Annotated in this window: 67 protein-coding genes and 1 riboswitch (2 of these 68 running past the window's edge); of the genes, 14 read left to right on the top strand and 53 right to left on the bottom strand. The window is 40.3% G+C overall.

Annotated features, from left to right (window positions below):
* The 13 genes from RSX31_RS05915 to RSX31_RS05975 all read right to left on the bottom strand — a co-directional run.
* Positions 1 to 777, bottom strand: partial view of a bifunctional 3,4-dihydroxy-2-butanone-4-phosphate synthase/GTP cyclohydrolase II gene (locus RSX31_RS05915; protein WP_148971049.1) — the 5' portion only. Its footprint begins 417 nt before the window's first position; the window shows 777 of its 1194 coding nt (coding positions 1-777); its start codon is at positions 775 to 777; its stop codon lies beyond the left edge, outside the window.
* Between the two features lie 17 nt (positions 778 to 794).
* The gene (gene ribE / locus RSX31_RS05920; RefSeq protein ID WP_315633829.1) at positions 795 to 1451 is read right to left on the bottom strand and encodes a riboflavin synthase; all 657 of its coding nucleotides are present in this window, start codon (positions 1449 to 1451) and stop codon (positions 795 to 797) included.
* A gap of 24 nt (positions 1452 to 1475) precedes the next feature.
* Complete coding sequence (gene ribD / locus RSX31_RS05925) at positions 1476 to 2543, bottom strand: bifunctional diaminohydroxyphosphoribosylaminopyrimidine deaminase/5-amino-6-(5-phosphoribosylamino)uracil reductase RibD (protein ID WP_397548076.1); 1068 nt, start codon at positions 2541 to 2543, stop codon at positions 1476 to 1478.
* Between the two features lie 189 nt (positions 2544 to 2732).
* Positions 2733 to 2876, bottom strand: a riboswitch (FMN riboswitch).
* A gap of 188 nt (positions 2877 to 3064) precedes the next feature.
* Positions 3065 to 3385 (bottom strand): four-helix bundle copper-binding protein, encoded by a 321-nt coding sequence (locus tag RSX31_RS05930; RefSeq protein WP_187443442.1) that lies wholly within the window; start codon positions 3383 to 3385, stop codon positions 3065 to 3067.
* 56 nt (positions 3386 to 3441) lie between these two features.
* A complete protein-coding gene (locus tag RSX31_RS05935; RefSeq protein WP_148994089.1) occupies positions 3442 to 4137 on the bottom strand; it encodes a hypothetical protein in 696 nt (231 codons plus the stop codon).
* 142 nt (positions 4138 to 4279) lie between these two features.
* Positions 4280 to 5152, bottom strand: coding sequence for a patatin-like phospholipase family protein (locus RSX31_RS05940; protein WP_148971131.1), 873 nt, complete (start codon positions 5150 to 5152; stop codon positions 4280 to 4282).
* A gap of 138 nt (positions 5153 to 5290) precedes the next feature.
* On the bottom strand, positions 5291 to 5893 hold the full coding sequence (locus tag RSX31_RS05945; RefSeq protein ID WP_315633835.1) for a GNAT family N-acetyltransferase: 603 nt from the start codon (positions 5891 to 5893) through the stop codon (positions 5291 to 5293).
* 61 nt (positions 5894 to 5954) lie between these two features.
* On the bottom strand, positions 5955 to 6185 hold the full coding sequence (locus RSX31_RS05950) for a hypothetical protein (RefSeq protein ID WP_315633836.1): 231 nt from the start codon (positions 6183 to 6185) through the stop codon (positions 5955 to 5957).
* A 98-nt stretch (positions 6186 to 6283) separates the two neighbouring features.
* Complete coding sequence (locus tag RSX31_RS05955) at positions 6284 to 7060, bottom strand: ABC transporter permease (protein ID WP_315633838.1); 777 nt, start codon at positions 7058 to 7060, stop codon at positions 6284 to 6286.
* Positions 7057 to 7959, bottom strand: coding sequence for an ABC transporter ATP-binding protein (locus RSX31_RS05960; RefSeq protein WP_315633839.1), 903 nt, complete (start codon positions 7957 to 7959; stop codon positions 7057 to 7059). Before RSX31_RS05960 ends, RSX31_RS05955 begins: the two co-directional genes overlap by 4 nt.
* Positions 7956 to 8171, bottom strand: coding sequence for a PLD nuclease N-terminal domain-containing protein (locus RSX31_RS05965; protein ID WP_148971043.1), 216 nt, complete (start codon positions 8169 to 8171; stop codon positions 7956 to 7958). Before RSX31_RS05965 ends, RSX31_RS05960 begins: the two co-directional genes overlap by 4 nt.
* A 126-nt stretch (positions 8172 to 8297) precedes the next feature.
* Positions 8298 to 9290 carry a helix-turn-helix transcriptional regulator gene (locus RSX31_RS05970; RefSeq protein ID WP_315633842.1) on the bottom strand — a complete coding sequence of 331 codons (993 nt, stop codon included), beginning with the start codon at positions 9288 to 9290 and terminating at the stop codon, positions 8298 to 8300.
* A 908-nt stretch (positions 9291 to 10198) separates the two neighbouring features.
* The gene (locus RSX31_RS05975) at positions 10199 to 10522 is read right to left on the bottom strand and encodes a DUF4870 domain-containing protein (RefSeq protein WP_148969340.1); all 324 of its coding nucleotides are present in this window, start codon (positions 10520 to 10522) and stop codon (positions 10199 to 10201) included.
* Positions 10523 to 10767: 245 nt separating this feature from the next.
* On the opposite strand from RSX31_RS05975, the gene RSX31_RS05980 reads away from it, so the two are divergent.
* The 4 genes from RSX31_RS05980 (at position 10768) to RSX31_RS05995 (ending at position 14191) form a co-directional block, all read left to right on the top strand.
* On the top strand, positions 10768 to 11547 hold the full coding sequence (locus RSX31_RS05980; RefSeq protein WP_148994093.1) for an undecaprenyl-diphosphate phosphatase: 780 nt from the start codon (positions 10768 to 10770) through the stop codon (positions 11545 to 11547).
* 10 nt (positions 11548 to 11557) lie between these two features.
* Positions 11558 to 12157 (top strand): DedA family protein, encoded by a 600-nt coding sequence (locus RSX31_RS05985; RefSeq protein ID WP_148994094.1) that lies wholly within the window; start codon positions 11558 to 11560, stop codon positions 12155 to 12157.
* 63 nt (positions 12158 to 12220) lie between these two features.
* Entirely contained in the window at positions 12221 to 13351 is a 1131-nt protein-coding gene (locus RSX31_RS05990) for an amidohydrolase (protein ID WP_315633848.1), read from the top strand.
* Between the two features lie 282 nt (positions 13352 to 13633).
* Entirely contained in the window at positions 13634 to 14191 is a 558-nt protein-coding gene (locus RSX31_RS05995) for a GNAT family N-acetyltransferase (protein WP_148969344.1), read from the top strand.
* Positions 14192 to 14392: 201 nt separating this feature from the next.
* Here RSX31_RS05995 and RSX31_RS06000 read toward each other — a convergent pair whose 3' ends face one another.
* The 6 genes from RSX31_RS06000 to RSX31_RS06025 form a co-directional block, all read right to left on the bottom strand.
* Positions 14393 to 14542 (bottom strand): DUF2639 domain-containing protein, encoded by a 150-nt coding sequence (locus tag RSX31_RS06000; protein ID WP_148969345.1) that lies wholly within the window; start codon positions 14540 to 14542, stop codon positions 14393 to 14395.
* 63 nt (positions 14543 to 14605) lie between these two features.
* Positions 14606 to 15673 carry an undecaprenyldiphospho-muramoylpentapeptide beta-N-acetylglucosaminyltransferase gene (locus RSX31_RS06005; RefSeq protein ID WP_315633851.1) on the bottom strand — a complete coding sequence of 356 codons (1068 nt, stop codon included), beginning with the start codon at positions 15671 to 15673 and terminating at the stop codon, positions 14606 to 14608.
* A 185-nt stretch (positions 15674 to 15858) separates the two neighbouring features.
* Complete coding sequence (locus tag RSX31_RS06010) at positions 15859 to 17334, bottom strand: phytoene desaturase family protein (RefSeq protein ID WP_315633853.1); 1476 nt, start codon at positions 17332 to 17334, stop codon at positions 15859 to 15861.
* A complete protein-coding gene (locus tag RSX31_RS06015; RefSeq protein ID WP_315633855.1) occupies positions 17331 to 18425 on the bottom strand; it encodes a glycosyltransferase in 1095 nt (364 codons plus the stop codon). The genes RSX31_RS06010 and RSX31_RS06015 overlap by 4 nt, the downstream gene beginning before the upstream one ends.
* Before the next feature lie 7 nt (positions 18426 to 18432).
* Positions 18433 to 19152: a lysophospholipid acyltransferase family protein gene (locus RSX31_RS06020; protein ID WP_148994099.1), complete on the bottom strand. Its 720-nt coding sequence runs from the start codon at positions 19150 to 19152 to the stop codon at positions 18433 to 18435.
* A complete protein-coding gene (locus RSX31_RS06025; protein WP_282139005.1) occupies positions 19149 to 19916 on the bottom strand; it encodes a carotenoid biosynthesis protein in 768 nt (255 codons plus the stop codon). Before RSX31_RS06025 ends, RSX31_RS06020 begins: the two co-directional genes overlap by 4 nt.
* 156 nt (positions 19917 to 20072) lie before the next feature.
* Here RSX31_RS06025 and RSX31_RS06030 point away from each other — a divergent pair, with 156 nt between their 5' ends.
* Positions 20073 to 21440: an MATE family efflux transporter gene (locus tag RSX31_RS06030; protein ID WP_148969351.1), complete on the top strand. Its 1368-nt coding sequence runs from the start codon at positions 20073 to 20075 to the stop codon at positions 21438 to 21440.
* 61 nt (positions 21441 to 21501) lie between these two features.
* Here RSX31_RS06030 and RSX31_RS06035 read toward each other — a convergent pair whose 3' ends face one another.
* The 4 genes from RSX31_RS06035 to RSX31_RS06050 all read right to left on the bottom strand — a co-directional run bounded on the left by RSX31_RS06035 (position 21502) and on the right by RSX31_RS06050 (position 24459).
* Entirely contained in the window at positions 21502 to 22275 is a 774-nt protein-coding gene (locus RSX31_RS06035) for an SDR family oxidoreductase (RefSeq protein WP_315633859.1), read from the bottom strand.
* A 217-nt stretch (positions 22276 to 22492) separates the two neighbouring features.
* On the bottom strand, positions 22493 to 23326 hold the full coding sequence (locus tag RSX31_RS06040) for a CAP domain-containing protein (protein ID WP_315633861.1): 834 nt from the start codon (positions 23324 to 23326) through the stop codon (positions 22493 to 22495).
* A gap of 320 nt (positions 23327 to 23646) precedes the next feature.
* Positions 23647 to 24006, bottom strand: a complete 360-nt coding sequence (locus RSX31_RS06045; protein ID WP_148969354.1) for a hypothetical protein — start codon at positions 24004 to 24006, stop codon at positions 23647 to 23649.
* Between the two features lie 171 nt (positions 24007 to 24177).
* Positions 24178 to 24459 (bottom strand): hypothetical protein, encoded by a 282-nt coding sequence (locus tag RSX31_RS06050; protein WP_315633862.1) that lies wholly within the window; start codon positions 24457 to 24459, stop codon positions 24178 to 24180.
* A 71-nt stretch (positions 24460 to 24530) separates the two neighbouring features.
* On the opposite strand from RSX31_RS06050, the gene RSX31_RS06055 reads away from it, so the two are divergent.
* Positions 24531 to 24776, top strand: a complete 246-nt coding sequence (locus tag RSX31_RS06055; RefSeq protein ID WP_148969356.1) for a DNA alkylation repair protein — start codon at positions 24531 to 24533, stop codon at positions 24774 to 24776.
* An 87-nt stretch (positions 24777 to 24863) separates the two neighbouring features.
* Here RSX31_RS06055 and RSX31_RS06060 read toward each other — a convergent pair whose 3' ends face one another.
* The 5 genes from RSX31_RS06060 to RSX31_RS06080 form a co-directional block, all read right to left on the bottom strand.
* Entirely contained in the window at positions 24864 to 26483 is a 1620-nt protein-coding gene (locus RSX31_RS06060; RefSeq protein WP_148969357.1) for an MDR family MFS transporter, read from the bottom strand.
* 114 nt (positions 26484 to 26597) lie between these two features.
* Complete coding sequence (locus RSX31_RS06065; RefSeq protein WP_262371769.1) at positions 26598 to 27008, bottom strand: MarR family winged helix-turn-helix transcriptional regulator; 411 nt, start codon at positions 27006 to 27008, stop codon at positions 26598 to 26600.
* 104 nt (positions 27009 to 27112) lie between these two features.
* Positions 27113 to 27475, bottom strand: a complete 363-nt coding sequence (locus tag RSX31_RS06070; protein ID WP_315633865.1) for a DUF2085 domain-containing protein — start codon at positions 27473 to 27475, stop codon at positions 27113 to 27115.
* An 11-nt stretch (positions 27476 to 27486) separates the two neighbouring features.
* A complete protein-coding gene (locus RSX31_RS06075) occupies positions 27487 to 27780 on the bottom strand; it encodes a hypothetical protein (protein ID WP_148994103.1) in 294 nt (97 codons plus the stop codon).
* 23 nt (positions 27781 to 27803) lie between these two features.
* Entirely contained in the window at positions 27804 to 28724 is a 921-nt protein-coding gene (locus RSX31_RS06080) for a CobW family GTP-binding protein (RefSeq protein ID WP_315633867.1), read from the bottom strand.
* Positions 28725 to 29720: 996 nt separating this feature from the next.
* On the opposite strand from RSX31_RS06080, the gene RSX31_RS06085 reads away from it, so the two are divergent.
* On the top strand, positions 29721 to 30446 hold the full coding sequence (locus RSX31_RS06085; protein ID WP_148994105.1) for an AlbA family DNA-binding domain-containing protein: 726 nt from the start codon (positions 29721 to 29723) through the stop codon (positions 30444 to 30446).
* A gap of 1 nt (position 30447) precedes the next feature.
* Here the strand turns inward: RSX31_RS06085 and RSX31_RS06090 are convergent, their stop codons facing one another.
* The 5 genes from RSX31_RS06090 to deoD form a co-directional block, all read right to left on the bottom strand.
* Complete coding sequence (locus tag RSX31_RS06090) at positions 30448 to 31383, bottom strand: LCP family protein (RefSeq protein ID WP_315633869.1); 936 nt, start codon at positions 31381 to 31383, stop codon at positions 30448 to 30450.
* A gap of 115 nt (positions 31384 to 31498) precedes the next feature.
* A complete protein-coding gene (locus RSX31_RS06095) occupies positions 31499 to 32959 on the bottom strand; it encodes a lmo1851 family serine protease (RefSeq protein WP_315633870.1) in 1461 nt (486 codons plus the stop codon).
* A gap of 120 nt (positions 32960 to 33079) precedes the next feature.
* Positions 33080 to 33667, bottom strand: a complete 588-nt coding sequence (locus tag RSX31_RS06100) for a YitT family protein (RefSeq protein ID WP_148969362.1) — start codon at positions 33665 to 33667, stop codon at positions 33080 to 33082.
* A gap of 172 nt (positions 33668 to 33839) precedes the next feature.
* The gene (locus RSX31_RS06105) at positions 33840 to 34697 is read right to left on the bottom strand and encodes a M15 family metallopeptidase (protein ID WP_315633872.1); all 858 of its coding nucleotides are present in this window, start codon (positions 34695 to 34697) and stop codon (positions 33840 to 33842) included.
* A 148-nt stretch (positions 34698 to 34845) separates the two neighbouring features.
* Entirely contained in the window at positions 34846 to 35550 is a 705-nt protein-coding gene (gene deoD, locus RSX31_RS06110; protein WP_113970961.1) for a purine-nucleoside phosphorylase, read from the bottom strand.
* A gap of 130 nt (positions 35551 to 35680) precedes the next feature.
* Between deoD and RSX31_RS06115 the strand changes: the two genes are divergently transcribed.
* Together RSX31_RS06115 and RSX31_RS06120 are read left to right on the top strand one after the other, a co-directional pair.
* Positions 35681 to 35803, top strand: coding sequence for a hypothetical protein (locus tag RSX31_RS06115; RefSeq protein ID WP_262371772.1), 123 nt, complete (start codon positions 35681 to 35683; stop codon positions 35801 to 35803).
* 17 nt (positions 35804 to 35820) lie between these two features.
* On the top strand, positions 35821 to 35964 hold the full coding sequence (locus tag RSX31_RS06120; protein ID WP_187443262.1) for a hypothetical protein: 144 nt from the start codon (positions 35821 to 35823) through the stop codon (positions 35962 to 35964).
* Between the two features lie 77 nt (positions 35965 to 36041).
* On the opposite strand, the gene RSX31_RS06125 is transcribed toward RSX31_RS06120, so the two are convergent.
* The 3 genes from RSX31_RS06125 to RSX31_RS06135 form a co-directional block, all read right to left on the bottom strand.
* A complete protein-coding gene (locus RSX31_RS06125; protein WP_315633876.1) occupies positions 36042 to 36362 on the bottom strand; it encodes a YodL domain-containing protein in 321 nt (106 codons plus the stop codon).
* A gap of 96 nt (positions 36363 to 36458) precedes the next feature.
* Positions 36459 to 37229, bottom strand: coding sequence for a sporulation protein (locus RSX31_RS06130; protein WP_148969365.1), 771 nt, complete (start codon positions 37227 to 37229; stop codon positions 36459 to 36461).
* 17 nt (positions 37230 to 37246) lie between these two features.
* Positions 37247 to 38050, bottom strand: coding sequence for a serine/threonine protein kinase (locus tag RSX31_RS06135; protein WP_148969366.1), 804 nt, complete (start codon positions 38048 to 38050; stop codon positions 37247 to 37249).
* 290 nt (positions 38051 to 38340) lie between these two features.
* Here RSX31_RS06135 and RSX31_RS06140 point away from each other — a divergent pair, with 290 nt between their 5' ends.
* A complete protein-coding gene (locus tag RSX31_RS06140) occupies positions 38341 to 39432 on the top strand; it encodes a DUF2515 family protein (RefSeq protein WP_315633879.1) in 1092 nt (363 codons plus the stop codon).
* Positions 39433 to 39559: 127 nt separating this feature from the next.
* Here the strand turns inward: RSX31_RS06140 and RSX31_RS06145 are convergent, their stop codons facing one another.
* Entirely contained in the window at positions 39560 to 39736 is a 177-nt protein-coding gene (locus RSX31_RS06145) for a YozD family protein (protein WP_148969368.1), read from the bottom strand.
* A gap of 123 nt (positions 39737 to 39859) precedes the next feature.
* On the opposite strand from RSX31_RS06145, the gene RSX31_RS06150 reads away from it, so the two are divergent.
* Entirely contained in the window at positions 39860 to 40030 is a 171-nt protein-coding gene (locus tag RSX31_RS06150; RefSeq protein WP_187443263.1) for a hypothetical protein, read from the top strand.
* Here RSX31_RS06150 and RSX31_RS06155 read toward each other — a convergent pair.
* The 9 genes from RSX31_RS06155 to RSX31_RS06195 form a co-directional block, all read right to left on the bottom strand.
* On the bottom strand, positions 40014 to 40673 hold the full coding sequence (locus tag RSX31_RS06155) for a hypothetical protein (RefSeq protein WP_148969369.1): 660 nt from the start codon (positions 40671 to 40673) through the stop codon (positions 40014 to 40016). The genes RSX31_RS06150 and RSX31_RS06155 overlap by 17 nt on opposite strands.
* Positions 40674 to 40810: 137 nt before the next feature.
* The gene (locus RSX31_RS06160; RefSeq protein ID WP_148969370.1) at positions 40811 to 41035 is read right to left on the bottom strand and encodes a YozE family protein; all 225 of its coding nucleotides are present in this window, start codon (positions 41033 to 41035) and stop codon (positions 40811 to 40813) included.
* Between the two features lie 105 nt (positions 41036 to 41140).
* Positions 41141 to 41431: a YokU family protein gene (locus tag RSX31_RS06165; RefSeq protein WP_148969371.1), complete on the bottom strand. Its 291-nt coding sequence runs from the start codon at positions 41429 to 41431 to the stop codon at positions 41141 to 41143.
* On the bottom strand, positions 41424 to 42851 hold the full coding sequence (kamA, locus tag RSX31_RS06170) for a lysine 2,3-aminomutase (protein WP_315633883.1): 1428 nt from the start codon (positions 42849 to 42851) through the stop codon (positions 41424 to 41426). Before kamA ends, RSX31_RS06165 begins: the two co-directional genes overlap by 8 nt.
* A gap of 91 nt (positions 42852 to 42942) precedes the next feature.
* Positions 42943 to 43776 (bottom strand): putative beta-lysine N-acetyltransferase, encoded by an 834-nt coding sequence (ablB, locus tag RSX31_RS06175; RefSeq protein ID WP_315633885.1) that lies wholly within the window; start codon positions 43774 to 43776, stop codon positions 42943 to 42945.
* Positions 43777 to 43978: 202 nt separating this feature from the next.
* Positions 43979 to 45244, bottom strand: a complete 1266-nt coding sequence (locus tag RSX31_RS06180) for a peptidase (RefSeq protein ID WP_282138999.1) — start codon at positions 45242 to 45244, stop codon at positions 43979 to 43981.
* A gap of 11 nt (positions 45245 to 45255) precedes the next feature.
* Positions 45256 to 45918 carry a 3-oxoacid CoA-transferase subunit B gene (locus tag RSX31_RS06185; protein WP_148994113.1) on the bottom strand — a complete coding sequence of 221 codons (663 nt, stop codon included), beginning with the start codon at positions 45916 to 45918 and terminating at the stop codon, positions 45256 to 45258.
* A complete protein-coding gene (locus RSX31_RS06190; protein ID WP_282138998.1) occupies positions 45897 to 46595 on the bottom strand; it encodes a 3-oxoacid CoA-transferase subunit A in 699 nt (232 codons plus the stop codon). The genes RSX31_RS06185 and RSX31_RS06190 overlap by 22 nt, the downstream gene beginning before the upstream one ends.
* A 2-nt stretch (positions 46596 to 46597) precedes the next feature.
* Positions 46598 to 47905 carry an aspartate aminotransferase family protein gene (locus RSX31_RS06195; protein ID WP_148969377.1) on the bottom strand — a complete coding sequence of 436 codons (1308 nt, stop codon included), beginning with the start codon at positions 47903 to 47905 and terminating at the stop codon, positions 46598 to 46600.
* 878 nt (positions 47906 to 48783) lie between these two features.
* On the opposite strand from RSX31_RS06195, the gene RSX31_RS06200 reads away from it, so the two are divergent.
* The gene (locus RSX31_RS06200) at positions 48784 to 50577 is read left to right on the top strand and encodes a methyl-accepting chemotaxis protein (RefSeq protein WP_187443519.1); all 1794 of its coding nucleotides are present in this window, start codon (positions 48784 to 48786) and stop codon (positions 50575 to 50577) included.
* 64 nt (positions 50578 to 50641) lie between these two features.
* Here RSX31_RS06200 and RSX31_RS06205 read toward each other — a convergent pair whose 3' ends face one another.
* The gene (locus RSX31_RS06205) at positions 50642 to 50782 is read right to left on the bottom strand and encodes a YjcZ family sporulation protein (RefSeq protein WP_113970745.1); all 141 of its coding nucleotides are present in this window, start codon (positions 50780 to 50782) and stop codon (positions 50642 to 50644) included.
* Positions 50783 to 50947: 165 nt separating this feature from the next.
* On the opposite strand from RSX31_RS06205, the gene RSX31_RS06210 reads away from it, so the two are divergent.
* On the top strand, positions 50948 to 51529 hold the full coding sequence (locus RSX31_RS06210) for a DUF502 domain-containing protein (RefSeq protein ID WP_315633890.1): 582 nt from the start codon (positions 50948 to 50950) through the stop codon (positions 51527 to 51529).
* 98 nt (positions 51530 to 51627) lie between these two features.
* On the opposite strand, the gene RSX31_RS06215 is transcribed toward RSX31_RS06210, so the two are convergent.
* The 4 genes from RSX31_RS06215 to rsgA form a co-directional block, all read right to left on the bottom strand.
* On the bottom strand, positions 51628 to 52128 hold the full coding sequence (locus RSX31_RS06215; protein WP_148994117.1) for a PTS sugar transporter subunit IIA: 501 nt from the start codon (positions 52126 to 52128) through the stop codon (positions 51628 to 51630).
* A gap of 108 nt (positions 52129 to 52236) precedes the next feature.
* Positions 52237 to 52659: a peptide-methionine (R)-S-oxide reductase MsrB gene (gene msrB / locus RSX31_RS06220; protein ID WP_148994118.1), complete on the bottom strand. Its 423-nt coding sequence runs from the start codon at positions 52657 to 52659 to the stop codon at positions 52237 to 52239.
* Positions 52656 to 53198, bottom strand: a complete 543-nt coding sequence (gene msrA / locus RSX31_RS06225) for a peptide-methionine (S)-S-oxide reductase MsrA (RefSeq protein ID WP_148994119.1) — start codon at positions 53196 to 53198, stop codon at positions 52656 to 52658. Before msrA ends, msrB begins: the two co-directional genes overlap by 4 nt.
* Before the next feature lie 158 nt (positions 53199 to 53356).
* A complete protein-coding gene (rsgA, locus tag RSX31_RS06230; protein ID WP_315633894.1) occupies positions 53357 to 54382 on the bottom strand; it encodes a ribosome small subunit-dependent GTPase A in 1026 nt (341 codons plus the stop codon).
* 329 nt (positions 54383 to 54711) lie between these two features.
* Here rsgA and RSX31_RS06235 point away from each other — a divergent pair, with 329 nt between their 5' ends.
* On the top strand, positions 54712 to 55452 hold the full coding sequence (locus tag RSX31_RS06235; RefSeq protein WP_315633896.1) for a DUF4397 domain-containing protein: 741 nt from the start codon (positions 54712 to 54714) through the stop codon (positions 55450 to 55452).
* Between the two features lie 77 nt (positions 55453 to 55529).
* Here the strand turns inward: RSX31_RS06235 and RSX31_RS06240 are convergent, their stop codons facing one another.
* Together RSX31_RS06240 and RSX31_RS06245 are read right to left on the bottom strand one after the other, a co-directional pair.
* A complete protein-coding gene (locus RSX31_RS06240) occupies positions 55530 to 56117 on the bottom strand; it encodes a YpmS family protein (protein ID WP_148994120.1) in 588 nt (195 codons plus the stop codon).
* Positions 56114 to 56703: the 3' portion of an SGNH/GDSL hydrolase family protein gene (locus RSX31_RS06245; protein WP_282138994.1), read on the bottom strand. Its footprint extends 241 nt past the window's final position; 590 of the gene's 831 nt are visible here — the last part of the coding sequence; its start codon lies off the right edge, out of view — the gene reads right to left on this strand; its stop codon occupies positions 56114 to 56116. Before RSX31_RS06245 ends, RSX31_RS06240 begins: the two co-directional genes overlap by 4 nt.

The following is a 56703-nucleotide window of genomic DNA, read 5'->3' on the forward strand; positions in this document are numbered from 1 at the left end:
ATCTCCCGTCAGGCATTCAGAGTGAACACGGACCAGTACATCTTCATCCTCGGACCACTCTCCTTTCACAAGTGCGATATGCTCTTTACCTGTAAGGTTTTCTGTGTAAGCAACCGCCTTGAAGTTTCCGAATTCGGTTGGAAGTTCAATTTCCACTTCTCTCGTCACAAGCTTTTCTTTTTTGCGTCTGTACCTGATCAGATCTTCAATGGAGATGATCTTAAGGTCCCATTTATCAGCCAGTTTCATTAATTCAGGTACTCTTGCCATCGTGCCGTCTTCATTCATGATTTCACAAATGACGCCTGATGGTTGTCCCCCTGACAGAATAGCCAAATCGATGGCGGCTTCTGTGTGTCCTGCCCGTTTTAGTACTCCGCCTTTTTTGGCGACAAGGGGAAATACATGACCGGGTCTTTTAAAGTCCTCGGGCATTGAGACCGGGTTCAATAATTCCTGTATTGTGGTCGATCTCTCAAATGCACTAATCCCAGTAGTTGCGGATTTATGATCGACAGAAATCGTAAAGGCTGTTCCATGAGGATCCGTATTTGACATCGTCATGGGTGCAAGCTTTAGTTTGTGTGCAATCTCCTCTGTTATCGGGGCACAAATTAACCCTCTTCCTTCTTTAGCCATAAAATTTATGACTTCTGGAGTCGCTTTATCTGCAAGTGCAATAAAGTCTCCCTCATTCTCACGGTTTTCATCATCTACTACGATAACGACTTTACCTGCCTGTAAATCTTCAAGAGCTTCTTCGATCTTATTAAACATGGGGCAACCCCTTCCTATTAGTCAGCGAAACCATTTTGACTTAAAAAATCATAGCTGATGCGGCTTGAATTACTCTTAGACTGTTCCTTTGCTTCATAGAAGCGATGAAAATATTTAGCCATTACATCACATTCAATATTGACACGATCCCCTACTTTTTTTTCACCAAGAACCGTGTCCCCTCTCGTTTGCGGGATCAACGAAATCGTAATGGCATTACTTTTCACACCAAAAACAGTAAGGGAAGTGCCGTCTATTGCGACAGAGCCCTTCATGATAAACAAGTGGCTCTGATTTTCCGGAATGGAAATGTCCATATACCAGGCATTTTCAACTTTCTCTATTCTAACGATCGTTCCTACTCCATCGACATGCCCATTAACGAAATGCCCGCCGAAACGACCGTTAGCAGCCATTGCCCTCTCCAAGTTCACTTTAGAACCATGGGACAGGTTTCTGAGCGTTGTGCCTTCAAAGGTTTCTGGCATCACGTCCACTTGGAATTGCCTGGAACTGAATGAAGTGACGGTTAAACAGACACCATTCACACTGATGCTATCTCCAATATGAACATCTTCGAGAACGCGGCCTGCTGTTATCGTCAGTTCCATGGATGAGGAGGACTTTTGCATGCGTTCAATTGTGCCGATTTCTTCAATGATTCCAGTAAACATCCCTTTCTCCTCCTTTCAAAAAGGCTATCCCTTAGGTAAGGCAATTATTTTAATGTCCTTTCCTACTCGTTCTATGCTCTTAATCTCCATTTCAAGACCTTCTGCAATGGTCGGGAATCCATCCCCTCCAAAACTGGTGAAGGCAGAGCTTCCGCCTACAAGCTTGGGAGACATGTACATAACCAATTCCTGAAAGGCTCTTCCCTTTAAAAAGGAAGAATGAATGGTAGATCCACCTTCTACATAAAGGGATCCTATATTCCGGTCACCCAGTTCTTTTAATACTGTGTGAATGTCCATCCATTCCTCTGAAAGGGTGATGATTTCACAGCCTGATTCCATATAGGGCAGCTTCTGTTCTTCATTGACAGAACTGCCTGTAAAGATGAGGGTCCTGCTTTCCGAGTCTTTCACTACATGAGAGTGGAGAGGTGTTCGTAAAAAGGTATCTAATATGATTCGAATGGGGTTTTTTCCACCTTGGGGCAAACGGGTGGTAAGGTGTGGGTTATCCTGAATAACGGTATTGACTCCTACTAATATCGCGTCATGCCGGTGACGATCATAGTGGACATCTGTGCGGGATGCTTCTGACGTAATCCATTTGCTATCTCCTGAAGCTGAAGCTGTTTTCCCGTCTAATGTGACAGCTGTCTTAAGTGTTACATAAGGTGTACCGTATTGAATGAAATGGAAAAAATGCTTGTTTAGTTCGAGTGCTTCTTCTTCAAGCTCTCCGACCATTACTTCTATGCCTGCATCCTTCAACTGTTGAATTCCTCTTCCCGCTACAAGGGGATTTGGATCAGTGCTGGCAATATGGACCCGCCTCACTCCGCTTGAAATCAGCAGCTGTGAACAGGGAGGTGTTTTCCCATAATGAGAGCATGGTTCCAGCGTCACATAGACGTCACTCCCCTGTGCTTTGTCTCCCGCCATCTTTATGGCATGAACCTCTGCGTGACCTTCTCCTGCTTTGAGGTGCGCACCCATTCCAACGACTTCTCCATTTTTCACCACAACCGCTCCTACGGCAGGATTGGGTGAAGTTTGACCTTGGGTGGTCTTGGCCATAGTGAGGGCAAGCTTCATATATTGTGAATCGTCCAATCGTTTTACCTCCCTTCTTTTATCACTATTATTCTAAAATAAATAAACCCCAAGTAAGTTTTTACTTGGGGGAAGTTGGCATGACTGAATAAAGCATTTACATGATTACTTTTTTTGGAAACAAAATCCTCAAAAAGATAGACTTCTTGCGTCTGCATCAAGTAAATACCGCCGTTCCTTCTCCCATCCAGACTATCACTGTCGGCTTTGGAATTTCACCAAATCCACCGTCTAATTTTCATTAGCCGGGTCACGGACTAAGAGCATGCGCTCATCACCGCCGGTAGGGAATTTCACCCTGCCCCGAAGGAAACCTATTCGATTAACATTATTCTATCATAGTTTCATAAATGAAATCATGTAAGGAGCACTAAAATTATATTTTTGTACTATTTTTTGAATATATATTAGAAACCTCTCTCTATTTCTAATTGTAAGCACTAAGAAATTGCTGCAAGAATAAAAAAGAATGCCTCCACTAAATAGAAGCATCTCTTCATTTATTATGCTAATAGCTTCCTGCATTCTTCCGCACATTCAAAACAGGCTTCAGCGCAGTCCTTACAATGCTGTTGGTCATGAGAATTACATTCTATACCACAAGCATCACAGATTTCTGCGCAAAGGACCAGAATTTGTTGAACAAATTTACTGCTTCGTTGCATGACATTAATGGCATAGGAACAAATATCCGCACATTCCCGGTCCAGTTCAATGCACATCATCATTGCTTTTTCTTCCTTAAGGGATGCATGATAGCAAACATTACATGCTTCCAGACATCGGTGCAAAGCCGTTAAGCATGGTTTATAATCAGCATTCATAATCTCACCTCCACAAATGTTCCTTTTTAGCGTACCCAAATGAAAAAAAAGGATTACTATGAGGTAAGAAAATAATCACTGTCTACATACCATAGGAAAACAAGGAGCCAATCCAGTTCTTCGCTATATGTTTCATAAAAAGAAATATAACTATGGTGATAGTCGAAGAGCTTTTGAACAGTTTGAGGAAGATATCCTTTTTGTAAGGATAAATAATTTTTTTTATTATAATTCAAGATCCATCGTTTGTTTCCTTTATAAATGATAATCGTGTCACCTTCATCACTGCGCCATTCAATAGCAGTAGAGCTCTGGTACTTCAAGTGAAAAACCCTTCCTGCTCCGCCCTTATCGATTTTCATGGACCTGCTCCATTTTAAGAATGTCAGTGGTTGCTTATGTTTTCGGTGGAGCATATAATATTTCGGGTTATTGATCAAGGACGTCCTTTGAATAAAGTATTCTGACCATCCATTCGTTTTTAAGTAATAGGAACCTTCTTTCGTCTGAACTCCGACTAATGAATGCCGGGATTCAGGTATTGTTTCATAAAATAATCGGTTCGCTTTCCTTATCTCCTTCTTCATACTAAAACTGAGATATAAATTTGAGCACGCAGGTATAAAAATTAACAGTGGAAAATAAAATAACTGTTTGGTCACAATCAGCATTCCTACACCTATGAGAAAATACATAATACTGCGATAAAGCAACGTATATTGTTCATTTTTGTAGATTTGATAGAGGTTCATGAAATGCTCGTCCTTTCAAGGAATCTCTATCATATGTATGAAAAAATCCCTTAAATAGACCTTTTAAATAGAAAGAGCCAACGCTTGCAGAATCCTCAATAAAGAGATGGGAAGACTTTTCTGCCCTTCGTTGGCTTATATGTTATGAGTGCACTGGAGTGGCTGTGCGATTCCATTCCATTATTTTTTTATCCTTTGCCTCTGCATCATGATAGCCTTGCCAGTACAATTCGTCCAGCTTTTGTGGATTTTTTTCAATACGGCTCACTTTTAGAGGATGTTGGGGTTGAATGATCAGGACATCCCCATTCTTTTCTCTCGTTTCTAATTCCTTGATTGTTTGATTGTAACGCAAGTAACGGTTATACATCGTTTTATGTAATTCAGGATATTGAGGGTACTTTTTTTTCACAAGGAAAGAAAATCGTGAAGGCTTTTTATAATAGCCTCTGTTTCTAGTTAATATGACTACATTTTTCTTAAACCCGTCCTGCTCAGCTTTTTCGATGGGAACAGGGTCACTTATTCCTCCATCTAGAAGATGCCGGGATCCAAATTCGACGATCGGAGCCACAAATGGCAGGGAACTTGACGCACGGATAATCGTAAGGAGCTCCTCACCATAGTCTCTTCTTGAGAAATACGCCGGTTTTCCTGTATGACAATCTGTGGTGCCGACAATAAATTCCGTTGAATTAGAGTGAAAAGCTTCATAATCGAAAGGGACCAGCTTATTTGGAATTTCATCAAACACGTAATCCATCCCAAATAACTCTCCTGTTTTCCAATAGTTTCGCCAAGATAAATATTTCGGATCACGGATAAAGTCTACATTCACCTTCTTATTGCGTCCATTTTGCTTAGACAAATAGGATGCGGCATTACATGCACCCGCAGAGACTCCGACAACATAAGGAAACTCAATGCCTCTTTCAAGGAAGTATTCCAATGCTCCCGCCGTGTATATCCCCCTCATACCTCCACCTTCGAGAACGAGGCCTGTGTTTTCAATCATCATCTTCTTGTCTACCTCCCTAATGATGCAAGAATTTACGTCACCGGTATTGAATAAACGATAATATCTTCCCAGAAAATAGTGAGAATGTGTACTAATTTGCTCACTGTTCAAGCCACTTATTGATTTCATTCTCGATTATTCCGACTCGATCTCACATTCATCGTTCTCCACAGGAATAAGCTTAGCGTTACACTCTTTTTCATAAAATTCGATGGGTCCTGCTTCCTTTAATACGGCGTACATATACCCTTTCTCTTGCATGCAATGTAATGCATTATATAGGAGTCCTTTTCCCACTCCTTTATGACGGGTGTGTGGCAGTACCCCCATCGGTCCGTAAATCCCTTTTTTATTTTTATACACATCAAATGCTGCGAATCCAATAAATTTACCTTTTTCTTCCGCTTTGATAATCGGGATGAATTCTTCTGATGATTGAAAGGCCTGTATCAATGTTTTTGACCATGATTCTCCAAAATACTCCTCGACCCATTTCAATAGTTCTTTTTCATCTTCAGCCTGTACGGGGCAAATTTGGAATTCAGGGTCCACTTCATATCTCCAATCTTTGTTCAATAAATATACCGTCAAATCCCGGGCCTTAGTAACGGATCGGATAATCCTTTCATGAGGCATAGAACTAAGTTCTTTTTGCAGCTGTGGGTGTTCTGGTAGATGGGCGTAAAACGCTTTGATAATATGACCTTCGTTTAAAAACGTTTGGTTGTATCTTTTCATGACTTCAATCGACTTGTTCCATACCTTTCTTGCGTGTGTGGATAATGGAATCGAAAAGCGATCAATTCGCTGTATCAGAAGTCTCTGCAGGAATGATATTAGATATGTTTTCTATCTGTTTCATATAGGGCTCCATAAGGTGATACATCTCCCTTAAAGTACCTTCTTTTACGTGAGCGGCTCCTAAATATAGATCCATGCTTTGAACGCTTTTATGATGATTCCTTTCGGCAATCATATTAGCGTTTTGAATCAATTTGTTTACTTTGTTGGTGTATTGAAGTTCTATCATCCTGCCACCTCCCTTCTATTACCATTATTCGACAAACAATAAGGTAATCCTTTTACTATTTAATGAGGTCCGTCCCTCAAAAAAGGCAGCAGACCTGGTCAGATCAAATCTTTTTTCTTGTAGAGTGGTGGAGCTATGAGCAGGATAGCCAGGCAAAGGGTGGTGGTAAGGATAATTGTCCCTGTCAGGTGATCCGGCCATGTGCTGTGAAGAATGATTTCATTTACATAGTTGGTTAGCTGACTTGGGGACCACTTAAAGGTTCTGGTCATGAATCCTGACACAAAGGTTAATAGTATGGCGATCCCGATCGTACAGAATGCTGCAAGGCCCGACGTTTTTACTAAACTACTAAAGAAGACGACCATTGTTAAGATAAAGGTAAGCCACAAGCCATAAACGAGGAATCCCTGCACGAATGGTGTAAAACCAATCCCGTTGAATAATACATGAATATAATACCAACTGGATAGCATCCCAAGGCCATAGGAGACCCACACCAAAACAAATGCGGCCATCCATTTGGAATAAATATAAGCTGCGTATGAGACGGGCTTAACCAATACCATTACAGCATTTCCACTCTTTCTCTCTCCCGCAATCATTCCCATGAATCCTAATACGATGATGAGGACGCCAAAGGTACTAAATTGGCTGATAGTCGACAATAATACTTCTTCAGATGAAGGCGTGGGAATGCTGATGACCGTTCCTTCCGGCAGATCTCCTACTGAATTAAGAATGTCTGGTAAATAAAATGCCATCAATGGTTCCGTTAATCCAAATAATATGAATACGAAAGGCATCCAAATCATTTTATAATTTCGTGTTAGTTCCAGTATTTCTTTTCTGAATAGTATCCAGCATGTTTTCATTTTTTTATCACCTCCATGAATAGTTCTTCAAGGCTCTGTTCACTTGTTTCCAATCTAGTCACTCCCCAATGCTTTTCTGAAATCATTGAAAAGATTCTCGCTCTATCTCTGTCCAGTTCATTAACTTCGAAAGAGAGCCGATTTCCTTCTGCTACAAGATGATGAACCCAATCTTTTTGCAGCAGATAGGGTTTATACTTTTCGCTATCTTCGTTAAAGTACAGGTTCAATCTCGGTGTCTGGTGCCTTTCCTTTACTTCTACAAGTGGACCTTCTTCAATCAGCTCTCCACCGTGCAAGAACAGCACGTCCTCACAAACCTGTTCTGCATCATTCAAAATATGTGTAGAAAAAAGGATCGTCGTTTCCTTCTTTAACTTTTTTAACAGCTCCAGCACTTCTCTTCTCCCGAAAGGATCTAAGGCAGATACAGGTTCATCAAGGATTAAAAGCTTCGGTTGATGAATAAGAGCCTGAGCTATCCCTAATCGCTGCTTCATTCCACCAGAATACTGACCAATTCTTCGATTCTTTCCTTCCAACAAACCTACCAACTCTAAAAGTTCTTCACATCGATTTTGAGATGTTTTCCTGGTTAATCCTGCGATTTCACCGGAAAAGGTGAGAAATTCTTTTCCTGACATCCATTCAAAAAAGGAAGGATATTGAGGCAGGTAGCCTATCAATTGCCGTATATCTTTAGAGGCACCGCTTGAGGAAATTGATCCATTAGTAGGTGTAATCAACCCTGCAAGCATATTTAAAGTAGTGGTCTTCCCTGCACCATTAGGACCCAGCAGAGCTGTACAACGACCTTGTTTTAATTGAAAGGAAACGTTTTTTACGGCAAGCTTTTCCCTATACTTCTTTTCTAAAGAAAATACTTCTAATACGTTCATCCATCATGTCTCCTTCCAAAAATGAAATACACAACCGGTCCAACGATATTGATAAACAGGATAATGAGAACCCACAGCCATTTTGGTCCATTCGTTGATTTAATCCGGATCAAATCACTCACTGCAACCACCATGAGTATGAATTGAATAAGGATGACAGGAGCAATAAGCCCCCAATTTATTGACTGAAACGCTTCTTGTAATTCATTCATCTCCGATTCCTCCTTTTGTTTACAAATATAAGACGGAGGAAAAAGAAAATCGTTCATTTTTCTTTTAAATAAATTTCTAAAACAATAAAAAGCACTGAGCCCCATGCAATGAGGTTCAGTGCTTCATTATTGATGATATAAGGAATACAGCTTAGTCACTTCCGTTTTAACGGTGTCCACCAGGGAAGGAGGAGTTACGACTCTCGCCTGACTTCCAAAATTTAAGATCCAGTTTACTAGTCCATTACTGACACGGGCTTTTGTTGTTAGAATAAAATGGTCTTCACCATCTCTTTGAATGTTAACATCCTTTCCGAACTTATCGATGATCACATTGATGAGGTGGTTTTTAAATGAAACTTTAATCCATTCTTCATCACCTGCAAACATATGAAAGGTGGATTGTACATACTTAGATACATCAAAGGGTTCGTATGGAAAGGTTTCAGAAAGGGGTTCTACATTCCTTAATCGATCCACACGGTAGTGGCGGATTTCATCTGCTTCAAAATAATAGGCGATGAGATAGTAGAAATCATTTGCCCATGCAAGGGCATAGGGCTTCACTTTATAAAGCTTTCCTTCATGGCTCAAGTTAAACTGTTTCTTCACATCGTAACGACCGTATTGGAACGTAATCATTTTACGTTCTGCTATTGCTTCATGAATATCATGGATAGCGAGGCGAATATAGGGACTTTCACTTTTAATGGAGGAATCGATTTGAATTTCATTATGCAGCTTTTTCCCTTGATGAAGACTTGTGAGCCGCTTTATTTTTCCAGTCAGCTGCCTCGTTTCCTTCTTTGATATGAATTTGGCAGAAACGACTGCATCGATGAGCATGCGAAGTTCATATAGCTCGAACAAGCGATATTGATGACTATAATATTTAGGCAGCCCTTCTTTTTCCTGGTTTATGGTGACATCGAAATTATTTCTGATGAGATGCTCAAGGTCATCTTTTAATGAATTCTTATTCAATTTCACGTCAGGGCCAAACATCTGCTTAAAACGCAGAATAATATCATCCAAACTCAACTCATGTTCCTCATCCGTCTCTTCACTCAAAATACCCATCAACCTAAGCACTCTCTCTTTATTATCCACCCTCGTCATTTTGACATGCTCCTTTCGGGGACAAACGTAAAACAGTAAGATATTTTTATTAAACTATCAATATTCCGATATTTTTGTCAACACTTTATTTCTAAAATGCTTTTTAATGAAGGTACTTTTAGAAGCTTGATATTTTTATATAAGGTCTGCTTGGGCTCTGTCCATTAGTGAGTGCTGGATGGTGAGGGGAACTGCTTCGCTTTCCGCGGACGCTCGGCCAAGCCTCCTCAGCTTAGCCGAACGGGGTCTCGGCACGCCCGTACTTCCGCAGGAGTCTACGCAGTTCCCCTCACCATCTATAAGAAAATTCCGTAGCAGAGCTTAATAGTGACAAAATCAATCTATAGAAAACAGACTACTGCTCTCTCCTTTAGAAGTTATTTAACGTGGGAGCATTATTTGATTCATTCGAAAGATTGTTCAATGATCTACCGATTTATGAGTTACCATAAAATTTTCTTTTACTCCTTTGTGGATAGTTTGTTTTAGAATCAAATGCTCACCTATCTACAATAGGAGCTTTTTTGTGTTTGTCTATCTGTACTTTTAGGCAGTAAGAATGTAGTAGCACAGAGTGGATTGTAGCGGAAGGCACTTGACTCCTGCGGGAAATAGAGGAAAGGTCGAGACCCCGCAGGGCAAAGCCCGAGGAGGCTCGACTTCCTCCCCGCGGAAAGCAAGTGCCTGGAGCGGAAAGGAACGGTCCATGTTTTCGGATTATCACTCCTTTAATAGATGAATTTATTTTAATTTGAACCTGCGTATGATCAGTGGGAGAGATCCCCAAATAGCGACGAGGATGCCCGCCTGCCTTACTTTCTCAGTGTAAAGGCAAACAAAGTTAAAGGAAAAAACCTTAATAAAACAGAAAAAAAAAGAACCCATGAATGCTCATGGGTTCCCAGCTGCTATTTAAGTAATCGAAAGACCGTTGGAATTCTATAATGCTCTCCCTCATAGGCTCTGATCGCTCCCAATATTGTAAAGATCAAGGCCAGGACCCCCACGACAGGAGCCAGAACAAATCCAATCAGCACCACCATCAAAATGGTGCTTACCAAACCATAAACGGCATATGAAATAAGAAAGTTGAAGTATTCCTTCCCATGAAAGTCCACGAACTCTGATTCATCCTTTTTAATAAGCCAGATGATCAATGGTCCAATGAATGCTGTGAAGAAGCTTAATATATAAATAAGAGCAGCCATCATTCTTTCATCTTTTGTCGGCATATTGAAATTCCTCCTTTTCACTGCTCACCCTAAATTAGAGTAAACAGAAAGTTTGATTCTATCCTCCTCTATATTTACGTGCATTCAGTCAGAAAGTTTCATCCAATCATGCATTTTTTTGAGAACACTTGAAGAGAGAAATTCATCAAACTTCAGGACAGTCCTCATGAAATCTGAAAGGGTGGAATATATGTTAAAAAAGAGGAGTTTGTCCTTAGTGGACTTGCAGAAAGGTAGTGGTGGATTTGAATAAATTTGAAGCCTTCATTCTGGGGATCATCCAAGGTTTAACAGAGTTCCTTCCAATCTCAAGCACAGGTCACCTTTATCTGGGGAGGCTTAGCTTTGGATTGGAGGAAGCTGGACTTTTCTTGGATACGATGCTTCATATCGGAACATTGATCGCTGTTCTCGTTGTGTATCAAAAGGAACTTCTCTATATGCTGAGGCACCCCTTTAGTAAATTATCGTGGATTCTCATCATTGGAACCATCCCGGCTGTAATCGTTGGTTTTTTGTTCGAAGATTTCTTCGACTCAATCTCAAAGTCGGGTTCCACCATCGGATGGGAGTTTCTTGCAACGGGATGTATTATGTATGTTGCAGACGGAGTGAAAAATGGCTATAAAAAACTGGATGATCTTTCTTACACAGATGCAGTGGTGATCGGAAGCTTTCAAGCAGCAGCCATCTTCCCGGCATTATCAAGGTCAGGATTAACGATTGCGGCAGGTTTATTCAGAAAACTGGACAGGGAAACCGCGGCTTATTTTTCCTTTCTTCTCTCTACCCCTGCCATACTCGGAGGGATCGTGCTTCAAGGGAAGGAAATGATAGGAGGAACTGTTGAAGCGATCTCTTTTTCAAGTTTAGCCATCGGAACAGTAAGTGCCGCAGTATTCGGATACTTCGCCATCCTTACGATGGTTAATTTTTTGAAAAAGCACTCCCTTAAAGTTTTCTCCTACTATGTGTGGGCACTGGGGCTCTTGATTCTCTTTCTTCAATACTCTGGGATTATGTAGGAGGAACACGATGAACCATGAATCGATTGTACAAATCCTGACACAATTAACTGATTTGGGTTACGCAGGAATCGCACTTGCACTCATGATAGAAGTGATTCCAAGCGAGCTTGTATTAAGCTATGCAGGCTTTATGGTGAATGCCGGTAAACTCTCCTTCATTGGAGCGTTCCTTAGTGGGGTCATCGGTGGCACACTTGCACAACTATTTCTCTATTGGCTTGGCTACTATGGTGGCCGACCCTTCTTCGAGAAATATGGAAGGTATCTACTTATTCAGCAAAAGCATTTGACGGCTGCTGAAACGTGGTTTGATAAGCATGGTACCATCGTCATTTTCACCGCTCGATTTATTCCGATCGTCCGTCACGCCATCAGTATTCCGGCTGGCATCACCCGGATGCCTCTTTCTACTTTTACTCTTTATACCTTTGCAGCCATGCTTCCCTGGACATTATTGTTTATGGTCATCGGGATGGAGCTGGGTACTCACTGGGAGCACATTGAAGTAATCGGAGTACGCTATATTAAGCCTTTGAGTTTCATTGCAATTGTTGGAACATTTGTCTATCTATTTTATTCCTATTGGAGAAACAAAAGGAAGGATTAACTTCTTTTTTTCCATGAAATTGTTTAAAATAAGAAGGAAACAAGACCCACGAAAGGATTACCTATGAATTCGATACTATTAAAGAACGCAACTATATACCCCATCACATCAAAGCCCATACAAAACGGCTCTGTACTCATAAAAGACGGAAAAATCAAACAGATATACTCAACTAGCGTAGAATCATCCCGAGAAGTTTCAGTGTATGATTGCCAGGGGAAATTTCTTTTCCCCGGTTTCATCGACTCCCATACCCACCTGGGATTATACGACGAAGGTACAGGGTGGGCAGGTAATGATGCCAATGAAACCATCGAGCCCATGACTCCTCATATCCGTGCATTCGATGGCGTTTATCCATTGGATCCAGGTTTTAAAGATGCCCTGAAGTACGGTGTCACAACGGTGAATGTCATGCCGGGGAGCGCAAATGTCATCGGTGGTACGACTTCTGTGATCAAAACCTATGGCTCAACGATTCGTACGATGCTCATCAAAGAAACCTCGGGATTGAAAATTGCCCTGGGGGAGAACCCGAAGCGGATTCACAGTACCGGCAACAATGATTCCATTACAAGAATGGGCATAATGGGTATGCTTAGAGAAGCATTTTTCTCTGCTAAATATTGCGATCAACCTGAAGATCTCAGGGTTGCACCTTTAGTATCTGCATTAAAACGTGAAATCCCGGTTCGGATACATGCTCACCGTGCAGATGATATCTTGTCTGCCGTCCGGTTTGCCGAGGAATTCAATTTGGATTTTCGTATTGAGCATTGTACGGAAGGACATCTCATTTCCGAGGAATTTCATGGTAAGAATGTAAAGGTTTCTGTAGGGCCGACCTTTACGAGAAGATCGAAAGTGGAACTAAAAAACAAAAGCTGGATCACGTATCAAAAACTGACGGAAGCTGGTGTCGAAGTATCGATCACGACAGATCACCCGTACACCCCCATTCAATACTTGAATATGTGTGCGGCCATTTCTGTTCGTGAAGGGTTGGCAGAACAAAAAGCTCTTGAGGGCATCACCATCCTGCCCGCCAGAAACCTTGGTGTATCAGAACGGATCGGTAGTATTGAGGTGAACAAGGACGCCGATTTAGTCCTTTGGAGCCACCACCCTTTTCATTTTATGGCAAAGCCCATCATTACGATGGTGAATGGAGAAATCGCTTATCAAAACGTGTAGAAATTTGTTAAAAATTTTCATCAAAATTTAGCATTTTACCTATTTCCTTTTTGTTATATTTCGTATATGATACAAATGGATATTATATTTCCGATTACATTGTTCTAACGAGATTTATTTTTATATAGAGTGATTGTAATGAAGGGAAGGCAAAAGGTGCGCCACCAGTTTCTTGACTGGTCTTAGTGGGTTCGATTCCCACCCCGAAATTTTTTAGTTACCATTTAAAAATTTCGAGGGTGGGATCGTACGCAAGTAGACTGCCCTCAAGGAGGGTCTACTATGATCAAGAAACGTGAATTACATGAGTGTCATGAGCTCTATGACCTGATGGTGCACCCGGATGTCTTCCCTTTTGTGCGTCAAAAAGCTCAATCCTATGAGGAGCTCCTATTCTTAACGAAACAAACGATTGAAGCTGAGGAACGTGGAGAACTCATTTCACGAACAATTTTGGACGAATGGGGCAACCCGATCGGAACGATAAACTTATTTGATATTCAAGAAAATGCTGGATTCCTGGGAACCTGGATCGGCAAGCCCTATCATGGAAAGGGATACAATCAGCCAGCCAAAGATGCATTCTTCGCAGAGCTATTCTTTGAATTGGGTATGGAAACCATCTTCATGAGAATCCGCAAAGTGAATACCCGCTCCCAAAAAGCAGCAGAAAAACTTCCATATGTTTTAAAAGCGAATGAAACAAGGAAATCCCTTTACGAACAATTAAATGCTCAAGAAGAAGTATATGATTTATATGAAATCCCTAAAGACTTATATACACTTTATCTATATCAGCATCAACAATCCCAAGACGAAGAGCAAGCTTTGGAAGCTTAGGATAAAAACCCGATTTCCATATGAGGAAATCGGGTATTTGTTTAAAACAATATAGAAGACCTATCCTTACACAGATTTACGGGAAAGCGAATGATATGATCTCAAGAAATCAGTATAGCTCACAAAAAAAGGGAACTGCTGATAGTTGACGTCTTATCTCTCTTTCAAAAGAATGACACTAACTACAGGCAGCTCCCTATTTTATTTCTTTTTCGCTACTTTCTCGAAATACAAATTTCTAACGACAAAGGTTTTATAATTCTCCAATTTTCTTTTTTCCAGCGGATGATAATTGATTCCCGCCTTTTTAAGCTCTTGAAGGTACCACCCTTTGGAAAATTGATAAGCCATTGTACTTCTCCCCTTCAACCATTTATATACTATATGCTTAAAGGAGAGTACAATGACTTTTTATCATGACATAGATGAAAGTTCCTTATACATGTCTTGAATAGTATAAGCTTTTTGACCCTTTTCCATGTTGTGGATATAGGTATCTCGATTTTCTTTTAACTCCTTGACTTTCACGAGGAAGCTCGTTTCGGTCAGCTCTTCTTCTTCCAGCTTTAATGCATATCCATGCTTTACGAAGCTGTTAGCGTTAAGGATCTGATCTCCCCGGCTCGCTTCCCTTGAAAGGGGGATCAGTAACATTGGTTTTTTCAACGCAAGAAATTCAAAGATCGAATTAGACCCCGCACGCGATATCACATAGTCTGTCATCGCTAAATAGTGAGGAAGCTCACCTTTTATGAATTCATATTGTCGATAGCCCTTTTGGGTATAAGTTTCATCGATATTCCCTTTACCGCATATGTGTATGATTTGAAAATGGGTTATCAGGTCATCCAGATTCCCTCTTACCGCTTCGTTAATTTTTCTGGCTCCAAGACTCCCACCCATAATCATCAATACAGGCTTATCTTCATAATACCCTGTCAATCGTTTTCCTTCCCTCGCATCTCCTGTAAACAACTCTTCACGTATTATCGCTCCTGCACATAATGATTTATCACTTGGAAGAGATTGAACCGTTTCAGGAAAAGTAGTGAAGATTTTGGTGGCGAATGGAACCGCTAATTTGTTAGCGAGTCCCGGTGTTACATCTGATTCATGAATCGCTACTGGAATCTTTGCAATCTTGGCAGCCATGACGACGGGAACGGAAACAAATCCCCCTTTTGAAAAGATGATGTCAGGTTTCGTCTTTCGTATGACAGCTAATGCATCGAACACGCCCTTCATCACCCGGAATGGATCTGAAAAATTTTTCCATGAAAAATATCGTCTGAGTTTTCCACTTGAAATACTTTCGTACGGAATATGAGGAAACTGTTCAGTTATGATTTCCTTTTCGATTCCGTCTTCAGAACCAATATACGTTATCTCCCAGCCTTCTTTTTCAAAGTGTGGGATCAGTGCCGTGTTTACCGTAACGTGACCTGCTGATCCACCACCTGTAAATAAAATACGATTACTCATATGTATAAACTCCTAACTCGATTTTCTAATAGCTTTCTCATTCATCATTATACACTTTACCAAAAATGCAGGTGGTATAGAACTAAGAAAATTTGACAAAAGGAAAAGGTTCCTCCTGTCATGATCAATAGGAACCCTTTTGAATCTCTCGCGAAGCACCCATAGGAACATGTCATGAAGGCTTCCTAAAACATTGCTTTATTATCTCGCTTCAGTATGTAGTTCGCTACATTTCTTCCGCTTATTGTGACCATCGGGGAGCCACCACCCGGATGAGTCGTACCCCCGACATAGAAGAGGTGCTCAATGTCCTTGCTGACGTTGGAAGGGCGAAGGAACGCTTCTGTCATCCGGTGGGAAGCAAGACCATATAGAGAGCCTTTATAGGCGGAGAATTTTTGTTTGATTGTATTCGGGGTATATACTCTCTCTACTTCCAATGATTCACGTATTGGTAGACCTTTAGCTTCTAATTTCTGATAGATCTTCTCCTTATACGCATCTGCTTGCTCGTAGGATAACGGAGCGGCTGGAGCATTCACAAGGATGAACAAATTGCTTCCCTTTGTAATACGGGAATCTGTAGCAGCTGAATGACTGATATAAATCGTAGGATCACTTGGCAGCTCTTGCTTCATAAAAATCTCCGAGAACTCCTTTTGATAATCTTCCGTGAAATACACTTGGTGATGATGAACGGAATCCTGATAGGTCCGTAACCCTGCCAGAATGACAAATGCGGAAATGGACGGTTCATAGGCATCCAATTTCCTATCAGGATGGCTTGGTCTATCTTTCTCTTCAATAAGATTCTTCGTAGCACTGATAAAATCTCCATTCACAATCACATCATAAGCAGAGATCGTATCGCCGTCTTCAGTTACAACACCCACTGCTCTCTTGTCCTTGACTACGATCTCTTTAATTCTTTTTCCCAGGTGGACAGTCCCCCCCTGTTCTTTAAAGAATTGATAGAAACCCTTAGCTATCTCAGTGTTTCCACCAATCGTATAATACACCCCTTCTTTCATCTCGAGGTGGCCGATCAACGAAAAGGTCGCAGGACACGCGTACGGTGATGATCCAATATACGTTGCATATCGATTAAACACCTTCAACACATCCTCATCCTGAAAGAACCTTCGATGAAAATGATCCATCTTTTCAAAGGGACGGACCTTCATAAAGCTATAAGATAGCTGCGGGGAGAGATAATCCCGCCATGAACCGAATACCCGGTAGAAAAACCCTCGCTCGGCTAATGTATATAACTTTTCCACTTCCCTTAAGTATTCTTTGTAATGAGATGCCCCGTACGGATCCAGCTTTTCAAGTTCCGCAATCATTTCCTCCGGGTCCGCTGATTGATATAGAATTCTCCCATTGTGAAAGACATTTTTCGTATGTTTTACAAGTCTTTTAAACTGAAAATAACGAGAAGAGTCTCCTCCCGCCTCATTGATCACCGATTGAAACACTTCAGGCATGGTAATGGTATTCGGACCAAAATCAAAGGAATATCCATCCATTTCAACAGGCATCATTTTCCCTCCCGGATGATGGTTCTCTTCTATGATCGTTACATTGTAGCCTTTGCTTTGGAGAGAAATTCCTGCGGACAATCCCCCTAATCCTCCTCCGATAATGACGATATCCTTCATGAATAAGTCCTCCCCTTCCAAGCGTATCCCTGTTTCTTCATTCCTCTCAGCATCGAAGCCCACATTATGATGATAAAGCTTATAGAAGCAACCGGCATGATAAGAAAATGCCATCTGGATTGATTGGAAGCAATATCAATCAAGAGGGTTTGTACCCATATCGCAACCAACGGAACACAATAGCTCCCTTCCCCTGCCATTAATCCATATAGGAACAGTGGAAGGGGCAATATGTAAAATACGAAGTAAAAAAGGGAAAGCAGAAAAACGGAAATTGGATTTCTCCCTAATCCTATATAAATATTTTTCAAGAAACCCTCCCATACTTCCCTATTGGTATCATACATATGACATGTCACGTCATATGTATTGTTGACGATTGTTACCTTCCAACCCTTTTCTTTCACTTTCCTCGCAATATGCACATCTTCTAATAAAGACGATTTCACCGCTTCATGCCCCCCGCAGTCTTCATACGCTTCCTTTTTAAAAAACATAAAAGCCCCGTGTGCAGCCGTAAATGCTTTATTCGTCGTATGATTGGCAACTCCAATGGGTAAATGAAAATATACCAGGAAGTGTTGAAACGGAACCAGCATCTTACTGAGTAAAGTAGGGATGGGAAATTGCGGAAATCCCGTCACAAGCCCTGCGTTGTAGTGTTTCATCTGGAACAATACTTTCTCAATGATCGATGGGGACACCCGTACATCAGCATCAAGGAATAAATAATACGTTCCGCCTGCATGTTTGCTAAGTTCCTTGCATGCATGGACCTTTCCTACCCAGCCTTTTGGGAGAGGCTTCCCATTGACTACCTTGAAACGGGAATCCCCTGTCGTAAGTTGATATAGGAGCTCTTTCGTACGATCCGTCGATCCATCATCTAAAATGATAAATTCAACATGTGAATGGGTAATCTTCTTTATATTTGCAATTAATCCCCTCACATTCCTTTCTTCATTTCTCATTGGCACCAGGACAGAAACAAGGTCATTAGAAGATAACTTACTGGAAAGCTTCGGCAAAAAGAGGAGATTGATGAATGTGACCAGTACAAATATGAGCGTGATAAGGATATAATAATTCATTGTCTATTCACCTCTGATTCCTTCTTTTCCAGAAACTCAACCATTCACTATTTGTAGGGAATCCTTTGAGTAATAATTGAAAACTTGACAGGTCTTCCTGAATGATATCGGTTTTTAGAGAATCGAGCCTTATTTCCATAATCGTCCTTAAACTGTCTGTAAGTTCTTTTCTTGATTGATTTGTATGATCTCCATTCTCTTCACAGATCCGGATAAATAATTCAGGCCTTTGATCATGACGAAATGTGTAATAGAACGTGACAAACGTAACCTTTACCCCTGGGTTACGTTCAATTAAGAAGCCCGGACCAGTCATAAATGAAAGAGGTCTCATCTCAAGATGCTCTTCCTTCCCCTGTGGAAAGATCCAGACGGTTTTTTTCTGTTGCAGGCATTTTTCAGCAAACTTTAAAGAAGAGACTAGGTCTTTGGGTGAATCAGGGTTCACAGAGAATGCTCCGATTTTACGAAAAAAAGAATAATCCTCCATCCCTTTCTGACTCATCATCGCATAGCTGTCTTCTTTTATAACATGATGATTTAAGTAAAAGACCATCAACCCGTCCCACCAGCTCGAGTGATTCGAGAGTATCAAGTGTCCTGAAGGTGATTTCGTTCCCTCCCTCTGGTCATCGATCCATACACGATAAAAATGTTTTTTCAGCTGAAAAGTAAGGTAGTTGGCCAAGATGCGTTGAAATCCCGGACTTTTCTTCGGTTCGATCATACTACCTTCTCCAATCGTTTTCTAAGTAAGAGAGACACACCGTAAAATGCCAACGTAACCCAAACAGCCAGCCACAGGCCTTCTACGATCGCTGTCACGATAAACATAAAGATCACGAGGAAATACAAACGTCTCATCCGCGAGCTCCAATGTGAAGAAACTCCCTCGTGTTTTATCCAATAGTAAAGGACAAATTGTATGAAGAAAGAAACAAAAAACCAGCCCAAGAAATTTTGAGTTGGAATGTCATAATACATCCCATCCTCATCCCATACCCAATACTCCCGGCCTTTAAAAGCAACCGGATCAATAATCAGGTCCATCGTCACCGCTAAAATGGACGTGACTGTGCTATAGATAAACGCTCCCATTACAGTCTTTCTTTGATATAGCAGAAATTCATAGTGTGCCATACTCGTAAATATCACCATGACCCAGGCAAAGCCTATGGTGATTGGTACGCCAACCAGTTGAAAGCCAAAGTCTTTCTCATAATGATAAGAACCGAATATCAGACCATAATGAACGCCTAAAGACTCCGCGAAAATCGTAAGCAGCATAATACCCAAAGCGATGATGGCCCCGATTTGTCCTCCGAATTTCTTCATTGCATAAAGAATAGCCAAAATACCGGCCAAATATAAGAAAACGGCATTCGCCCATTGAAGGGATGGAGGAAGCCAATCAAGAGAAACGAGAATGATCCCCACTCCGTACCATATTAAAAACACAATCCAAATCCAGTCCTGCCATTGTTTAATCATTCTCTGCCTCCCTGACGACTTAATCTTTTCAACACCCATTATATAAGAGTGATCCGATAAAATGCATATTTGACTCTCTATCACTTGAAAATATGATACAGTATGATAGTGAATTTATCATATGTTCAAGGGACGTTTAGTAAAGGAGCTCATTCTATGAGAGAAACACACACTATTAAAGATAAAATCAAACAATTTTCCCTTATTCTCATTCCCATTCTGGTCACCCAGCTTGGTATGTTTGCGATGAATTTCTTTGACACCATCATGTCAGGGAAGTATTCTCCCATCGACCTGGCAGGTGTCGCCATAGGTTCCTCCCTTTGGGTACCGGTATTTACGGGGTTAAGTGGCATCCTTCTCGCGGTTACCCCAATCGTCGCTCAATTAATAGGAGGAGGAAATAAGAAAGGTGTTCCTCACACTGTGCTTCAAGGCGTATATGCTGCCATTGCTCTATCACTTTTCGTGATGATTGTCGGTGCATTCGTTCTTAATCCAATTCTGAATGGAATGAACATAGAAACACAGGTCCGTACTGTAGCCAAGGATTACCTTATCGGACTTTCGTTTGGAATGATTCCATTGTTCATCTACAATGTTCTGAGATCGTTTATTGATGCATTAGGCATGACAAGGGTCACCATGTTTATTACATTGCTTTCTCTTCCGATCAATGTGGTATTTAATTATATTCTGATTTTCGGAAAACTCGGTTTTCCTGCATTAGGAGGAGTTGGTGCGGGTTATGCATCAGCCATCACCTATTGGGTCATCACTCTCATTGCCTTTTGGGTCGTGCATACGAAAAGTCCTTTTAGTCAATTTTTTGTCTTTAAAACCCTTCATAAGCCAAACCTACTTAAGTGGAAAGAGCTCTTTCAAATCGGTGTGCCCATCGGTTTATCGATTTTCTTTGAAGTAAGCATTTTTTCTGCCGTTACTTTGTTAATGAGCAACTATGATACCGTTGTTATTGCAGCTCATCAGGCAGCGATCAATTTTGCATCTTTTCTCTATATGATCCCTCTGAGTATATCCATGGCATTAACTATTGTTGTAGGGTTTGAGGTAGGGGCGAAAAGGCTCCGGGATGCAAAAATCTACAGCTGGATGGGGGTAAGCTTTGCATTACTATTGGCAATCATATATGGCGTGATCTTGCTCGTGTTCCGTTCAGAAATCTCGCACCTTTATTCAGATGATGCATATGTATTGGAATTAACAGCTCATTTCTTATTGTATGCCGTATTCTTTCAGCTATCAGATGCCATTCAGGCTCCGGTACAAGGGGCACTCAGAGGATACAAGGATGTTAATATCACCTTTATGATGGCACTCATATCCTATTGGGTGATTGGATTACCTCTGGGTTATCTACTGGCAAACTACACTGACTTCGGGCCATACGGATTTTGGCTCGGTCTGACATCCGGATTAACGGCAGGTGCCATAACATTGTCAGCCAGACTATTATTCATACAAAAAAAATATCGAAAACAATATAGCATTAAAAGTGAATAAACCCATAAATGAAATCAATAGACACGGCAGATTCATTTTTCTGCCGTGTCTATTCTTTCCTTCACTGACGAAATACCTTTCCCAGGACATCCTTGCCCCCTGTAACGGGAATGATGGAGCCGGTAATAAAATCAGATTCCTCTTTACAAAGAAAAGAAATGATCCTCGAAAGGTCTTCCCCTGTTCCTGGTCGCCCTACCGGTGTCCCCGGATCATGAAATTGTTTAGCTTTAAAGATCTCCTCTTCTTTCCATTCGCCTACGATATCTCCAGGGCAGATCATATTGGCGGTTATTCCATTACAAGCTTCTTCTATTGATATCGTTTTCGTAAAGGAAGCAAGTCCCGCTTTTGCTGCCGCAAACGCGGAACGGTAGATCCAACCTGGTGCTGTTTCAACTCGATCATAACCAAAAGTAATGATTCTTCCCCAGTTCTTTTCACGCATTCTTGGAATGATCAGCCTGGATAAATAAAAAACGCTATTTAAATTTCCATTTACTATGTAATTCCATTCTTCCGGGGAATAATCTGCAAATGACTTCCTCTCTTTCACGTAAGGACCTGCATTATGGATTACGATATCGATACTTTCGACTTCATTCCATATCTCTGTTACCATTCGTTCACATTCTTCCGGTACAGAAATATCACCTTTGATCGCTATTATTACATTATTAAATTTCCCCTTCAAGTGGGAAACAAGATCCTTAACAAATTGATCGTTTTGCCTATAGTTAATAATAACGGTATAGCCTTGTTTCGAGAATTCCTCTACCGTTCGCCGGCCGATTCCCTTCGACCCTCCCGTTATAAGCACAACTTTTTCTTTCATCCAAGCTCACTCCACGTACTCGTTATACTTCAATAGTAAGAATGATTATGTCGAATTGCAAATGTAAGCTCTTAAATAATGCATTCATGTTCGATAAGAGTACTATTTCTTGCATATTTTCATTAGGTGAGAAAAGACTAACCTAAACACTTCATCCGTTTTCAAACAAAAAAAACAACCTCTCCAAAAGAGAGGCTGCTTTCATGATTGTGTTATATTATTTACCAATGAACTGTTGAGTCCAGTAGTTACCGTTTTCTACATGTCCTACACCGATATGAGTGTAGTTTGAGCTTAAGATATTTTTACGGTGACCATCACTGTCCATCCATGCTTGTACTACTTCTTCCGGAGTAGGTTGACCCATAGCGATGTTTTCACCGGCAGAGCTGTATTCAATGCCGAACTGCTTCATCATGTCGAATGGTGAACCGTACGTCGGGCTATCATGGGAGAAGTAGTTATTCGCTTGCATATCACGAGACTTTTCACGTGCAACTTTGCTTAGCTCAGTATCTACTTTAAGAGCTGGAAGACCTTGCTTTGCACGCTCTTGATTTGTCAATTCAACCACTTTTTGCTCATATTGGCTTAATTGACCAGTTTCTTCACTAGCTTGTTGTTCTGGTTGTTGTTGCTGTTCGTTTGCTGCAGGAGCTGGTGCTGGTGCTGGTGCTTCTGCTTTTGGTGCTTCTTCTTTAGGAGCCGGTGCTGGCGCCTCTGCTTTTGGTGCTTCTTCTTTAGGAGCCGGTGCTGGCGCTTCTGCTTTTGGTGCTTCCTTAGCAGGCGCTGGTGCTGTCTGAGCTTTAGGAGTTTGTCCATTTAACAGCTCTTGTACATTAATATTCTTACCCTCGATTTGGTATTTTGCTAGAGTATCTTGTACAAATTTATTTAAATCTTCTTGATTACCACTATATTTAAATGCGTTCACTTGTTGTGCAACCTTATCTGTCGGACATGGTGCTGCAGCGTCAGCTTTACCTGCCGCGAATGGTGCTGCTAATAAAGTGAATGCTGTTGCAGTTGAAATCATCATTTTCTTATTCATAAAAATGAATTCCTCCTTAGTGAATGTGTTTTTCTTTGCTGCACATTCATCATACCACCCTGTTTTTGTTACATTTACGGGAGAACTTGGTAACTAGGAATCAATTGTTCTATTTTGAAAGACAATTACTCTATAGTAGTATAGTAATCACTGATTCTAGTAGGGAGAAATGTATTTCTGAAATGATTTACTTACATTTCCAATGATTGTATTATTTAGTCCTGAAGACTAATAATTACCTGTATATCAATATTGACAGCTTTTTAAAGGACCTATCATTGTAACGGATGTTACAGTAACATTTCACATAACATGCAATTTCACCCTAAAGATAGGTATTCATTACATTTTTTGTCAGAATCAATGATGATATATCCTTCTACTGGAAAGCCAAGACGTTTTAGTTGTCTAACCCCTACATTGCATTCAATGGGATTACTCCCCAATACCACGATAGAACCATCTGGGATGTCGCGGGAATGCCTTCTTATATATCCACAGGGGATTGCTATAATGTTATCGCAATCCCCTTTTGAAGAATCTTGATAATCCCGGACATCTACCACCACATGTCGGGAAGTTAGCTCAAGAGAAGACCACTGTTTTGTTCTGACAGGGAAATATCGATAGTACATCATATAAGAAAGTACACTAAATAGAAGGAAACTTATTACTAGCATACTGGCATCATCCTTTTTAAAATTATCTAATCATCATTATATACCTATGCGGGTATATAGTGAAGGGAAATGCTCAGAATGAGATGTTTTGAATATTTTTTATATTCCATCATTTATGGATACGCAAGGTCCCCCCTCACTCAGTTATGCCTGTAAAACATTTAAATATCTTTATGTATCTCTATTCAATTGTGAGACCATTTCAAGATGTACCTTTATTAATGATACTTGCTCTTCACTCGTCAGGTCCGATTCAATAATTCTCTTGGTAGCTGAGAGGTATTTTTCTTCTTTTGATTTACGCACTCTTGGATGACTATTGCCGTCCAATAATTCACGTTTAATGGTTTCCTTCAGGATCTTTTCTGAAGAAGTACCCTCACTTATTAATAATCTGTTTTTCCATATCTGTCTGTACGCCTCTAATAATGCATCGTATGATTCTAATCTCATGTTCAATCAATCCTTACATAATAAGTTTATTTATAATGCATACTAGAAAAAAACAAAGAAAGGTGATGTACATGACTACACCCTATCGCTGTCCCAGCTGTAAAACGAATCGCACCCGGTTTAATATTATACAACAAGTATCTCAGAGTGTGAAACTCGATCCTTCCTCTGGAGAAGTTGTACAAAGTTATGAAGAAGGTCAGATCGAGCCTTTTCATCTTGCATACAATGGACCGGACTTAAAAGTACAATGTGCCGCTTGCGGTTTAGTAGAGGATGAGATGACGTTTAAGAAATTTGGAGAAAGTACGATGTAATTCTTCTTAAAAAGGGGTAACTGGTTGGCACTGTGTTTGAATACAGATCCACCCGGTTACCCCTTTTCTTATTTAGAACTGGAGCCATCAATGATTGGAAGCTTCTTTAAGCTTTGTTTCTTTCTCTTCTTCAGTTACATCTTTATTCGACATACGTAAAGGGATTTCGTTCATAAAGAACGTTAATACAAAACCAACAAGCAGTATGATAGCACCAATAAAGAAGACATTCGTTAAAGCGAAACTTAACGACTCTCTCACTCCTTCGAGAATGGTTGCGTAAATCCCTTGGAATTCTTCAGGTAATGTTGATTGTAATTCTTTTAATTTCTCACCATTCATTATGTTTTGAGGATCCTGAAGCTGCTTCAACACTCCTGATGTTTCAGGATTTGTAAGAAGTGGTGAGTCTTTCACTTCTGACATTTTCTCGGTCATCTTTGAAGACATGGAAGTATTCATCACGGTACCCATGATGGCTACACCAATCGTACCGCCGATTTGTCTGAATAATTGGGTGGCAGCGGTAGCCACACCAAGGAACTTATGCTGAACAGCGTTCTGAACCGTTAAAGTGAACACAGGGAAGCTCAGCCCAAGACCTGTTCCTACTATAATAATATTGATTAGAGCCGTTGTATTGGTTGTGTTCGTATCCATAAAGGATAGAAGAATCATTCCTGTACTCATGACGAACAAACCGATTAGGGCAAGAAATTTATATCTGCCTGTCTTCGTGATGATCTGCCCACCAACCGTACTTGCGATCACCATACTCAATGTCATCGGCATCATCACCAAGCCGGACTTAGTGGCAGATGTCCCCATGACCCCTTGAATAAAGAACGGCATATACATAATGGCTCCAAACATCCCGGCACCCAGGATAAATCCAATGATATTGGATAAAGTGAAGATTTTATTCTTGAACAATTGAAGTGGAAGAACGGGATTACTTGCTTTCTTTTCCGTAATGATAAATAAGACAAAGAATATCACCGTTGCCGACAGTAACCCTATGATCGGAAGGGAAACCCATTCATAATCATTTCCACCCCATGTAAAGGCCAATAATAATGGAATAATCGTCAGAGTAAGCATAACAGAGCCCAAATAATCCACTTTCAGTCCTCTATTTGGTTTTTGTGAAGGAAACATTTTATAAATCATCCCAAAGGCGATGAAACCTACTGGCAGGAAGACCCAGAATACCCAATGCCAATCTGCATTATCAACGATCCAGCCTCCTAATGTAGGACCGAACACACTTGCAAGACCAAATACACTACTCATTAAACCTTGCCATTTCCCTCTTTCCCGAGGCGAAAACAAGTCTCCTACAGCCGTAAACGCAGTAGACATGATCATCCCGGCTCCAAAGCCTTGAACCCCCCGGAAGATGATTAATTGAATGATTGAGGAAGAAAGTCCATTTAAGAATGACCCAATCATAAAGACTCCAATACCAAGGAGGATGAATGGCTTTCTTCCATACATATCCGATAATTTCCCTACTAATATGGCTGTTACCGAACTGGTTAACATAAAGATTGTAAATACCCAGCTATAGTAGTCAATTCCACCAATCTCAGAAATGATCCTTGGTAAAGCCGTTCCTACTATCGTTTGATTCAATGCTGCGAATAACATGGCTGACATGATGGCTATCATGATCATTACTTTTTTACGATGTTCTAAGTGTTCCATTTTTAAGTCTCCCTTAATATTTATAATAATAATAATTCACTTACTTAAGTAATTAAGCATAATAGAAGGGATGACCCATTCCGGTCAACCCTTGCTCTCTCATGCTTACACTTATTACTTGCGATTCGATGCTAATAATTTTTCAAACAGTTCGATCAGGTGGTTTATTTCTTCTTTATCAAATTTCACAAATAGTTCCTGAAAGTATTGAGTCTTTTTTTCTTCACATTGAGAAAGCATCTCTTCGCCCTGAGGTGTCAGAGCTAACTCTACTACTCTACGATCTTCGTTAGACCGCATTCTTGTGATATAGCCTTTTTCTACTAATGTATCTGTAATGGAAGTGATGTGACTTGCCGATACTTCCATACGTTTGGATATTTCCGACGATTTCAATGCCCCATTCTCGCTAATGAGCTGAAGTACGCGAAATTCTCCATTGGAAATGAACTCACCAAAGATGGTTCGGATATCTGATTTCATCATTCTAAAAACGGATCTGAATAATCCCTCTAACTCGTACATTTCTTTTCCCACTAACAATCGACCTTTCTCACTTCTTGCACTAAATAAATAGTTCACTAAGTTAACTATTATAGTTTAAACATTTTCTTATGATCTGTCAATGGTCATGAACCAGTCAAGACCATGACGGTTCTGACTCCCATCTTGGAGAATAGAATGATACTGATTGATAGTCCGATCCCACATAGGAATCCGGTCAGCAACCGTAACGTATTCGTACTAGTTCTCCACTTCCACTTCTGGGTGTATCCATCTGCCAGTAGGGGGGATATGAGCATCCCCACATAAAGCAAATGAACGAATGATAGCAAAGGAAAATACAACCAAACGAGCGGGATCCCGATTAGAATGCCCATGAGAATACCCATACAGCGGAAACATACGGGAAATTGTTTCCCCCTGACGACGAGTGAACGTTCTCGTATTCTGTGACAGGGCATAAAGGATAATGTAAGGATGCCTTTCACTCTATTCCCTCCTATGGACTGCAGTCCGGAGTACAATCACAGTCCGGTGAATCACAGTCAAACTTCTTTCCCCGTGGAAAAGGAAGACAGTCAGGTGAATAGATTGCACAGTCCCAACAATCATTGGTCCTTTCCCTTTTATGTTTTTTTCGCTGATAATACACGATCGTTGAAATAAACATGATGACACTTAGTACGATGAGGCCAGTAAAGATGATGAACTGCAGAGTGGTCTCATGTATACTCAACCCGTATAGTCCACCGATAAATAAGATTAGTTCTACACTAAACAATAGAAACACCATGAATTGTTTCTCCACCCCTTAGGTTATTCAGTTACATCTATCTCCTGCAATGAACGTATTACTTCTGATTTATGTAAATTTTCTCCAATTATGACGAAATTGGTAGGATATTTCATGTCACCCGGCATGAATAAGGGCATACCATATGAATATTGAAACAAGGTTGGATTTTTTCGACCCTGTAAAGGAACATACCCCTTCATTCTATAAATGCTGTCAGATTGATTTTTCACCCATTCTTCAAACGCTTCTCCATTGACTGATCCATTGAATGTATACACGATTGCTTGTAAGGTTAAATGCTCGCCAATGGATGCTTTCTCATAGGAACCGTTTCGGTTATCCGCTTTTAAAGAGAATAGATCTGTCATAGAGACCTTTGAATAGTTCGTTAAGTACACTTTAGCATTTGGGTTGATTTGCTGAAGCTCATACGAGAATGTTCCCTGCTCCATCTCTGTAAGCAAATCTATCTTATTCGCCACAATATACTCCGCATGGCGAATTTGTTCCCTCATCAAATGTAAGACGGCCGGACTGAATTCACCCCTATTTCGCCACTGTAGTCCATCCACAACAGTAACAATCCCCCTAAATTCAAACTGATTTGCAAACAGTGGGGATAAGATGGAATCGACAACCTCAACGGGATGGGCTGCTCCTGTTGTTTCGATTACCAGTACATCGAAATTTTCGTTAAGCAGTAATTCCTGAAGCTGTGACTCCAGCTTTTCTGCTATGGTGCAGCATATACACCCATCAAGCAACTCCCGCAAAGCCGTATCTTTTTCAACTTCATCACTATCGATGGATACACTTCCTAATTCATTCATTAATACAGCCGGTTTTTTATTCTGGTCCTTTAAGGCTTGAAGTAAATCTTTTAATAACGTCGTTTTTCCACTGCCAAGGAATCCGGATAGTATATAAACATCTTTCTTCATTTAATCTTCCTCTCTTTAGATCTTATACATATTCTATTAGAAAGCGCTTGTGAACACAATGAAGGTATTTTGTAAGGCTCTATTTACAAAGTTTGTGGCTCTCCTAGACATGAAATAAGGAGTTGATTTACGGGGAATTGCGGTGAGTTTTCGTGGTTTCACCCTCTGGATCAGTATAACCCCTAAAAAAGTGAATTTTTCATGAGTTTGTAGTTTTAAACATGGACCGTTCCTTTCCGCTCCAGGCATAAGATTCCCCGGGGAGGAATTTAAGCCTCCTCGGGCTTTGCCCTGCGGGGTCTCGACCTTTCCTCTATCTCCCGCAGGAGTCAAGTGCCTTCCGCTACAATCCACTCTGTGCTACTACATTCTTACTGCTAATGAGTATAGATAAACAAAACACAAAATAGTTCCTATTGTATATCCATGTATGGAGCCCCAAGGCATTTGGAACCAAATGTTTATCGCCATGATTGCCTATATCCTTTCCTAGATGACTAAAAAAGAACGATTAACAATCTTATCAGTAGAAAGTGTTTTTTCTCCCACCGTAGATAACCTCTTGTAAAGAGAGCAGTGTTTGTTTTCTATTAATGGTTTTTCAGATTTAAGCTCTGTCAGGTAGTTTTCTTATAGATGGTGAGGGGAACTGCGTAGACTCCTGCGGAAGTACGGACGTGCCGAGACCCCGTCCGGCTAGCTGAAGAGGCTCGGCCGAACGCTAGCTGCAAGCGGAGCGGTTCCCTTCACCATCCAGCACTCACTAATGGACAGAGCAAAAGCAGACCTTATGTTAAAAAACAACAAACTTTTAGAAAAGAGCCATTGTAAAAAAGGGTTTTATTGTCTCTCTACGCATAGAATGAAATAACCAGGAATCGAGTCAACTTAGATAGGTTATGGATGTTATTTATTTCTTTATTTTATCATTATAAAAGACTGTTCCATTACGGCAGGATTAATAAACATGTGAGTACTATAAAGGTGGGGTTGTCATTGTATTATGAGAAGATTGTTCCGCTTAAGTTAAGAGACTTTTTGAAGAATCCTTCTCATGAGACATTGAAGGATCTGTTGCTTCATAATACGGGTGAAACGGATTACGTGGATTTCAAATCAGATTGGATTGAATTCACAAAAATGGCGAAGCATATTCTGGCTATCTCCAATACAGGAGGCGGATGCATCATTATTGGAGTGATGCAATATGATGATGGATCGTTAGATTTAAAGGGATTGTCGGATGAGGAATTTTTAGATAAAGCAGATGTTGATAATAAACTACAGCATCTGCTTCCAAAATACTTACGTTATCGAACCGAGGATTTCATTTTCCCAAAAGGTATTCACCCTTTGTTGAGCTTAAAACGGTTCCAGGTTCTCATCATTGACTATGATCCGCGATACGTTCCATACACCTCTATTGTGACAAGAGGTGAATTACGGTATGGGGCCATTTATGCCAGACAAGGGACGAAGACAATCGAAGCAAGCCACGAAAAATTGGTGGACGTAATTCTCCGCAAAGTCCAGTCTGGTGGGTCGGATAGTGATGAGCGTACATTAAGAGAACATCTGGAGCACCTTAAAATTCTGCATTTGGAACATGATCAAGCTGAAGACATGAAGTACAAAAAATACCTGCATGATTTGATTGTAAGAAAGATGAAGAAAATAGAATCTTTCCTGGACCTGGATTCATCCGAATTTCATTCTTGGTAAATCACTCACCCGTTTTCAGAAATTCACTGATAGCTTCTAGATTTCTCTGTTCATCCATGTCTAATACCTGGCCAGCATTCACAGTAGTAAGATCCGAATAGCTCCCTTCTATTGGCACTCGAAGTGTATCCACCCGGTCCACTGGATTTAGCATTAATGACATTCCATACTTTATTACTTCACTCATTGGTGTAGAGGTTTCTACGTTTTTTAAACCTTCTCTCATAATGGAAACGACAGTTGAAATTCCTTCGCCGGACTGCATCTGCTCCATAAGACTCTTTTCTGCTAACGTCATGATTTCCTGCTGTCTCTCCACTCGTCCAAAATCGCTTTTTATGTCTCCCCTAAACCTTACATATTGTAAGATTTCTTCTCCTTTTAACACTTGCTTCCCGGGATCCTTTGACCATTTCCAATACTTGATCATCGGTTCTGACACTGTAACCCCGACCCCTTCTGGAAAAACGAGACCCATCACGTTTATAAAATCATTAAAATCCACTTTCACGGTATGGTGAACATCTATGTTGAAATTATTTTTTATCGTTTCAGCCAGTAGTTCTTCTCCACCCCACGTATACGCATGATTAATTTTGCTCTTTTCATATCCAGGGATGTTTACAAATGTATCCCTCATGATGGAAACAATCTTGATGGATGTAGATTGTGGAGTATATTGAGCAACCATCAATACATCTGCACGGGCAGATTCGTTCTTTCGTTGATCTGAACCGATTAGAAGTACATTAACAGGAGATTTTTTATCCTGAAGGACTAAAGGAAAAATCGATTCATCCTTTTCAACTAAGGAATGCTTTTGCGATTGAACTTCTTCTTTGGGTGCCGGTTGTTCTCTCTCACCCCAGAAAGGCGAACAACTTACAACAATGAATACAGAAAATAATAAAGTCAGCAGTAAAGCTGATTTTTTCATAAGATCACCTCATATATACTCTCATTGTTGGTACATCTCATATATTCTATACGAGTAAGAAGAAACCAATAGCCAAAAAAAAAAGATCTCAGGTACTTCACCTGAGATCTTCCACTTAATTATTTTTGTTTAATTCTTCGATCGCTTTTTTCACTTGCGGATCGTTTTCTTTTAGTTTATCTCGAAGATTGGACATAAGCTTAACCGTCGTTTCAGCATTTAACGTTCCAGTTACCTCTAGTTCATTCTTTTCCTGGAACTGCTTAACCGCTTTTGTCGTATCTTCATCGTAATATCCATCAACGTTTCCTGGATTCAAGTCCAGTGCATTCAGCATTTGCTCTGCTGTTTTCACCTGATCGGATAGGTCTGATTCCTTTAGTTCCTTTTCAGGATTGATGTATGGAAGCTTCGCATATTCCGGCATCTTCACTTCAATATCGGGAGTGACCCCCTTTTCATGAATCCAATTGCCATCCGGCGTTAACCATTTAGCAGTTGTAAACTTCATGTTTGATCCATCTTGGAAGGTTTCGGCTGTTTGGACCGTTCCCTTACCAAAGGTTTTCGTTCCAACAAGGGGTATATCGTTTGACTCACTTACAGCAGCTGCTAAGATTTCGGCAGCACTTGCGCTTCCACCATCAACAAGAACAGCAGTTGGCACATCTACCTTCTGCCCTGATTCGGAAACATACTTCTCCACTTTACCGTTGCTGTCTTCTACTTGGAATAAAACTTCACCTTCAGGAACAAACAAGTTAGAGATTTTCACAGCTTGATCAAGTAATCCACCGGGATTTTGTCTTAAATCAAGAACAAGTTTTTTCATCCCTTTATCGTTCATGTCATTTAAAGCTTCCGTTAATTCTTTATACGTACTCTCCGAAAAGCTCGTAATTTGAATTTCAGCTACACCATTTTCTTTCATTTCTGCATAAACCGTTTCAATTGGAATTTCATCCCTAGTAATGGTTACTTGCATTGGCTTATCCTGACCTGGTCGCTGAATGGTCAATGTAACCTTTGTCCCTTTTTCACCTCGGATGAGTAGAACCGCATCGGTGACAGACATTCCTTGTATACTTTTGTCATCCACTTTCGTGATTGTATCGTTCGGCTGTAATCCGGCTTTCTCTGCCGGAGAACCTTTTATGGGAGAAACGATGGATATGTATCCTTCTTTCTCTTGTATTTCTGCACCGATTCCTTCGAAAGAAGAAGAGATGCTTTCCTGGAATTTTTCAGCTTCTTCTACATTCATATAATCAGAATAAGGATCTCCCACACTGTCAAGCATCCCATTAATAGCACCGTTTACTAAGGTGTCCTGATCAAGGTCTTTAAAGTAATTTTCATTTAACTTATCATACGCTTCATAAAGTTTTTGAAACTCTGAACGTTCGGTTACTCCTACATTTACTGCCTTCTCGTCTCCAAACGCCAGTGCAAATGTTGTAATTCCTGCAGTTGCAAATACAAGGAAAAACAAAAGCATTACAAATTTAAACTTCTTCATTTTTATAAAACTTGAATGGGTTTCTTGTTGTGATTGATCTGTCTTATCTTGTTCCAAAGCTTTCCACCACTTTCGTTGCTATGTATCTTGTGTGAATTTACCGACTACACTATCACGAAACAGCTATATGAGCAATCTTCCAACTCATAGCTTCTTTATTCTATCAGCTTTTCAATATTAACGAAAGGAAAATCCATTGTCATGATTATGATGTGTCAAAATCGTTGTAAAAAACCCTACTGTACTGACAGCAAATAAAGAATATAAGAAAGACTCCGTACCGATGATCGGCCAGCCAACCACTAGCACGATGCTATCAAAAGCAAAAATTAATTTCCCTACATTCATTTGAAAGCTTTTTCCAATCAGTTGAGCCAATAAATCAGACCCTCCCGTGGCGGAGTTCCCTTTTAACATAAGGCCGATCCCAATACCAACAAATGTCCCTCCTAAGAATGCGCTCATAAGCGGGGGAAGAGTGAGGATATTCTTCCAATGATGAAAAAAATCTATCATTAACGAGGATAACCAGAGACCGTGAATACTATTATAAAAAAGTTTTCTGTCCACAAAAAAAGCCAGCATATATAACGGCACACTCAGTAAGATAATCGTGAGACCCGGCTTAAAACCAAACCAGTAATGAGCAATAAGACCAATCCCGATCATACCCCCGTCCAGGAAATGATGCGGCACGAAAAAAAGATTGATGCCGATCCCTACAAACACACTTCCTATGATAATAATGCTAAAAGTCCTCAACATACGTTTCACCCGCTCACCTCAAACTGGGACAGCCCCTATTATTGTTGTATGTGAACTCTTGAGAAAACAGAACAACCCCAGGGCGTAATGATCGAATAACAGACGCCATTATATATCACAATTCACAAAGAAAAGGGTCAGAAGCCAAAAGCCCCTAACCCTTGAAAAACCATTATATCTTTTTGACATTATTGAAATATTCCTCTAAAGACCAATCGTTTTCATGAATGACTTTAGCTGTATCCTTACCAACATACCTGAAATGCCAAGGCTCATACTGGTAGTGTGTAATTGAGACCTTATCTTCTGGATAACGAAGGATGAACCCATATTTATAGGCGTTTTCAGCAAGCCATTTCCCTTCCTTCGTATCGGCAAATTCAATATTTACCTGGAAGTTATTACTTTGGCTTGAAATATCCATGGCTAATCCGGATTGATGCTCACTTTGTCCTGGAGGTGCCACGGCCATAACGGCTTTTTCTTCTCCGAATTGAGCAATTTCTCTTTCCAGCAGCATTTTTTGATATTCATATGAACGATAACCTGAAATAGCCGTTAGTAAAATTCCTTGTGATTTGGCGTCAGCGAACATTTCCTCCAACTGTACTGCCGCTTCTTTACGAAGATACGCCTTTTCAAGTTCTTGATTACCAAATACAAATGGAACATTTGGGCGAACCAAATCAGTTGGTTTATATTCATCTAATGCGTATTCCTTATTTACAAGCGCTAAAAGGTTGGAGGGATTTTGAATCACTTGTTTTCCATCCACTACTTTCACATCATTAAAGTATTGAGACTCTAATTGTAGTTCAGGGGGAACCCCTTCTTCCTCTGAAGTGGGAGTCTGTTCTTGTTCCGACTGTTCATCCTGCTCAGGTTGATTTCCTGGAGTTTGCTGCTTAGGTTCTTCTTCTTTCGTTTCTTGTTTGTTCTGGCCAAATAAATTCTCTGACCAATCTTGTACTTGTGAACACCCCGATAACATAATCAAGGAAGCAGCCGTTACGAAGATGATCTTTTTCATACTTTCACCTAGTTTCTCTAAAATGTTTCCATCCAACATCTTATCATGTAATAAGATTTCTGTAAGCAGGATATACTTCACAAAATGAAAAACTGCCTATAAACCCGGAAGTGGGAATGTAAGCAGTTTCTTTTGATCGTAAATGGATCTACTCTTGAATAGCGGCTTCCAATGCAACTTCGATCATTTCATTAAAAGTTGTTTGACGCTCATCTGCTGTCGTTTCTTCACCTGTTAATATATGATCACTGACTGTAAGTACAGATAGTGCATTGCGTCCATATTTTGAAGCTAATGTATATAGAGCTGACGTTTCCATTTCAATTGCCAGAATGCCGTATTGAGCCCATTTTTCGTGCTCTGCATTGTCATTGTAGAACATGTCTGCAGTAAATACATTTCCGACCTTTAAGTTAAGGCCTTTTTCCACGCCGGCATCATAAGCCCTTTTAAGTAAATCAAAGTTAGCTGTGGGTGCATAGTCAATCCCGTTAAACGTTAATCGGTTCATTTGAGAATCGGTTGATGAAGTCATAGCCAGAATGACGTCTCGAACCTTAACATCCTTTTGGATAGCACCGCAAGTACCTACACGGATCAGGTTTTGTACGTTATAGCTTTGCATCAATTCGTTGATATAAATGGAAATGGATGGTACGCCCATGCCTGTCCCTTGAACTGAAATTCTTTTCCCTTTATATGTCCCAGTGTATCCAAACATATTACGAACTTCATTATAACATGTTGGGTTTTCCAGAAATGTTTCTGCAATGTACTTTGCTCTTAGTGGATCTCCTGGTAATAAAACCGTTTCTGCTATTTCATTTTCTTTTGCATTAATATGTATACTCAATTTCATTTTCCTCCTAACAAGTCTGTTGAAACACCATTGTAATCCTTTTTTATTTCTTATGCAACGCTTGAAAATGGAAGGATAGAATGCAGTGTATGGGGTCAAACTAACGACAGAAGGAGGGATTCACATGGCTAAAGAAAAAATGAGTAAAAAGCTGAAGCAAGCAGTTCAGCATGCAAATGAAACAAACCCTTCTACCCGTACAGGGACACAACCTAACTCTTCAAGAACTGAAAGACTTAAATCATAACGGGGAGGATGATTTCTATGGGAAAAAAACACCGAAACAGAATCAATGCTCCTAAGAAAAATAACCATATCCCAAAAGAAGCACTGGATGCAGAGCACAATGCACATGCAAAGGAAAATTCAGCTCAGAACCGGAAAAACGGTCCGGGTAATCACATATAGATATTGCCAATAAAATAAAGGAAAGAATCTATCTTAACTCTATGAAAGATTCTTTCCTTTTTTCCGTTGTTTCATATTTAATGAATCAAGATCCTGTTCACTCTTTTCCATCCATTCGGCTGAAGGCGATAATAATAATGACCCCTCCGCCCCTCGTCAATAAAGATAATATCACGTGTAGCAATGTACCTGCCCTGATAATCCTTAGGAACCAAATCAGGTACGTTAAATGTTCTGAACGCTTTATACAGGGCTTCTTCATGATTATTTGCTTCAACCGAGATTCGATACACCTTTTCATAGCCTTTATCCTCTCCATACTTTGGAGTTTGGAAAATGGTCATGTCATAGTTCGATCTCAAAATCTTGGGACGAATGATTTTTTCAAGTAAAGGCATGAGCACCCCTCCGTCATTATGTTGTACTCATACTATTACACAAAGACGTTGTCGAATCCTTCATGGAAACATAGGAATCTTTGTCGAATCGAGCCATTAAGCGAATTTATTTATCACATCTTTCAGTTTAGATGAGAGATGGGGAATATCTGACGTTCTTATTGTCAGTTTGACCATGGATTCGTCCATTTCAAGAGCTTCTGCTAAAAACCCACCTAACCCTCTTGCCCGTCGATCCACTTCCATGAGCAAATCCACCTGTTCTTCCGATTGATTCAGGAACATCACTTCAAGTTCATCTAATTTTCGCTGATATGGACCATCAACCGGTACGAATTCGAATTCCTGTATGAATGGGTAGCGGCCTCTGTAACGGCGTGGTGCCTGCTCGCATTCAACCTTACGAATCCTGAAGCCCAGTTCCTGAACTGATGTGAGCACCGCATTCGTCAATTCATTCGGTATGATTTCTATATAATCTTTGTCTTTAGGGTCAACTGCATTTTTAATATCCAAGCCGGTAGCTACCCACACCCTTGTATTCCCATACGTGATTGGGGTTTCAAATGGCAAGGTAAAAGTAAAAGGAAACTCTTTCTTTTCATTTTCGCCGATGGTAAAAGGATCGGATATTTGCACTTTTTGAATGGGTGCATAGTCAGTATACTTTTTGTCATCTGATTCACGAATATATGTAGTAAAGAGAGTTAAATAGATAGAATCGATGTTTTGATCTGCGCTCCCTCCTGTAATTTCTACTATACCCTTTGCTGTTTCACCTGCTTGATAGCTTGATTTTTCTAATTTTGTATCTACTGTAGCTGCTCCGATTCCAATTGAAGCAAACACTTTGTTAAAAAAAGACATATGATTTTCCTCCTCGATTATCTTTCTTGTCGTGTATCAATCACTCGGGATAATTCCTCCAGAATCTCCTCAGCGTCCGTAAACCCGGAATCAATCTGCAGAAGTCTTCTGATCACCATCCTCGTATCATGATGAATGGTAAGTTCTTCTTCCCAGCTTCTTTCCTTTTTCATCGTCGGTTCATACGAAGAATACAATAAAAATAACAGAAAATGCCCGATTGCGTAGAAATCACTCTTCTTCGATTTATCCCTCATATAATCCTTATGTTTCCCTGGGCCAGTTTCTGATGTTGCATTCATTTCACAAGCAAGACCAAAGTCTACTATTTGAAGCGTTCCATGATCAAGTAGAATATTAGGGATCCTTAAGTCTCGATGAACGTATCCATTTTCATGGATCCATTGAACCAAGATGACCAATTGTACACCTAACTTTAGTGATTCTCCCTCCGAGTATGTTTTTCCTTCCTTGAAAATTAACTCTTCAAATGTTTGACCGTGCATTTTTTCCATTACGAAATAAGGGGTCTTCCTATACTCACCTGTTGTATAAACGGATGGAAACCGGGGATGAGATAAAGTTTGTAGTGCATTAATTTCATTTTGAACATATTGGACGTGATTAGAAAATAACTTTTTGTAAGGGCGAATTCTTTTTAATATGGCTTCTTTTCCACTTGAGTGGTCGATGACCGAGTAAGTTGTACCATAGCTTCCTTTTCCAACTAATCTATTGATATGGTAGCCATTGATGTTTTCTCCAGGGTTCCACGGCTGCTCAAAGCCATCGATCAGTCTGCGAAAAAGCGTGTGTAGCATAACCCGTTTCCTCTCACTCCATCAACTGCTAAAAAAGCTGGAAAAAAAGCTTTTACTCTTATGCTTCTTATAATGCTGATGTCCAAAATGTTTATGTTTAGGTGATTTATACTTTTTCCACGCATCACTGGAGCTGTATCGATGATGTTTCGAACCTAACAGACTTTTGATTATTTTCCTTAACATAAGCAAACCTCCCAAAATGTTACTTATCCACTTGTATTACTATATACGTTTCATTTAGAAATTAGTTTCAAACATAAAAAAATATCTTGGTGGAGCGTGATCCCTTGACCTTTTCACCGTTTCAGAAGTTTTTAAACCTTATTAAGACCGGAAACAATGACCATACGCGGCCACTTCTTAAAGAGAAATCTATTTGCGAACTTTATAACATAGCCATCCAAGAGCCTGCTCCGATTGTTAATTTCCCTCAGGATCTTGAACTGTACGAACGTATTATGATGAAAGTAAAGGATGCTAATCTCAATAACGTTACAAGAACTGCATGTTACATTGATTTTTTCAAGAAGCACCCTGAAATCCACTGGTCGTTTCTTGCTCATATGGTATCCAGGAATGCCGGCTATCATATGACTGACCTTCGAAATAATCTGCTTTCACACGTCTTGTCCAAAAAAGGGCAAAATGCGTTTTTCTCATTCCTCGAGTTGTGTAACGCAGCCATATTTCAAGATGCGTATCCTCAACTATTACTATATGAACAGTGGAAAAGAACGGGGCATGCTTCTTTTCATCTTCTCAAAAAATTCAACGTTTCCATTTTCATGAAAAGTATATGGAATGATTATCTCACAACGGGTAATGAACAAGTTTTAACCATAGGGCTCATCATGAATGAACAGCATATGATTCAAAAGAGAATATTAACGGGTATGAAGAAATCAATTGGAGTGGAAGAATGGCTTTTCCTATTGCAGGATCGATTGGAATTTGCTTCTATTCTCTTCCCGTATGGAAAACATTCCCCCTTCTCTCTTGCCGGGCTTTCTCTATCCCACTTTGAACAGGTTAATCGCAGAATTCTGTTTGGCAAGAAGTTATACGGAATTTTATTTCATCGCTCTGTCTTCCCTTCCTCATACTCATATGCGATTCACCATTCCCACAGCGGCTCGAGAGCAGATTACTGGCCACACGTATATTCCAAAGAAGATAAAAAAACTCGTCTATATAGTCCCACTCTATCTTCTGCTTGGGATAACATGCCTTCTTTCACAATCTCTCCGTCTGACTGGTTTGCTGACCAGCCGATCGAAGTGATGGCACCTCTAATGACGATGGTGATACCTGATCGCTTTTCTATGACAAAAAAGTGGAAAGGGTTGACCTCAATTCTTGTGAATCTAAAGAGGGATTAACTCAAAATAAAGTGCCTTCATGTTTTTCTGTAACCCGAAAAACATGACAGGCACTTAAGAGTTAATCCCCATTATGTGAAAGGACATTCCTTACGATGTGATTTCCAATTCGATGGTTGAAAAGATTCTATACATCTTCTTCCCATTCTTCATCAATGATACATTTGGCAATCAGATACTCGAATGTGATATCCGCTATTTCTTCAAGCTCATCTTCTGACGGTACATATCCTCTTTGAACGAGTTCTTTCATGAAGAACTCGGCAATTTCCTCGGTGTCGATAAAGACTTCTATCTCCCGCATGTGATCGCCCCCTTTGATTCTCAATTTATGACAGAACTCTTCCAGTTATGCTATGAGAAAAAAGTTTTCATAAGACTTAAGAGACAAGCATAGACTTTATCATCAAAGATAAGGAGCGATTCGATGTTAAGCACATTTACTCAAAAAACGAAAACGATATTAAAAGATTTAGAAAATGGTGAGGGAATGATTGTTTCAGGAATGCAGTGGATTCTTCGGGTTGTATTGCTTTCATTTTTAATTATAAGCGTTCCGGTTTTTCTGTATATCATGTGGCTTATTCCTTCTCTTTAACAATAGATTGTGAGTTTGTATGAGTTCTCAATTGTTCTAGCACATAGTCCATCTTATTCTTATATTTAGTATCTTCAAAGAGAAGATACAGTGCTTTGTAATCATTATAATGATCCAGAAGCTGATCAATCCAACTCGGCTTTGGGTGAGCAGGTGAACGAAGCGATTTTATTTTGCCTTCTTTTTTCTGCGGAAATACGAATCCGTATTTCTTAATAAAGGCTTCTGCTTGCTCTTCATCTGCAACTAAGGTGATTTCATCTTCGTCTGCTTCTAACCACTCTCCATCTGTAATTCTCATTAACTCATAAATGACGTCTTCCCAGGCATCGTCCTTATAACGCCATATTTCTGTCCTGAAGCCAACCACTTTAAAGAGATCCTCTTCATACCCCTTAACGATAACAAGATCTCCGAATAGAAATTTATATTCAATATCGATCTGTTCCTGTTCAAAAATGTATCCATCATAAGAATCAAGCAATTCTAATGCTTTCTCCTTGAAAAGCCCTTCACTTTCGTTTACCTCATATAAAAACTCACCATCGAGTTTTTTAATATCGGTGATTTTCCCGACAGTACCATAGATTGTTACGACTACCGTTTCTCCAACTCTGAATCTAGGCTCTTTTCGTTTCTTCATTCTCCCCTCACCCTTAATCGCCTTTTTTATATGATATGCAACAACAAGCATATCGGTATACACGAAAAGCCTTTTTAAAAAAGGACCGACATTTGTTTTGAACAAATGTCAGTCCATTGGCTTTAAGGATTATTTGGTTAAACTTTTTCTTCTAATAAATAGGCGTCCCATGCCATATCGAAAATGGACATATTTTCAAGATAATGACCATTCATTTCAAGGTAAGAACTAATCTCATGGTATTGTTTTGATTGTTTAGGAAAGCTATGATCATCATAAGCTGAATTTGCGAAATGAGTTAATTCATCCTTGGCAGTAGGCTGCCTATATTTCATTAAATAATGATAAAAGGATTTTCTCACCTGTTCCACCTACCCTTGTTGTTTCTTTTCTAAAAGGATAGCCGAAGAAGATGAATTCGTAAAGTGTTTGCTATACGGAAGTACATTTACCAGAATGATCCACGGTTAAAATCGAAAGTAATTTTTCTTTAGTAGACGGGGAAGTTCCATTAAATCTGTGTACGTGATCACTTTATCGATTAAATTGGTGTCGATTAACATAAGCTGGTCTTCTATTTCATTGATGACCGCTTCTTCCTGATACTCCATTCCACAATGACTGCAGCTCATACTGGGGACATTCGAGATTTGAATCGCTCTAGTACCATCGGGGAGCTCCCAATACACGTTCGATTGATCCTCATGAGCTGTCTCTCCTTCACACCATTCGCATATTTTCGCCTTATTTTTATCCATTGATGGTTTTTTCCTTATCATCATTTTTATCTTGTTCCATTTTTGATAGCATCGCTTTATGCTTCTTTTCTTTAAGCTGATCTCTCTTTCCTCTGAAGTCCTTAAGGGAATTGTGATCCGGATTTTCCTGATATTCCTTTCGACGTTCCAAACGCTTAAGTCCGCTCGGGGTGAGGGAAGAATGGGTTTGATTCATCAAGCCGGCAATTCCAATGGTAGATTCTTTAATCTCTTCATCATGATACACTTCTTTAAAATAATCATCTGCCCTGCCCGCTACGTATTCTTCAGGTTCCGGATAGGTTGAGATGACTCCTTCAAAATTACGGACGACCACTTTAGAAGCACTTTGAGAAATAAGATAATTCGGTTGAAGGGAAATTTTCCCTCCACCACCAGGGGCATCCAACACAAAGGTAGGTACGGCATAGCCGGATGTATGTCCCCTTAAGCCTTCAATAATCTCCAGTCCTTTGGAAACAGGTGCCCGGAAGTGGCCGATTCCTTCTGATAAGTCACATTGATAAATATAGTATGGACGTACCCTGATCTTAACAAGGTCGTGCATAAGCTTTTTCATAATAGGCACACTGTCGTTTATACCGGCGAGAATAACCGCTTGATTCCCTACAGGAACCCCAGCATTTACGAGCATCTCACACGCTTTCTTGGACTCTTCCGTAATTTCGATCGATGTATTGAAGTGAGTATTCAACCACACGGGATGATATTTCTTCAGGATATTACACAGGTTCTCGGTAATCCGCTGTGGAAACACTACGGGCGCCCTCGTTCCAATCCGGATGATTTCGACATGTGGAATCTCTCTTAAATTCTTTAAGATGTATTCAAGAATCTGGTCATTAATCAGTAGACCATCCCCACCCGACAGCAGTACATCTCTTACACTGGAAGTATCCCGGATATATTCAATGGCCGCATCAAGTTGCTTCTTTGGTACGCCCATTCCAATTTGTCCCGAAAACCTTCTTCTCGTACAGTAACGGCAGTACATGGAGCATTGATTGGTTACGAGAAATAACACTCTGTCAGGATATCTGTGCGTCAATCCAGGAACAGGGGAATCTTCATCTTCATGTAAAGGATCCTCCAGGTCATACTTCGTTTTATGAATTTCCTGTCCAATCGGAACGGATTGCATCCGGATAGGGCATCGCGCGTCATCCTCATTCATCAACCATGCATAATAAGGAGTAATATTAAGCGGGATCGTTTTGGTCGAAATCTTTACACCTTCCTCTTCATCCGGTGTCAGGTTTACCACTTTCTTTAGGTCATCAAGGGTTCTGATGGTGTTTGTCAGCTGCCATAGCCAATTATTCCATTGTTCATCCGTAACGTCTTTCCAGAGCTCAATATCCTTCCAATCCCTTTTCGGTTTATAGAGATTCATTTTCATCTACTCCACCAACTTTCAAAAAAGTATCTTTCAATCAGGAACAGAACTATACATTAGCCTATGAAATAGAATCCCAATCGGTTTTCATCTTTTACATTACACTTAAATCTTTTTCCCAAATGTTCATATCTTCCATTTTGTCGAAGATGATGCAATTGTTCGCCAGTCTTCCGCCGTATCGATATCCAAGCTGATGGAATACCGCATTCATACCAAATGAAAGTGCCCTGGCAATCGTATAGGTACAGAAAATGTCGCGGTTAAGCAGTTCCCATTCCAACTTTCGGATCAGATGTTTCATATACCCGCCTTTTCGATAGGAAGAGCGTGTAGCACAATCCGTCAATTCGGCGTTCTTAAAGGTTGAGGACACATCGGCGGAAGCAGCACTGATGATTCTTCCTTCCTCCTCGATATAAACAAAGATTGTCCCACTTTTCATTGACTCTCTCACATAGTCGGGATTGTGTAATGGTACAGGATATAACTTAAATACTTCCTGATAAAGGTCGGCCAACTGCCCTGCATGCTCTTCGGTCGCGACGGAAATCGGTATAGAACCTTCGCTTTCATGTCTACCGAGCTCCTGGACGGATTGAAGAATGGCATCCTCATCCCTCCAGTACGAGCTATTTCTTCTTTCATCTGTTAAAAACTTACTCATAAAAAAAGCTTTATCCCCATTAAAGTATGCGTTTACTCCCCCCTCCAAGATGAAACCTTTTTCGAATAAATAGAGAGATTGATCCCTTCTTGCTTTCACAATTACCTTTTCATAAAGATTGGACTGAGTTTCCTTCTTCACATACTCCCACAATAATACCGGGTTGCCTCTAAACTCATCCACCCGCAGCCTTCTGTTATAGCCATCTTTATAAATAGCAGCTTCTATCTTCGGTTTTTTAATATATTCGTATGTCTGCATTCTTATAAGCCCCTTTTTTACCAACATATGAAGTGATAAGGTAAGTTATGAAACAAACCATTATAAAAAGGAACAACCTATGTCTTAAATCATGAGGGTTGTTCCTTCTGTGGATGATATGAAGTTAATAAACATTGAAGCTGACCAACGGTATGTGAAAGGGTAAATATCATTTATTACTCTATACCCGTAAACAGGAAAATTATGACTCTTTATTACACCAATCCAAAATAAATAAGGAAAGTATTTCAGCAGTCTGATAGATTTTATTCAATTCGATGTATTCGTTTGCGTCATGAGCCACTTCAGTTGTTCCAGGACCAAATACGACGACCGGAATATTCCCTCCCCTAGATAAGATTCCACCATCCGTTCCCCAGGGAGAGGCTTCGATGATTGGGGTGGTTTCCAATACTTCATTGGCATGATAGCAAAGCTTTTCCACTAATTCATGCTCACAGGAAAGGTCCCCCGGCTGCCATCTTCCACCAAACCATTCGATTTCCACAGGATGACGATCAAACCATGAATCAACCTTATCCATCTTAGAGAGGGCATCTTCTACCTCTTTTTCTACTTGTTGTAAGGACTCCCATGGTCCAACCCCCACCCTTCCCTCAATGATAGCAAGATCAGGAACGGAGGATGGCCACTTCCCGCTTTCAATTCTTCCAATATTGATGGGTAATGGAATGGGAATATTTCTATACAAAGGATCATCCACCCTCTTGTTTCTGGATAATTCCAGTTCTTGAAGAGTTTGAATGACGGTATAGGCTTTATCAATAGCGTTTACCCCTTCATACCTGGTGCCCCCATGTGCCGATTTCCCTCTTACTTTCAGGCGGAACCACATGGATCCCTGTTGCTTCGGAAAGATCTTCATGTTGGTGGGTTCGGGAATAATGGCAGCATCTGCTTTGTACCCTCTCACTAAGGCGGCAAGGGTCCCGGTCCCGCCACTTTCCTCCTCTATCACACTTTGAAAGAGGATATCACCTTTCAGTGGGATGTTTAACTCCTTCACGATTTCCAATGCAAGGAGTAAAGCAACAGATCCCCCCTTCATATCGGTTGACCCTCTTCCGTAAAGCTTTCCTTCTTCAATCACACCACCGTATGGGTCATATGTCCAATTCTCCCTGTCTCCTTCCGGTACGACATCGATGTGTCCATTTAAGAGGAGACTCCTGCCCCCACCTGTTCCTTTTAACACACCGACTACATTTGGGTTGCCTTCGAAGTTCTCACGATCACATCGATAAAAAGGATGGTCCAACACATCCGATTCTTTCACTTCCCAAATGTCCAACTCCAAGCCAAGCTTCCGGCATTTCTCGATGACAATCGCCTGGGCCTTAGATTCATTGCCCCTGACACTATCTTCCTGCACTAACCTTTGCAGGAGCTTGATTGTACTTTTCTTTTTTTCTTCTATTATTTTCTTGATGAGACGGTGAGTTTCCAAATCGGTTCCTCCTAGTCTATATACTTGATAGCGGGGCTCAGTGTATAATGAGCTTCTGTTGTCTCTTCAATATCTTGAAGTGTGTATGGATTAAATAGTTCTTTTAATATCAATCTACCATCCTCAATTGTAAATACGGCCCTGTCTGTAATGATCATTGAAACGCATGATCTCGTGGTTATTGGAAGCGTGCACTCCCGAACGATCTTGCTTCCACCTTTTTTATCCAAATGGGTCATGAGCACTATGACTCTCTTTGCCTTCGAGGCAAGTTCGGTTGCACCTCCCATCCCCGGTACTTTTTTGCCTGGTATGATCCAATTGGCAAGATCTCCTTTTTCGCTGACTTGCAGGGAACCTAGAATCGTTAAATCGACTTTGCCCCGGCGAATCATGGCAAATGCGATGGAGCTATCTGTATAACAGCCTCCATTCATCAATGACACAGGGTATCCTCCCGCATTACACAAGTTTTCGTCCTCCTGCCCTTGCACAGGTTCAGGTCCGATTCCAATAATTCCGTTCTCCGATTGAAAAACAACGGGAAACCCCGGGGGAAGATGATTTGGTACAAGTGATGGTATTCCGATCCCTAAATTTACGATCATATGCTCTTTCACTTCCAAAGCTGCACGCTTTGCTAACTTATCTTTCAATTCGTTTCCCAGGCCCATTTCCAGTCGACTCCTTTAGATAAAACAATATGATCTACAAAAACACCCGACGTAACGATTTCCTCAGGATCCAACTCGCCGACATTCACAATTTCTTCTGCCTCTACAATCGTGATATCTGCTGCCATAGCCACAAGGGGATTCGTATTTCTGGCACTTTTATCATAAATAAGGTTCCCATATGTGTCGGCTTTTTTGGCATATACTATCCCAACTTCAGCATCCAGGGCTGATTCATATAGGTAACGGTCTCCATCTATCTCCAGTATCTCTTTTCCTTTATTTAAATAAGGATCATCCACACCTATTTCGGTTACGATACCTTTCAATCCCACTCCACCAGCCCGGATTCTTTCAGCCAATATGCCCTGTGGAGAGAATTCAACCTCCAGCTTCCCTTCACTCATCAATCGACCTGCTACCGGGTTAGACCCGATATGGGAGGCAATCACCTTCTTTACTCGGTAATGTGCAACCAGTTGTCCGATTCCGATATGAGGAAAGCCTGTATCATTTCCAATAATCGTGATATCCTTCGTTCCCCAATCCAATAAGTGCTTACATATAGTAGGAGGAGAACCCACCCCTCCAAATCCGCCAAACATCAACGTCATTCCATCATTAAAAAAATGTTTTATATTTTCATAGCTGCTTCTTTTATTATGAAGACGGGACATATTTAGATCTCCTTCCAATTCTCTTCTACTAGTTGAAAGGTCCTTCTGAGTCTCTTAACCATTTCCTCGAGCTCCCTTTTCGAACTGTTCAATGGAGGAGCAACCATAATGGCGGATCCCTTCCTACCATCTATCCCCGCCGCTGCGGGATATAATAAAATCCCAGATTCAACCCCTGCTTGAACAATATAAGAAGTAAATGGTGCTCCAAGGGAATTCAGCTCTATTCCCAACATCAGTCCTTTTCCTCTTACATCTTGCACAAAGGAAAATTCAGTTTTTAATTTTTCTATTAGATTTTTCAAGTATGTTCCTTTATGATCGACACCTTCAATCATCTTTTCTGAGTCAATCAGCTTTAGAACAGCAAGTGCTGCTGTTGCAGACAGAGGATTTCCACTAAATGTATGACCGCTCATAATGACTCTTGATCCATTCAATATCGGCTCCATAATGTTATCGGAAATGAGCGTGGCAGCAATTGGGGCATATCCTGCACTTAGTCCTTTTCCTATCGCTACAATATCGGCTTTTACTTGCCACTGCTCTAAAGCTAAAAAGGTTCCAGTCCGACCACACCCTGTCATCACTTCATCTGAAATAAACAAAATATTATGTTTCTCACAGATTGACTTTATCCGTTTATAATAACCTTTTGGAGGAGTAATCGCCCCACCTGCCGCACCGATGATCGGTTCTGCCATAAAGGCAGCAATATTATCGGCTCCTATTCTGCTTATCATCGTTTCTAATTGAGAAGCACAGGCAAGATCACATGATGGATGCGTTTTTCCAAAAGGACAGTGAGCACAATAAGGCGGCTCGACGGTCGGCCAGTCACCTAAAAAGGAGTCGAATCGTTCTCTTCTGGATGGATGTCCAGATGCGGATAATGCACCGAAAGTGATTCCATGGTAACTCAGCCATCGGGATAAAATCTTTCTTTTCATCGGTTTTCCTTGTTCCTGCCAATGCTGGATAGCAATTTTGATGGCCGTCTCAACCGCCTCAGAACCACTATTCACGAAGAAACTCCATGGATAGCCTGTCTTATCGTGAAGAAAGGACGCTAAATCCTCTGCAGGCTGATTACTGAATTGAGAGCGATACACAAATGCCACTTTATTTCCTTGATTCACAATTGATTGAAGAATTTCTTCCATACCATGTCCTACATTTGCCGTAACAGCTCCAGAACAAGCATCTATATACTCCCGGCCATCAGTATCGTACAAATACACACCTTTTCCATAGTCAATCGTTGGATAGTGTTCACCAATCAACGGCTTTATTAAATGCGAATGAGGCATAATCCCCCTCCTGAAAGATTCAGATTCGTACTCTCTCTCGATTCGCTGATCTGGTTGCATAAAAAGATTTCCCTACCATTATTCATATGTATGAAAAACAGAATCTTTCTTTTCTTTAAGAAAAAAGAATAATACAAATGAATTTTTATTAAAGCTCAAAGCCTCATCAAAAATCACATTTTTTTTCAATAGGCTCTTCTCGTAAAGTTTGTTGCTATTGTAGAGGAGAAAGTAATAGTTGATTTCCGCTCCAGGATGCTCGCTTTCCGTGGGGCTGGCGGTGAGCCTCCTCGGCTGCGCCTCCGGGGTCTCACCTGTCCAGCTATTCCCGCAGGAGTCGAGCATCCTGCAGCGAGGATCAACTTTCTGAGCATGAATCCTAAATTGAAAACAATTTAAACAAGCTATTTAGCAAACAATCTTATTAAAGGTAAGTAAAGATTGAATTTCCTTTTAAGGAAGAAGAATTATTTTTTCTATTTACATTGTTTTCTTGCACACCTTGAAGCTCTGTCATGAAAATACTGTTAAAGATGGTGAGGGGAACTGCGCAGACTCCGGCGGATTTTGGACGTGCCGAGACCCCGTTCGGCTAAGCTGAGGAGGCTCGGCCGAACGCTAGCTGCAAGCGGAGCAGTTCCCCTCACCATCCAGCATAAACCTGGTTGACAGAGCCCTGGCAGATTCTATGCTAGAAAACAACAATCTTTGCGAAAAGAGTCTTTCAATAAGAGTTTATTGAGTGAAATGTACTAAGATTCTTAAAAATTCGACAAAAAGTTCATAAAGTGACTAGATAAATTAGGTCGATATGTATAAAATAATGGTAAGTTCATCCTATGATGCTACTTTTTGCTTATCTTCAGGAGGGGGAAATGGTGAAAAAGACAAGAGAAAAACATCTAAAAAAAGCACCAAAAACGAAGAAAAATAAGAAAGAAAAACAAAAAAAGACATTGGGAGCCTTCTCATATTTCCGGACAATCCGGGGAAAAGTGGTTCTGTCTTTCGGTTTATTGACCATTGTCCTTCTAGTCCTTGCCTCAACTTCTTACTTCAATATGATGAAGCTTGAGAAAGAGATCAACACGCTGATTACATATGATATGCAGGTTGATACAAAGGTGAAGGATTTATCGAAGGTATTAAATGAGATTGAAATTGGAGAACAAGGCTTTGTCATTACAGGGGCAACGGGATTTTTGGCACCCTATCAAAATGGTAAAGGTCAGGTAGAAAGTCACATCGAAGAATTGAATACTCTATTACAGGACGATCAGGAGCAGCTTGATAAATTGGATAAGATAGAAGCTCAATATGGATTTTGGATCCAGTTCGTTGATCGGGTAATCGAGACAAGGAAGGATAAAGGACTTGAGCAAGCAGCAACACTCGTTGAATCTGGTACGGGTAAGAAATATCTGGACGGAATCCGCTCATATGTAGATATGATTGTAGTCGACCAACAAAAGGATCTGAATAATCGTATTGATTCTCTAAATCAACAGGTTTTTCTGTCCAAAGTCGTTACCATTGGCTTATCGGCATTTGCGGTTTTATTGGCTATCTTCTTCGGCATCATTTTATCTCATACAATTAAGACGAACACCAGGAAAATCAGCCGCTCTATTTTAGAGATAGCAAACGCAGGCGGAGATTTAACAAAACGAATTCATGTGAAATCCAAGGATGAGCTAGCTGACCTGGCATCTGATACAAATCAGCTTATCGCCGGAATCGCCATCTTGGTGAAGCAGGTTTCGGAAATGGCCGAAAACGTATCAGCCAGCAGTCAGGAACTTCTTGCTTCAGCCGAAGAGACATCAAGGACGATTACTTCCATTGCAGAAACATCCACTGAAATTGCAGCTGGAAGCGATCAAACAACAAGTCGGATGTCTACCTCATTAGAAAAAATGAATAGTTTGGAAGAAGCCGCCCGTTTTTTATTCAATCAAGCAGAACAAGTACGAGAAACTGCACGTGATATGAGGGTAGTTGCTGAACGAGGCGGCAAAACCGTTCAAGCCTCTTCATCTAAAATGTTGAACATTGAAGAAACCATGTCCAATACAAGTGAAACCGTCGAAGCGTTAGGACAGCGTTCATCACAAATTACGACGATTATCGGTACCATTACTGATATTGCAGAGCAAACAAATCTTCTTGCATTGAATGCTGCCATTGAAGCGGCACGTGCCGGTGAGCATGGAAGAGGCTTTGCCGTTGTGGCAGATGAAGTCAGGAAACTGGCTGAACAATCCCGACAAGCGGCAAAAGGGGTTACAGAAATCGTACACAGTATTCAAGAAGAAGTGAATGTCATTATTAAGCAAAATTCTGATGGAGTAAAAGAGGTTATCGCAGGGGTCGAAATCACAAATGAAACAAATGCCTCCCTTGAAGATATACTAAACCAAACCACAAAAACAACTGTTGTAGTGGATGAGATGGTTGGTCATATTCAGGAAACCCTTAGTCTCAGTCATGATGTAGCAGCTTCATTTGCCCTGGTCAATGAAATTGCTGAAGCTACTGCTTCTAACACAGAAACCACTGCTGCTGCCTCCGAGGAAGGATCAGCTGCGATGGAACAAGTAACGGCAAGCGCTTCAGAGCTTTCACAACAAGCGGAAAAATTGAAAGAACTTGTTTCAAGTTTTAAAATCTAAGACTAAAAAAGAGCCGTCGTGTGACGGCTCTTTTTCATTTCTCATCTAACGATAAAATCTGGAATCACTTCCCGCAGTAGCAAACGGCTCCAATAATAATTAACAGGATGAATAACACAACAATCAACGCAAAATTATTGACACCGGCAACTGGATAAGCATATCCACCTTGATAGCATGGATCACAACCATAACCATAGTTCATACCTATCACTCCTCAAAAAATATTTATTTACATTACACTGTATGTCATTCACCTAGAAATGGTTTGTGTATTTGCCTAATTTATTTTAAGGCAATTCCTTTTCTGTACCATAGCCTTTCTATATAATAGGAATAGATTTTAAGAGAAGACAGGAGAAATGACAGTATGAAATGGTTTTTAAAATCGTTTATTAACGGTGTTCTAACAATTGTTCCGATTGGATTGGTCACTTATGTAGTTTATAAAATGTTTCTATTCCTCGATGGATTATTAGGAAATGTTTTAAAACCATATCTTGATGAAAATTATATTCCCGGTATTGGACTACTCGCAACCATCCTTCTATTGACCGTGCTCGGTTGGCTTTCCACAAAGTTTTTTACTGGTACGATCATTCGTATAGTTGATATCCTTTTACAAAAAATCCCCTTTGTGAAAACGATTTACTCGGTCATCAAAGATACCATTCACTCCTTCTTAGGAGAAAAGAAGTCCTTTTCCAAAGTGGCACTCGTCAAAATGCCTGGTACAACAATGAAATGCCTGGGCTTTATTACGACAGAGAACCTTGCAGATTTGCATAATGACCTGCAAGATCACGTAGCAGTATACGTACCTCAAACGTTTCAAGTAGCAGGAGTCACCTTTTTGATTCCCAAAAAAGATATTGAAATACTGGATATAAAATCTGAAGAAGCGATGAAGTTTATATTGTCTGGGGGAATGACGACGAAGAAGGAAAAATAGTTGATAAGCTGATTAGACAATAACATTGCGGTGATTTGCGTCCCGATGGACACCTTATAAAAAAAGACCGGCAATCAAGCCGGTCCATACCTACTATATTATTTTGTCGAAATTTCCAATACCTCATCTTGTCCTGCTGTAACAGAGGTCAACTCTTTTTTCACTAGTTCAGCCATGTCATCACCGTTTGTTAAGATGATTGGCGTGATGGTACTTTTTGCTTTTTCTTTCACAAGGTCTAAGTCATACGTAATTAATGGATCTCCGACATTCACTTTGGACCCTTCTGAAACATGTGCTTCAAAGCCTTCACCGTTCATTGAGACTGTTTCAAGACCGATGTGGATAAGAATTTCAGCACCGTTTCTCGCTTTGATTCCAACTGCGTGCTTTGTTGGGAAAAGCTGCATGATTTCGCCGTCTACAGGTGAAACGACCTTACCTACAGTAGGATCAATCGCAATCCCATCTCCCATCATCTTTTGAGAAAATACTGGATCTGGAACCTCTTCAAGTGATTTTAATGTACCCGTTAAAGGCGCAACTGCATGGACGATTTTAGGTGCCTCTTCTTTTTTACCGAAAAGCTTTTTTAACATAGTCATTCACCTTCCTATATATATTTTATATACACATATGTAGCGCAATGTAAACATCAGAAATCTATTCTAGCACATATGTGAAGACTTTCACAACACTTCATTATCTTAAAATAATTTTTTGTATTTCCCATATCCTTCTTCGTCAAGCTTCTCAGCCGGGATAAATCGAAGAGCGGCTGAATTAATACAATATCGAAGCTTGGTTGGTCCCGGCCCATCATTAAAAACGTGACCCAGGTGAGAATCTGCTTCTTTACTCCTCACTTCCGTTCTGACCATAAAATGACTGCGGTCTTCTTTTTCAGTGACTTCCTCTTCATCGATCGGCTTTGTAAAACTTGGCCAACCACAGCCGGCATCATATTTATCTTTAGAGCTAAAGAGAGGTTTTCCTGATACGATATCTACATAAATTCCCTCTTCAAACGTATTCCAATACTCATTACTAAAAGGAGGTTCAGTGCCGTTCTTTTGTGTGACATCATATTGTTCAGGAGTTAACGTTTTCTTTAAATCTGCCTTACTCATTTTTCTTCCCCCCAATGATTTTCAATAAATGCTATTCTTCCAGACCCTCGGCTATATCGATTATAATGACCAGGGTTCTTTTTGTAATAACCCTGATGATACTCCTCTGCAGGATAAAATTCCTTCGCAGGCAGAATTTGAGTAGCAATCGGTTTTTGAAACTTGCCTGACTGCTCAAGTTTCTTTTTAGATTCTTCCGCCAGCTTTTTTTGTTGTTCATTATGGTAGAATATAACCGTTTTATACGAATGTCCACGGTCAAAGAATTGCCCGCCTGGATCGGTTGGATCAATCTGCTGCCAATATACTTCCAGTAATTCCTCGTAAGGAAACACTGATGGATCGTATTCAATTTGAACGGCCTCATAATGTCCAGTCGTTTCTGAGCATACTTCTTTATACGTTGGATTCGGAACGGTTCCTCCCGTGTAACCTGAAATCACAGTGCCAATCCCCGGCTGTTCATCAAACGGTTTCACCATGCACCAAAAGCAACCTCCTGCAAATGTAGCTTTTTCATAATGCGATGCATCCGACATGCTCATCATCCTTTCCATTTCATTCTCTTTCACTATTCCCTTTGTAAGAGATTTTAACGCATTCATGTTAAAAGGGAAAATATTAAGCTTGTTGAATTGGTTTACAGTTAACAATGAAAAATAGACCCTGGAGTTATCCAGGGTCCTTCTTACCTCTTTTATTTAAGCTTCCTCTGCTTACCGATATTCTTCCATTTTTTTCGTTCTAACGACTCCAGTCGCTTATTCCCTTTTCTCTCCATATAGGCAATTTCTCTTTGCAACTTCAGATAATGCCCGTATCGTTCCTCTGACAAAGTACCCTCTTTTATCTCAGCTCTAACCTTACAACCAGGTTCATCCTCATGGCGACAATCGGTGAATCTGCATTGAAGTGCCAAATTTTCAATATCGTGATACTGAGTGGATAGCCCTTCTTGTCCCTGCCATAGTTGAATCTCCCTCATACCGGGCGTATCAATGATGGATGCACCACTATCCAATAAGAATAACTCTCTGTGTGTTGTGGTATGACGTCCTTTATCATCTGATTCCCTGATTTGTTCGGTCTTCTGAACATCATTCCCTACAAGGAGATTTGTGAGGGTCGATTTTCCCACACCGGAAGAACCTACAAGCGCTACCGTTTTTCCCTTTTCCAGATAGGGATGCAGTTCCTCAATTCCCTCATGATTTACAGAACTTATGGCTAACACTTTAACCCCGAGCAATTTGCTTTCAACTTCTCTCTTATTCTCTTCAATATCTTCACATGTATCAGATTTGGTAAGAACGACAACGGGATTTGCCCCGCTTTCCCAACATAGTAGTAAATATCTCTCCATCCTTTTACTGTTTAAATCATCATTTAACGAAGAAAGAATAAAAACCGTATCTATATTCGTGGCAATGATTTGCTCCTCCGCTTCTTCTCCTGCTTTTTTTCTTGAAAATTTACTTGTTCTTGGCAAGACCTTTTCAATGATTGCTCCTTCTGAGCTCAGGAGAACCCAATCACCTACTGCTGGAAGATTTTCACGTTTTACCGTTTGGAACCTGAGTTTCCCAGATATTTTACTTAAACGATCTTCTGTTCTCGTCATGACCATGAAGGCACCCTTTTGCTCGGTCACAACTCTTCCTAACATGTATCCTTCTTCTTCAAAGTGTTTCATCATTTCAAATACTTCTTCTCTATTATTCAATTCAGTTCCTCCCAAAATTAAAAAAATCCGTTGCGCAGTTCTACACGCCAACGGATTTTTCAAGATTGAAAGAATGAAAAAATCAGATTATCCCGTTAAAAGTGAGTTGACGCGTAGAACCATTACGAAGCATATTTAGTTTACTTGTATAACAAATCAATAATAAGTTCATATGTCATCACCCACTTTCTCAAATAGTAATTTTATTATCCATTATTTTCTTCTATAACGCAAGAAATATTTCTGATTTATTCAAAAAATAGGTTCTTTCACCATTTTTTCTCCTACGCATAATCTATTGTGTTAATAAACAAAAGGGAGAGATACGGATGAGCCAACATGATTATTTGAATAAAGCAGCGATGTATGACTTATTATCCGATTATTATAAATACACAGATCCATCCATGCATATTCATTATTATCAAAAACATTTAAAATACATGAGGCTTGCAATGCAAGCTCAGCGCGCTGATATGACTACATCCACACAGCCTTCTTATGTCCGCGTTTTACATGCTGTACCCGATGCACCGGATGTGGACGTTTATGTGAATGGAAACCGTGTTTTACGCGATGTTGCCTTTAAGGATGTCAGTGATTATTTAACCTTGCCAGCTGGGAAATATCATATCGATGTTTACCCTGCAGGTACAAGTGTAACGACTGTTATCAGTAAAAAAGTAAAAATTGATCCAGGTAAAATTTATACTCTCGCCGCTGTAGGTACTTTAAATAAACTGCAACTTCTTCCATTCCTTGATGATCCTACGGTTCCCAGCGGAGAAACAAAGGTTAAATTCATACATCTTTCCCCTGACGCCCCTGCAGTGGATATCGCAGTAAAGGGTGGAGATGTCGTATTTCCTAATATATCCTTCAAGCAAGCCACAGACTACCTTGGATTAACCCCGATGACGGTCAATCTTGAAGCCAGAGTGGCAGGAAGCAAAAATACCGTACTGAGTGTTCCGAATGTTAAATTAAGCCCTAATCAAGCTTACACCATCGTAGCTGTCGGGTTAGCCAACGGAACCCCTGAATTAGAAGCCATTCTATTAAAAGGATAATCATGTCTGTGTCCCGGTTTGTGCCTACTTACGCCCGCATACGAAAAAGGTGGCTTCCATCGGGAGGCCACCTTTTCCTATTGAGCACGATCTACCGGTACTAATAACCGGAATGAAATATTATCTTCCTTTAAATTAAATTCGTTCGCCCTTACTTTAATATCACTCTTCAATTTCATGTCCTGTAATGATACGTATATTAATTCATCGGTAGGTTGTATCTTCACCCATTCCGGAAAGTTATAAGAATCTCTTATTACCTTCAATACGTATGAAACCGGCAGATTCAATTGTCCTACTGATATGGATTTCTGTTTCAGGAGGATGTCTCCATTTTCCAGTGCTTTAGGTTCAAAATCCAACTTAAAGTCTAAGTTTGATGTAAATACCGGAACAGACCCCATTAATTCCACGTCGTCTTTTAACTGAACCTCATAATCAACAGGTCCCTTCATTCCTTCTTCTTCAATATAATGTTCAATAATAAGATTTAAGTCCTTTTTGTTTGTTTCTACGTTAAACCCTACTTCTTGATTGGTGTTTTTGTTGTCTTTAGGCAGTGCATCATCTTTAATCGGCATAAAAATCATTGAAACAATGATGGCTAATCCTATTAATACAACTCCTAAAAGAACAAAAAACCCTACCTTCCATTTGTTCTTCATGACGGCTGCTCCTCTTCCTCAACAGGTTTCTTTCTATCTGTTAATGTAGCTAATGTTTCCCCGTTTGTCAGGTTTATAAACATGCGATCTGCTATCATTTTGTAGCCTTCATCATTTGGGTGAAAGTAGTCTTCAAATAATAAAGTATCCCCTGCATCAATAAATAAGTCCTCTATCTTAACGAATAAGGTTTTATCATAATCTGAAAGAATCTCCCGGCTGGCATCATTCCAATCATGAATCACCTGGTTGACTTCTTCAATATCAGAAAACCATGTATTGAATGGATTATATAACCCTACAAGAACGATTCCTGCATTTGGGTTATAGCTCCTGATCGTTTCGATGATTTCTTTTAAACGTAATTGGTATTGGCGTTTTTCTTCTTGAAACACTTCTAACTTCAAGTGTGAAAGATTTTCACGAAAGATTTTCATAACGTCGTTTCCGCCAATTGTGATCATGACTAAATCTGATTGTTCGATCGAAGTTTTCACGTCTTCTTTTTTCAATCTTTTTAATAATTGGTCGGTACGGTTCCCTCTTACCCCATAGTTATGAAATTGGGCGTCTTTCACTCCATCCA

The organism is Rossellomorea yichunensis (genome assembly GCF_032337515.1).
GTDB lineage: Bacteria > Bacillota > Bacilli > Bacillales > Bacillaceae_B > Rossellomorea > Rossellomorea yichunensis.

Bases quoted from the DNA above. Each gene is read 5' to 3' on its own strand.
- RSX31_RS05985 (WP_148994094.1), top strand. From the start codon at position 11,558: ATGAACCATGAATCGATTGTACAAATCCTGACACAATTAACTGATTTG.
- RSX31_RS05935 (WP_148994089.1), bottom strand. From the start codon at position 4,137: ATGAACCTCTATCAAATCTACAAAAATGAACAATATACGTTGCTTTAT.
- RSX31_RS05945 (WP_315633835.1), bottom strand. From the start codon at position 5,893: ATGAAAAGATACAACCAAACGTTTTTAAACGAAGGTCATATTATCAAA.
- RSX31_RS06075 (WP_148994103.1), bottom strand. From the start codon at position 27,780: ATGGTGTTTCTATTGTTTAGTGTAGAACTAATCTTATTTATCGGTGGA.
- RSX31_RS06165 (WP_148969371.1), bottom strand. From the start codon at position 41,431: ATGGATAAAAATAAGGCGAAAATATGCGAATGGTGTGAAGGAGAGACA.
- RSX31_RS06090 (WP_315633869.1), bottom strand. From the start codon at position 31,383: ATGAAAAAATCAGCTTTACTGCTGACTTTATTATTTTCTGTATTCATT.
- RSX31_RS05990 (WP_315633848.1), top strand. From the start codon at position 12,221: ATGAATTCGATACTATTAAAGAACGCAACTATATACCCCATCACATCA.
- RSX31_RS06105 (WP_315633872.1), bottom strand. From the start codon at position 34,697: ATGAAAAAGATCATCTTCGTAACGGCTGCTTCCTTGATTATGTTATCG.
- RSX31_RS05960 (WP_315633839.1), bottom strand. From the start codon at position 7,959: ATGAACGTATTAGAAGTATTTTCTTTAGAAAAGAAGTATAGGGAAAAG.
- ribD (WP_397548076.1), bottom strand. From the start codon at position 2,543: ATGAAGCTTGCCCTCACTATGGCCAAGACCACCCAAGGTCAAACTTCA.
- RSX31_RS05950 (WP_315633836.1), bottom strand. From the start codon at position 6,185: ATGATAGAACTTCAATACACCAACAAAGTAAACAAATTGATTCAAAAC.
- ablB (WP_315633885.1), bottom strand. From the start codon at position 43,776: ATGCAGACATACGAATATATTAAAAAACCGAAGATAGAAGCTGCTATT.
- RSX31_RS06235 (WP_315633896.1), top strand. From the start codon at position 54,712: ATGAGCCAACATGATTATTTGAATAAAGCAGCGATGTATGACTTATTA.
- RSX31_RS05970 (WP_315633842.1), bottom strand. From the start codon at position 9,290: ATGACGAGGGTGGATAATAAAGAGAGAGTGCTTAGGTTGATGGGTATT.
- RSX31_RS06100 (WP_148969362.1), bottom strand. From the start codon at position 33,667: ATGTTGAGGACTTTTAGCATTATTATCATAGGAAGTGTGTTTGTAGGG.
- ribE (WP_315633829.1), bottom strand. From the start codon at position 1,451: ATGTTTACTGGAATCATTGAAGAAATCGGCACAATTGAACGCATGCAA.
- RSX31_RS06130 (WP_148969365.1), bottom strand. From the start codon at position 37,229: ATGTCTTTTTTTAACAAAGTGTTTGCTTCAATTGGAATCGGAGCAGCT.
- RSX31_RS06080 (WP_315633867.1), bottom strand. From the start codon at position 28,724: ATGAAGAAAGATGTTTATATACTATCCGGATTCCTTGGCAGTGGAAAA.
- msrB (WP_148994118.1), bottom strand. From the start codon at position 52,659: ATGAGTAAGGCAGATTTAAAGAAAACGTTAACTCCTGAACAATATGAT.
- RSX31_RS06025 (WP_282139005.1), bottom strand. From the start codon at position 19,916: ATGATTAAACAATGGCAGGACTGGATTTGGATTGTGTTTTTAATATGG.
- RSX31_RS06060 (WP_148969357.1), bottom strand. From the start codon at position 26,483: ATGGAACACTTAGAACATCGTAAAAAAGTAATGATCATGATAGCCATC.
- RSX31_RS06240 (WP_148994120.1), bottom strand. From the start codon at position 56,117: ATGAAGAACAAATGGAAGGTAGGGTTTTTTGTTCTTTTAGGAGTTGTA.
- RSX31_RS05995 (WP_148969344.1), top strand. From the start codon at position 13,634: ATGATCAAGAAACGTGAATTACATGAGTGTCATGAGCTCTATGACCTG.
- RSX31_RS06065 (WP_262371769.1), bottom strand. From the start codon at position 27,008: ATGTACGAGTTAGAGGGATTATTCAGATCCGTTTTTAGAATGATGAAA.
- RSX31_RS06020 (WP_148994099.1), bottom strand. From the start codon at position 19,152: ATGATCGAACCGAAGAAAAGTCCGGGATTTCAACGCATCTTGGCCAAC.
- msrA (WP_148994119.1), bottom strand. From the start codon at position 53,198: ATGTCGGATGCATCGCATTATGAAAAAGCTACATTTGCAGGAGGTTGC.
- RSX31_RS05930 (WP_187443442.1), bottom strand. From the start codon at position 3,385: ATGAATGCTGATTATAAACCATGCTTAACGGCTTTGCACCGATGTCTG.
- kamA (WP_315633883.1), bottom strand. From the start codon at position 42,851: ATGAAAATGAATCTCTATAAACCGAAAAGGGATTGGAAGGATATTGAG.
- RSX31_RS05940 (WP_148971131.1), bottom strand. From the start codon at position 5,152: ATGATTGAAAACACAGGCCTCGTTCTCGAAGGTGGAGGTATGAGGGGG.
- RSX31_RS06205 (WP_113970745.1), bottom strand. From the start codon at position 50,782: ATGAACTATGGTTATGGTTGTGATCCATGCTATCAAGGTGGATATGCT.
- RSX31_RS05975 (WP_148969340.1), bottom strand. From the start codon at position 10,522: ATGCCGACAAAAGATGAAAGAATGATGGCTGCTCTTATTTATATATTA.
- RSX31_RS06030 (WP_148969351.1), top strand. From the start codon at position 20,073: ATGAGAGAAACACACACTATTAAAGATAAAATCAAACAATTTTCCCTT.
- RSX31_RS06055 (WP_148969356.1), top strand. From the start codon at position 24,531: ATGACTACACCCTATCGCTGTCCCAGCTGTAAAACGAATCGCACCCGG.
- RSX31_RS06210 (WP_315633890.1), top strand. From the start codon at position 50,948: ATGAAATGGTTTTTAAAATCGTTTATTAACGGTGTTCTAACAATTGTT.
- RSX31_RS06185 (WP_148994113.1), bottom strand. From the start codon at position 45,918: ATGGGCCTGGGAAACGAATTGAAAGATAAGTTAGCAAAGCGTGCAGCT.
- RSX31_RS06045 (WP_148969354.1), bottom strand. From the start codon at position 24,006: ATGCTAGTAATAAGTTTCCTTCTATTTAGTGTACTTTCTTATATGATG.
- RSX31_RS06215 (WP_148994117.1), bottom strand. From the start codon at position 52,128: ATGTTAAAAAAGCTTTTCGGTAAAAAAGAAGAGGCACCTAAAATCGTC.
- RSX31_RS06135 (WP_148969366.1), bottom strand. From the start codon at position 38,050: ATGCTACACACGCTTTTTCGCAGACTGATCGATGGCTTTGAGCAGCCG.
- RSX31_RS06120 (WP_187443262.1), top strand. From the start codon at position 35,821: ATGGGAAAAAAACACCGAAACAGAATCAATGCTCCTAAGAAAAATAAC.
- RSX31_RS06000 (WP_148969345.1), bottom strand. From the start codon at position 14,542: ATGGCTTATCAATTTTCCAAAGGGTGGTACCTTCAAGAGCTTAAAAAG.
- RSX31_RS06190 (WP_282138998.1), bottom strand. From the start codon at position 46,595: ATGTCCCGTCTTCATAATAAAAGAAGCAGCTATGAAAATATAAAACAT.
- RSX31_RS06150 (WP_187443263.1), top strand. From the start codon at position 39,860: ATGTTAAGCACATTTACTCAAAAAACGAAAACGATATTAAAAGATTTA.
- RSX31_RS06005 (WP_315633851.1), bottom strand. From the start codon at position 15,673: ATGAGTAATCGTATTTTATTTACAGGTGGTGGATCAGCAGGTCACGTT.
- RSX31_RS06015 (WP_315633855.1), bottom strand. From the start codon at position 18,425: ATGAATTATTATATCCTTATCACGCTCATATTTGTACTGGTCACATTC.
- RSX31_RS05965 (WP_148971043.1), bottom strand. From the start codon at position 8,171: ATGAATGAATTACAAGAAGCGTTTCAGTCAATAAATTGGGGGCTTATT.
- RSX31_RS06195 (WP_148969377.1), bottom strand. From the start codon at position 47,905: ATGCCTCATTCGCATTTAATAAAGCCGTTGATTGGTGAACACTATCCA.
- RSX31_RS05955 (WP_315633838.1), bottom strand. From the start codon at position 7,060: ATGAAAACATGCTGGATACTATTCAGAAAAGAAATACTGGAACTAACA.
- RSX31_RS06040 (WP_315633861.1), bottom strand. From the start codon at position 23,326: ATGAATAAGAAAATGATGATTTCAACTGCAACAGCATTCACTTTATTA.
- RSX31_RS06010 (WP_315633853.1), bottom strand. From the start codon at position 17,334: ATGAAGGATATCGTCATTATCGGAGGAGGATTAGGGGGATTGTCCGCA.
- RSX31_RS06155 (WP_148969369.1), bottom strand. From the start codon at position 40,673: ATGAAGAAACGAAAAGAGCCTAGATTCAGAGTTGGAGAAACGGTAGTC.
- RSX31_RS06050 (WP_315633862.1), bottom strand. From the start codon at position 24,459: ATGAGATTAGAATCATACGATGCATTATTAGAGGCGTACAGACAGATA.
- RSX31_RS06115 (WP_262371772.1), top strand. From the start codon at position 35,681: ATGGCTAAAGAAAAAATGAGTAAAAAGCTGAAGCAAGCAGTTCAGCAT.
- RSX31_RS06145 (WP_148969368.1), bottom strand. From the start codon at position 39,736: ATGCGGGAGATAGAAGTCTTTATCGACACCGAGGAAATTGCCGAGTTC.
- RSX31_RS06035 (WP_315633859.1), bottom strand. From the start codon at position 22,275: ATGAAAGAAAAAGTTGTGCTTATAACGGGAGGGTCGAAGGGAATCGGC.
- RSX31_RS06125 (WP_315633876.1), bottom strand. From the start codon at position 36,362: ATGCCTTTACTTGAAAAAATCATTCGTCCCAAGATTTTGAGATCGAAC.